The sequence below is a fragment of the Stenotrophomonas sp. LST15-1-1.1 genome (assembly GCF_040815575.1).
GTDB lineage: Bacteria > Pseudomonadota > Gammaproteobacteria > Xanthomonadales > Xanthomonadaceae > Stenotrophomonas > Stenotrophomonas lactitubi_B.
Genome location: NZ_JBFPNJ010000023.1, coordinates 279,486 through 334,257, shown reverse-complemented (window position 1 = coordinate 334,257; position 54,772 = coordinate 279,486). Strand labels below are relative to the sequence as shown.

Sequence of the window (54,772 nt, the reverse complement as noted above, 5' to 3'; positions counted from 1 at the left end):
ACCAGGACCTGCCGCTGGTCTGGGGCCGGGTGGTCAGCAGCGTGTTCTTCGGTGGTGGCACGCCCAGCCTGTTCCCGCCGGAAGCCATCGACCGCTTCCTGCAGCAGGCCAGCGCGCGCCTGCGCTTCGCGCCCAATGCCGAGATCACCCTGGAAACCAACCCGGGCACCGCCGAGCATGGCCGCTTCGACCGCTACCGTGCGGCCGGCGTCAACCGCCTCAGCTTCGGCATCCAGAGTTTCGATGATGCCGCGCTGAAGCGACTGGGCCGCATCCACGACAGTGGCGAGGCCGAGCGCGCGGTGAAGATGGCGCAGGACGCGGGCTACGACAATTTCAACATCGACCTGATGTACGCCCTGCCGGAGCAGACCCTGGCCGGTGCCGAGGCCGACCTGGAACGCGCGTTCGCGTTGCAGCCGACCCACATCTCGCACTACCAGCTGACCCTGGAACCGAACACCGTGTTCTTCGCGCGGCCGCCGCAGGGCATCCCCGATGAAGACCATGCCTGGGACATGCAGGAACACTGCCAGGCGCTGCTGGCGCAGGCCGGTTTCGGCCAGTACGAGGTGAGTGCCTACGCCCGCCCCGGCCGGCAGAGCGCGCACAACCTGAACTACTGGCGTTTCGGTGACTACCTCGGTATCGGCGCCGGCGCACACGGCAAGATCAGTTCCGGCGCCGAGGAGCACGTGCTGCGACGCTGGAAGCACAAGCACCCGCAGACGTTCATGGATACCGCAGGCACGGCCGCATCGTTCGGTGGCGACGAGGTGATCGCCGCCGATCGCCTGCCGTTCGAGTACATGCTCAACCTGCTGCGCCTGCACGAAGGTTTCAGCCTGCGCGACTTTGAATCGCGGACCGGCCTGGCCCGCAGCGTGCTGGACGTTCCATTGGCCGAAGCGGTGCAGCGCGGCTGGCTGGTGGTGGCAGACGGGCACGTGCAGCCGACTGAGCTCGGTCGGCGCTTCACCAACGATGTGGTCAGCCTGTTCCTGGAAGAATGATCCGCCTGCGGTACAGCCAGGGAAGGCTGCGCTGAATGAATCGATCGCTAAAGTAGCGCCTTCACCGGCCGACACGGTAGATTCCAAGATCGATCCGCGGGAATCCGGACCCCCTCGCCGATGTCTGCTGTCTTTTCCCTCTCCAGTGCCGACACTGCGCGCCTCGCCGCAGCCGATCTGCCGCCGCGCGTGCGCGAGCTGCTGGGCGCGTTGATCGGCCTGTGCCACCAGGCCCTGACGGCACCGCTGATCCTGACCGTGGAGGCGCTGGAGCAGACCCTGCTGCATGACGCCGACCATGCCCGCAACCCGCAACAGCAGGCTGACCTGCTGGCACAGCGCGGGCAGCTGCATGCGTTCGCCGGCCACTTCAGCGACCGCATGCTCGATGCGCTGGCCGATGCGCTTGCGCGGTTGCGCGAACCGATCACCCCGATCGTGGCTGCCGTCACCCCTCCGCCGTTGCCCGGCATGCTGGGGTTGACCCTGGTGGCCGAGCATGAGGTCGACCGCGACCTGCTGCTGACCGAAATGGTGCGCCGGGAAACGCTGCGTTCGGCCAACGCCTTGAACCTGCTCGGTCAGCGCCTGGGTGTTGTTGCCGGTGCACCAGCCTTTGAAGCCGATACCCTGCCCCTGGCACCGCAGGCCCTGTGCACGATGGTGCGCAAGCTGGCCGAACAGGATGCCCTCAGCGCCGAGGTGCAGATGGCGCTGTACCGCAGCTTCGAGCGGCAGGTGCTGGAGCGGCTGGGCGATGTGCTCGACCGCGCCAATGCGCTGCTGGCACAGCACGGCATCCTGCCCGGCCTGGTCTACACCCCGTACCTGGCACGCTCTTCGAGTACCCGCCGGATCATTACCCAGTCGGTTGGCAGCGGCCGCAGTGGACGCCCGTCTCCGCGCGTGCCCACGCCGATGACCGGTTGGGGCGGCTCGGCACCGGCCGGCTCGTGGTCGACGTTGATGCAGGACGCCTTCGCCGATGCGGCGCCGCCCGGCGCGTCAGCCGGGCTGACGGTACCGGCCAGCAGCGTGCTGCATGAAATGCTGCAACGGGCGCGGCCGACCCCGCAACCAGCGGCCGATCCCTCTGCCCTGCCCAGTGCAGCGGTTGATGCCGTGCTGGCGCGCCTGCAGGGCCAGGCCAGCGCCGCCAGCGCCATGACCGATCTGCAGGCCGCCGTGGTCGCCCAGCTGCGCAGCGAGCATGGCGCGCAGGCAAACCTTGGCAGCCACGACAGCGACAACCTCGATCTGCTGCGCCTGCTGCTGCAGCAGGTACAGCAGCAACAACGACCGGATCCGGTGCCGGCCGCGCTGCTCGCGCGCCTGCAGGTGCCACTGGCGCGCGCAGCGATGGCCGACCCCGGGTTCTTCGTGCGCGACGAACACCCGGCACGCGAACTGCTGAACCATGTCGCTGAAGCCGGCGCCAGCTGGCTCGGCGATGACGATGTCGACCCGCAGCTGCTGCAACGGCTGGCGCAGAGCGTACAGGGCCTGCTCGGCCAGGATGCACGCACGCCCGAGGCCTTTGCCGCCGCCAACGATGAGATACAGCAGCACCAGCGCGCCGCTGCGCACCGCGCCGAGCTGGCCGAGCGCCGCCACGTGGAAGCCGCACGCGGCAAGGAGCGGCTGGAGCTTGCGCGACGCCAGGCCAATGCGCAGATCGACCAGTGCTGCGATACCCAGGAACCGCCACGCTTCGTGCAGACACTGCTGCGCCAGGCCTGGGCGGACGCATTGACGCTGACCCGCCTTCGTCACGGCGAAGATTCGCCGCAGTGGCAGGAGCGCCTGCAGCAGACCGAACGCATCGCGGCGATCACTGCCGGCGCCGCCAGCGAAAGCAGCGCGACCGACGCGCCGCTGGCCGCCGAGGTTGAATCGGCCCTGCTGCAGGTCGGCTACCACGCAGAGGAAGCCGCAGCCGTCGCGCGCCGTCTGTCGACGCCGGGTGGTGAAGACGAAAGCACCTCGCGCACCGAACTCAGCGCGCGCCTGAAGGCCCATGCGCGTCTGGGCGAGCACGCGGGCACTCAGGCGCTGGCAAAGGATGCCGCACCGCGCAGCGAGGCCGAGGAGACCTGCTACCAGCAGGTGTGCGCGCTGCCGTTCGGCAGCTGGTTCGATATCGATGATGGCGAAGGCGCGCTGCGCCGCCAGCGCCTGTCCTGGTACAGCCTGCTGACCGGCCATGTGCTGTTCGTCAACGCACGTGGACAGAAGATCGGCGAAACCACGCTGGATACGCTGGCCCGGCAGATGAGTGCCGGGCGCGCGCAGCTGGTCACCGAAGACAAGGGCCGGCTGGTCGATCGCGCGTGGCAGGCGAGCCTGGGCGCGCTGCGCGCACTTGCCACACGCCGCCAGCAGGAGCCCAACGCATGAGCACACAACCGCCCGTTGATACCCGCCGCGCGCCGCGCCGGCAGGTCTCCGATCTGGTGCCGGTGACCGACCAGATGCGCGACAGCGTGGTTGGACGCCTGGGCAACGTGTCCGAGACCGGCATGCTGATGCTGGCCAGCGCCCCGCTGCGCGACGATGCGCTGTATCAGTTGCGCTTCCCGTTGCCCTCGGCCGATGGTCGCAGCGAGCTGATCGACGTCGGCGTACACCTGCTGTGGAGCGAACCGGCGCATGCGCCCGGCCAGAGCTGGGCAGGCTTCCGCTTCCTGACCCTGTCACGCGAGCATCGGCAGCTGCTGCGCCGGTGGATCGGCGAAGACAGCGACGAGGCACCGGTTTCGACGGGCTGAGTGCCGGTTCCGGCACAGCGGATTGCGTCGGTATCCGGCAGAATCTAGGGCCGTTTTCCGTGTCGAGCCACCGCAATGATCCAGCAAGCCCCCGGCGCCCTGTATCCCGACCACCTGGCCGTGCTGTGCCGACGCGCCGAGCAGGCGCTGGCACGCGGCGGCTTCGACCACCTGGTGGTGCCCAGCGGCACCCTGCACTACCAGGTCTTCGACGACCGTGATTACCCGTACGCGGTCAACCCGCAGTTCAAGGCCTGGCTGCCGCTGACCCGGGTACCCAACAGCTGGATCGTGTTCACCCCGGGCAAGCGTCCGGCGGTGATCTTCCACCAGCCGTTCGACTACTGGCACGTGGTACCGGACGCCCCGAGCGGCTGGTGGGTCGAACACTTCGACATCCACATCATCCGCAAGCCCGAAGAGGCGCTGGCGCTGCTGCCGTCCGACCCGGCGCGCTGCGCGATCCTGGGCGAGCCGCAGAGCGCGCTGGGCGCCTATGTGCCCAACAACCCGGCGCCGGTGGTGAACTACCTGGAATGGCATCGCGGCAGCAAGACGGCGTATGAAATCGCACTGATGCGCCAAGCGCAGGTGCTGGGTGTGCGCGGCCATCGCGCGGCCGAAGCCGCCTTCCGCAACGGCGCCGACGAGTTCAGCATCCACATGGCGTACTGCCAGGCCGTAGGCCAGGACGCCGCCGAACTGCCGTATGGCAACATCGTGGCCCTGAACGAGCATGCGGCGGTGCTGCATTACACCGAACTGGGCCGCAGGGCACCGCAGCCGCTGCGCAGCTTCCTGATCGACGCCGGCGCCAGCGCACACGGTTATGCCAGCGACATCACCCGCACCTACGCTGCCGCCGGCCATGACGAGTTCGCGGCGATGATCGAAGCCGTTGATGCCGCGCAGCAGGCGATGTGCGCAGCGGTGCGCCCGGGCTTCGACTACAAGCAGCTGCATGTCGACGCGCATCTGTCGCTGATGGGCGTGCTGAAGGACTTCGGCGTGATCAAGGTGTCGCCGCAGACCGCGCTGGAAACCGGCGTCAGCGCCGCGTTCTTCCCACATGGCATCGGTCACCTGATCGGCCTGCAGGTGCACGACGTGGCTGGTTTCGCCGCCAGTGACGAAGGCGGCCGCATCGAGCGCCCGGCCGGCCATCCGTACCTGCGCCTGACCCGCGCACTGGAACCGGGCATGGTGGTGACGATCGAGCCGGGCCTGTACTTCATCGACATGCTGTTGAACGAAGTGAAGGCTGCCGGTCATGGCGATGCGATCAACTGGGATCGCGTGGACTTCTTCCGTCCGTACGGCGGCATCCGCATCGAAGACGAAGTGCTGTGCACTGATGGCGAGGCGGACAATCTGACGCGGCCGGTGTTTGCGGCGGCCAACGGCTGAGCCCCTCGTGGTTGGTCGCGTAGAGCGGTTCATGGAGTAGGCGGGGCGGGCGGGCCGTGCAGGGGACGCTGCAAGTACGTCCCTGTAAGCTCGATGGCGCCATCCATGGCGCCAACGCCCCTGCACGGCCCACCCGCCCCGCCTCTGACAGTTTCCGTGTGCGGCCAGCCACGGAAGAAAGAAAGAAAAGCAAAAGCGGGTCGCTCGCTGCGCTCGCTCGCGTCTTCCGCGCTTCTGTAGAGCCGAGCCATGCTCGGCTGCTCTTGTTCGGAACCCACGCGCTTCGCGCGCAAGCCGAGCATGGCTCGGCTCTACAGAAGAGCGTCATTCACACCGCAGATCGCGGGAAAATGTCGAAGGCGGGGTACTGTGGGTTTGCGGGGTGTGAGCCGCATGGATGCGGCGACCAAGCCTACAAGGACGTACTTGCGGCGTCCCCGCAAACCCACAGTACCCCGCCTTCCCACGGAATGCCGCTGTTGCGGTTGCGGTTGCTGTGGCTGTTGCCTCTGCAGGTGCAGGGCTGCAAGCCCTGCCGAAAACCCTCTTACCCCGCCATCAACGCTTCGATCTCGTCGGCGCTGCGCGCCAGGCCTTCAGTCAACACCCGATGCCCGTCGTCGGTGATCAGCACGTCATCTTCGGTACGGATGCCGATGCCACGCCAGCGCGGTTCCACCGTCGTGTCGTCCACGCCGATGTACAGCCCCGGCTCGATGGTGAAGGCCATGCCCGGCTCCAGCAGGCGCGAATCGCCGGCCAAGCGGTAATCGCCTACGTCGTGCACATCCAGTCCGATCCAGTGCCCGGTCTTGTGCCGGTAGAAACGCTGGTACAACCCTTCGGCAAGATTCTTTTCCAGCGTGCCCTTCAACAGGCCCAATTGCAGCAACCCCTCGGTAAGAGTCTGCACCGCCGCCAGATGGCCCATTTCATACGCCACGCCCGGCTTGGCCTGGGCCAGTGCCGCCGCCTGCGCCGCGCCCACCAGATCATGCAGCGCGCGCTGCTCGGCGCTGAAACGACCGTTGACCGGGAACGTACGGGTGATGTCACTGGCATAGCCGCGGAACTCCGCGCCAGCGTCGATCAACACCAGTTCGCCGTCGCGCGAACGCGCGTTGTTGTCGCGGTAGTGCAGGATGCAGGCGTTGCGGCCGGCGCCGACGATGCTGCAGTACGCAGGCACCGCGTCGTTGGCGCGGAACACCCGCTCCAGCTCGGCCTGCAGTTCGTACTCGTGGATGCCGGCCTTCGCGGCCTGCATGGCCGCACGATGCGCCAGCACGCTGATGTCGGCCGCGCGCTGCATCAACGCCACCTCGGCTCCGGACTTGAACAAGCGCTGCTCGTGCAGCAGATGGCCCAGCTCCAGGAACTCATGCGGCGGCTGCGCACCATGGCGCACCTGCGAACGCACGCGGTTCACCCAGCCGATCAGCTTCAGGTCAAAGTCCGCATCGCGGCCGAAGTGGTAGTACACCCGCGACCGCCCTTCCAGCAGGCCCGGCAGGATGTCGTCCAGATCGGTGATCGGGTAGGCATCGTCCATCGCGAACTGCGCGACGGCGCCTTCCTGGCCGGCGCGACCACCGTCCCAGGCTTCGCGCTCGGGATCGCGCTCGCGACAGAACAGGATGGCTTCGCCGTGGCGGCGGCCTGGAATCAGCACCAGCACCGCTTCCGGCTCCGGGAAGCCGGTCAGGTACTGGAAATCCGAATCCTGCCGGTACGGATAATGGGTATCGAGGCTGCGCACCTTCTCCGATGCCGCCGGCAGCACCAGGATCGCGTCTTCGCCCGCCATGTCCATCAACTGCCGGCGGCGACGCTTGTACTCGCCGGCAGCGATGCCGGTGCGCTGCTTGATATCCATCAGTTCAGGCGCTGCCGATGGCGCGCGGCCAGCACCACGTCACCGTGCAGCAGCAGCACCGCCACCCGGATGAATTCTTCGATCTCCGACAGGGCTTCGTCGTCATCATCTCCGCCGGCTTCGAAATCTTCGCTCGAGGCACGGGCCAGGCTGGCCAGGTCGTTCAGTGCCTCCTCGCCTTCTTCGGACAGGGTCGGCCGGTGGCCGCCACTGCCCAGGCCAAAGCCGCCCAGGAAGGAACGGGTCCAGCTGAACATGGCGTCCGCCTGCGCGGCAACGTCGCTGCTGTCGGTCAACAGCAGCTCGAAGGCGAAGTCACGGTCTTCCAGCTGCTTGATGGTGGCCTCCAGCAACTGCGCCAGCGCACTGTCGGCAGCCACCTGCGGCAGATTGTCGTCGGCCAGCACGCGCGCCGGCCAGTCATTGCCGGGGGCGCCGCCAGCGGCCAGCCAGCCGCACAGCCCGCCATGCAGCTCGGCAGCAGTGGCGCCCAGGCCCAGTTCCTGGCTGGCGCGGGTAACGTCGTCGACGGAGGGGAGTTCGGTCATCGTGCGGCTCGTTCGGAAGGGAAACTGCGGAGCGCGCACGCGCGCGCCCGTGAGCCGGGTAGTGTAGCAATGTGTCCGCCTGCGCTTCGTGGCCACCGGGGCCTGCTGCGACAGTGCTTGACCGCCCTGACCCGGCTTGCCTATCGTGCGGGCATGGAACCCGCCGATCCCCTTGCCCAGTTGCAGGCCTTCGCCGCCCGTGTGGAGGCGTTGCTCGACCGCAACCAGCGGCTGGCAGAGGAGAACCGCAGCCTGCGCCACCAGCAGGAACAGCTGGTGGCAGAGCGCTCGACGCTGCTGGCCAAGAACGAGCAGGCGCGTTCACGGGTGGAAGCGATGATCACCCGGCTCAAGTCCTTGGAGCAGCACACATGAGTGCCGAACCGGTCAGCGTCCGTATCCTCGACCGTGAGTACACGGTCGGCGTCGGCGGTGATGAACGCGACAGCCTGATGGCGGCCGCCCGCCTGCTGGATGCGCGCATGCGCGAGATCCGTGGCAGCAACCGGATGGCCGCGGTCGACCGCATCGCGGTGCTGGCAGCGCTCAACCTGGCGCACGAACTGCAGCTGCTGCGAGACGAGAACGCGCGCCAGGCGGTGGCCCTGCAGCAGACCCTGGCCGACCTGAACCGGCGTCTGGACCGGGCAATCGACAGCAGCACGTGAGAAAGGCGCGGAATGCGCCTTCTCTTTTCTGAATTGGCACGCACTGTTGCCGACGAACGGCCTATCCAGATCACGCACGATAGCTATAATGGCGACGCGTTCTCTGCGGTACTCGACGGCATGTGCAAACATTCGCCTTGTCCCTTAAGAACGACACCGGGAGCGCGACAGCGCCGGGAGTGCAGGTCCGCCTTGCAGCGGGAAGCCCGATGGTTCTCCAGCGTTCCCACTTGAGCCCCCGGGTTCAAGGTCGTTTCGCATGCATCGACATTGCGGAGAATGCAATATTCCAGCAAGGGCGGCGTCTTCGGGCGTCGCCCTTGTTCTTTCCGGCACAATGACGGCTGACCCTTGCCGCACGCTGCCATGACCGACCCGCGACAGGCCCTGCGCCACGACCTGCGGCAACGCCGCCGCGACCTTTCCGCTCCCGCCCGTATCGCCGCTGCCGAATCGCTGGCCGATGCGCTGCTCGCGCTGCCGTTCGCCCCGCGCGAAGGCGCCGTGGCCGGCTATTGGGCGCTGGATGGCGAGATCGCCCTGCACCGCTGGCAACTGCAGCTGCCCGACACGCTGCGCTACTGCCTGCCGGTACTGCACGGCGACGTGTTGCGCTTCGCGCCCTGGCGCCCCGGCCAGCCGTTGACCAGCAACCGTTACGGCATCCCCGAACCGGACATCGCCATCGAAGACACTCTGGAACCGGCGCAGATGGCCCTGGTGGTGACGCCGCTGGTGGGCTTCGACGCACAGTGCCGGCGGCTGGGAATGGGGGGCGGCTGGTATGATCGCAGCTTCGCCTTCCGCCATGATCGGCCGGCGCCACCCTGGCTGGTCGGCGCGGCATTCTCGGTGCAGCAGGTCGAGTCCTTGCCGGTAGCGTCCTGGGACGTGGCGGTGGATGCGATCTGCACTGAAGCCGGCACCCTGCTCCCTTCCGCTGCCCCCGTGAACGCATGACCGCCCGCAAGCGCTACTGGCTGATGAAGTCCGAACCGGACGCCTTTTCCATCGATGACCTGGCCAAGGTCAAGGTTGAACCCTGGAATGGCGTACGCAACTACCAGGCGCGCAACTTCATGCGCGACGGCATGCAGGTCGGCGACGGCATCCTGTTCTACCACTCCAACACCAAGGTGCCCGGCATCGTCGGCCTGGCCACGGTGGCCAGCGCGGCCTACCCGGATGACACCCAGTTCGATCCGGAATCCGACTACCACGACCCCAAGAGCACGCGCGAAAACCCGCGCTGGATGCTGGTGGACGTGGCCTTCGACCGCAAGCTGAAGCAGGTGATCGCGCTGGACGAGATCAAGCTGCACGCCGACGAGCTTGGCGAAGGCTTCCCGCTGGTTGCCAAGGGCAACCGCCTGTCGGTGTTCCCGGTGACCGCCGCGCAGTGGAAGCTGCTGCTGTCGCTGGAAAAGAAATCCTGATTCCCTGCCTGAGAGCTCCCCGCAATGTCTGAAGCCAAGCGCCTGGCCGCCGAAAAGGCCATCGAGTACGTCGAAGACGGCATGATCGTCGGTGTCGGCACCGGTTCCACCGTCGCCTATTTCATCGATGCACTGGCCCGCATCCAGCATCGCATCAAGGGTGCGGTGTCCAGTTCCGAGCAGAGCACCGCGCGCCTGAAGCAGCATGGCATCGAGGTGATCGAGCTGAACCACACCGGCACCCTGTCGCTGTACGTGGATGGCGCCGACGAGTGCGATGCCAACAAGTGCCTGATCAAGGGCGGCGGCGCTGCACTGACCCGCGAGAAGATCATCGCCGAGGCCAGCGAGCGCTTCGTCTGCATCGTCGACCCGAGCAAGCAGGTGCCGGTGCTGGGCAGGTTCCCGCTGCCGGTGGAAGTGATCCCGATGGCACGCAGCCTGGTCGCCCGCCAGATCCGCGACATGACCGGCGGCCAGCCAACCTGGCGCGAAGGCGTGGTGACCGACAACGGCAACCAGATCCTGGACATCCACAACCTGCAGATCACCGATCCGGAAAAGCTGGAGCGCGAGCTCAACCAGTTGCCGGGCGTGGTCTGCGTCGGCCTGTTCGCACGTCGCCGTGCCGATGTGGTGATCGTCGGCGGCGAGCCGCCGATCGTGCTCTGACCCTTTCGAAGGACACTGACGATGTCGTTGCTGCGCTCCCTGCTGATGCTCCCGCTGCTGGCCCTGACCGGCTGCGCCACCGATGCCGCCCGCCACTGGGTGGAACTGGGCGGCGCACGCTATGACGTTGAACTGGCCACCAACGATGAAACCCGTGCGCGCGGGTTGATGTTCCGCGACCAGATGGCCGATGACCACGGCATGCTGTTCGTGCATGACCGCGAGGAAATGCAGGCGTACTGGATGAAGAACACCAAGATCGCGCTGGACATCCTGTACTTCGACAGCGAGCGGCGGTTGGTGAGCCAGCAGCGTGACGTGCCGCCGTGCTCGGCCGGCGACATGTGCCCGCCCTACCCCAGCGGCGGCCCGGCGCGCTTCGTGCTGGAACTCAATGCCGGCCAGGCGGAGAAGCTTAAGCTGAAGGATGGAACTGAGCTGACCTTCGGCCCGGGCATCGAGAAATAAAGGTTCGGCCGGGCTGCGCCCGGCACCCGCCGGATCAACATCAAATGCAACTTCTGGGCGTCCGAGGGATGGCGGGGCGATGTGGGCTTGCAGGACACGCCGTAAACCCATCCCTGGGGGCTCGTAGGCGCCACCCATGGCGCCTGCGGTCCTGCAAGCCCACACCGCCCCACCTCTGACAGTTTCCCGCTGCTGTTGGTGAGTGTCGACCTTGGTCGACACGGTAGATCCACGCCACGCGTGGATGGGGGAAATCGGTGGGATGAGAAATTCACGCCACGCTGCTTGAAACCGCCCACGATTGCCGCCAGTCTGTGGGCATGCAGGACCGGATCACACTCCCCGACTGGGATGCACTGGCCGCCTTCGACGACGAGGCGCTGCCACTGCTGCCGACCGCGCTGCTGATCGCGCGCGATGAATATCCCGATCTGCAGCCGTCGACCTACGATGCGCTGGTGCAGAGCCACGTCGAGCACCTGCGCGCCGAGGTGGACAGCATCGAGCACAGCCCGCTGAAGATGGCGGCCATCAACCGGCACCTGTTCGATGAGCTGGGTTACAGCGGCGACCACCAGGAGTACTACGACCCGCGCAACAGCTACCTCAACCAGGTCTTCGAACGCCGTCTGGGCAATCCGATATCGCTGGCGCTGGTGCAGATGGAAGTGGCGCGACGGTTGGGCATTCCGCTGGACGGCGTGTCATTTCCCGGTCATTTCCTGGTGCGCCTGCCGGTCGACGACGGCGTGCTGGTGATGGACCCGTTCAACGGCGGCCGCCCGCTGGATGTGGACGAACTGCGCGAACGCGCCAAGTCGCACCTGGGCGGGCAGATGCCCGACGACCAGGTGCTGGCGCAGATCCTCGATCCTGCACCGAGCCGTGCGATCCTGATCCGCATGCTGCGCAATCTGCATGGTGTCTATGCCGAGGCCAGCGAGTGGGACCGTGCCGCGCGCAGTGCCGACCGCCTGCTCAAGCTTGCCCCCGAACAGGACGATGCCCTGCGCGATCGCGGCCTGGCCTACCTGCAGCTGGACTACCTGGCCGGCGCGCGCAACGACCTGGGCCTGTACCTGAAGCGAAACCCCGAGGCCAGCGACGCGCAATGGCTGCGCGAGAAGCTGATCGACCTCGGCGGACCGGTACCGCGGCTGCATTGAGTGAGGTTGTCGGGTGTGTGGACCAACGGTCCACACCCACAGGAGGGCCTGGCGGCACCTCCCTCAATCGATCTCGACCATCTCGAAATCGTCCTTGGTCACGCCGCAATCCGGGCACGTCCAGGTCTCTGGAATGTCTTCCCAGCGCGTGCCCGGGGCAATGCCCTCTTCCGGCAGCCCATCCGCTTCGCGGTACAGGAATCCGCAGACCACGCACATCCAGGTACGCAGGGTGGTGGGGGTGGCTTCGGTCATCGGATAATCGGGGCTGGATTCACGGGCCGCCATTGTCCCATCGCGGTCCACTCACCGGTAGCCATCGATGACTTCTGCTTCCCCGACGCCCCGCGGCGTCTACCTGATCACCCCGGATGAACCCGATACCGCCCGCCTGCTGGCGCGAACCGCGCCGCTGCTGGCCGCCGGTGCCACTTGGCTGCAGTACCGCAACAAGACCGCCAGCGATGCCCTGCGGCGGGAACAGGCTACGGCGCTGCAGGCCTTGTGCGCCGCCCACGGCGTGCCGCTGATCGTCAACGACGACCCGGCGCTTGCCCAGGCCATCGGCGCGGCCGGCGTGCACCTGGGCGGCACTGACGGTGACATCGGCGCCGCCCGCAGCCTGCTCGGCGCCGACGCCATTATCGGCGCCTCCTGCTACGACCAGCTGGCCAACGCCGAGCGTGCCGTGGCGGCCGGCGCCAGCTACGTGGCCTTCGGCGCGTTCTTCCCCACCACCACCAAGGTCACCAGCAGTCGCGCCCACACCGACCTGCTGCGGCAAAGCGCCGCACTGGGCGTGCCGCGGGTGGCGATTGGCGGCCTCAGCCCGGACAATGTCGGTCCCATCATCGATGCCGGCGCCGATCTGCTGGCCGTGGTCAGCGGCATCTATGCCGCGCAGGACCCGGTCGCGACCCAGCGCGCCTACCTCGCCCGTTTCGATACGCCGCAGTAATACCCAGGAAACCCCATGAACCACGACCAGTCCCACGCCCTGTTCTCCCGCGCCCAGGCATTGCTGCCTGGCGGCGTCAACTCACCGGTGCGCGCGTTCAAGTCGGTCGGCGGCGAACCCTTCTTCGTCGAGCGCGCCGACGGCGCCTACCTGTACGACGTCGACGGCAACCGCTACATCGACTACGTGGGCTCGTGGGGCCCGATGATCGTCGGCCACAACCACACCGCCGTACGCCAGGCGGTGAAGAAGGCGATCGACAACGGCCTGTCCTTCGGTGCGCCGTGCGCAGCGGAAGTGACCATGGCCGAGACCATCACCCGGCTGGTGCCGTCGTGCGAGATGGTGCGCATGGTGAACTCCGGTACCGAAGCCACCCTGTCGGCGATCCGCTTGGCGCGCGGTGCCACCGGCCGCAACTGCATCGTCAAGTTCGAAGGCTGCTACCACGGCCATGGCGACTCGTTCCTGGTCAAGGCCGGCAGCGGCATGCTTACCCTGGGCGTGCCGACCTCGCCCGGCGTGCCGGCCGGCCTGAGCGAGCTGACCCTGACCCTGCCCTACAACGACTTCGAGGCGGCCACCGCCCTGTTCGAGGCACGCGGCAGCGAGATCGCCGGCCTGATCATCGAACCGGTGGTGGGCAACGCCAACTGCATTCCGCCGCGCGAAGGCTATCTGCAGCACCTGCGCGCGCTGTGCACGAAGTACGGCGCCCTGCTGATCTTCGACGAAGTGATGACCGGTTTCCGCGTTGCCCTGGGCGGTGCGCAGGCGCACTACGGCATCAGCCCGGACCTGACCACCTTCGGCAAGATCATCGGCGGCGGCATGCCGGTGGGTGCCTATGGTGGCCGTCGCGACCTGATGCAGCAGATCGCCCCGGCCGGCCCGATCTACCAGGCAGGTACGCTCAGCGGCAATCCGGTGGCGATGGCCGCCGGCCTGGCCATGCTGGAGCTGATCCAGCAGCCGGGTTTCCACGATGACCTGAGCGCGCGCGCCGCACGCCTGTGCGCGGGGCTGGAGGCCGCCGCCGCCGATGCCGGCGTAGCAGTGACCACCACCCAGGTGGGCGCGATGTTCGGGCTGTTCTTCACCAACGAAAAGGTGGAGACCTACGCCCAGGCCACGGCCTGTGACATTCCGGCATTCAACCGCTTCTTCCACGCGATGCTGGACCAGGGCGTGTTCCTGGCACCGTCGGCGTACGAAGCCGGCTTCCTGTCCAGCGCCCACGACGATGCCGTGATCGAGGCCACGCTGGCAGCGGCACGCGTTGCGTTCAAGGCGGCCAAGGGCTGAGCCCCGCCGTGGCAGGTGCCGACCATGGTCGGCATTGCGGTGGCACGGCATCCACGCGTGGCGTGGATCTACCAGGCTGCGTGCGGCGTTCCACCTGTAGAGCCGAGCCATGCTCGGCTTACCGCGCGGAGCGCGGAGAGCAGTCGAGCATGGCTCGACTCTACAGACGGCATCAACCGAAGACGAACTTGCCCTTCATCATCGCGAAGTGGCCGGGGAACGAGCAGAAGAAGGTGTAATCGCCGCCCTTCTGCAGGCCCTTCGTGGAGAAACGCACGCGGGCGGTCTCGCCACCACCGATCACCTTGGTGTGGGCCAGGACACGCTTGTCGGCCTTCGGCAGGTAGCTGTCGGCCAGGGTCATGCGCATGCCCGCGATCGCCACCGGCTGGTAGTCGGCGCTGCGGGTCAGCACCCAGTTGTGGCCCATCGCGGTGGCGGCCAGCTTGCCGGTGTGGCGCAGAGTCAGATCGATTTCGCTGCAATCGGCGGCCACCTTGATCTCGCGGCTGCTGAAACTCATCTGGTCGGTGCTGTCGATGCTCACCGCACATACGCGCGCCATCGCCGACGGCGCCAGCATCAACGCGCCCAGTCCCACCGCTACCATCCAAGCCTTCATCATCGCGTCTCCTGCAGGTTCGATGGCCATTCTAGGCAGCGGCCTGCCGGCCCGGCTGCGACCGTGTGTCGCAGTGGTGGTCCAGGGTTTGCGCGGGGATGCGGCAATGGCATGCTCGACCGATGCGGATCGATCTTCTCCTGCTCGATGTCGACGGCGTGCTGGTTCACTACCAGCGCGCACAGCGCGTGCTGCACCTGGCACAGGCGCTGGACGTCCCGACCGCGCACGTGCACGCCGCACTGTATGACAGCGGACTCGAAGCGGCACACGACAGCGGTGCGCTGGATGGCCCGCGCTATCTGTCCCGGCTTGGCGAACTGCTTGGCACAACGGTAACGCTGTCGACCTGGATCGCCGCACGTCAGGCTGCCAGCCACCCGCAACTGCCGGTACTGCAACGGCTGCAGGAACTGCAGGTGCCAATGGCGGTGCTGACCAACAACGGTGCGTTGATGACGCAGGCGCTGCCGATGCTGCTGCCGCAGCTGTTTCCTGCATTGCAGGATCGCGTGTTCTGCAGCGCGGATTTCGGCCTGCGCAAACCTGCGCCGGAGGTGTTCCTGCGCACGCTCGCCGCCCTCGGCGTGGCAGCGGAGCACACGCTGTTCGTCGATGACCTGTTCGCCAACGTGCGCGGTGCGCGCGCGGCGGGTCTGCACGCGGAAACCGTGCGGGACGGACGCGGACTGGGAAAGGTACTGAAGCGCTACGGGGTACGGTGATCCGCAATTCTGTAGAGCCGAGCCCATGCTCGGCTGCTGTTGCCTGACATCGCGATGAGCCGAGCATGGGCTCGGCTCTACGGAGGTTCCGACCCCGGCGTCAGGGCTTCAGCGTGCGGCGACGAACGCGGCAATCGCCGCGCGCAGGCGCTTCAGGCCTTCGGCCACTTCTTCGTCGGTGATGTTCAGCGACGGCACGAAGCGCAGCACGTCCGGACCAGCCTGCAGGGTCAGCAGGCCCTGCTCGGCGGCGTGGTCGAGGATCGCCCCGGCCTGGCCGGCGAAATCCTTGCTCAGCACCGCGCCCAGCATCAGGCCGCGGCCGCGCACTTCGCTGAACACCTTGAACTCGTCGTTGATGCGGGCGAAACCATCGCGCAGCGCCTTCGACTGGCGGCTGACATTGGCCGCGATCTCGGCCGAGGCCAGCTTGCGCAGCGCCACGCGGGCGACGGCCGCGGCCAACGGATTGCCACCGAAGGTGGTGCCGTGCGCACCGAACTGCATGGTCTCGGCCACCTTCGGGCCGGCCAGCATCGCGCCGATCGGAAAGCCACCGCCCAGCGCCTTGGCCAGGGTCACCATGTCCGGCACCACGTCATCCTGCCAGTGCGCGAACAGCGTACCGGTACGGCCCATGCCGGCCTGGATCTCGTCCAGCACCAGCAGTGCGTTGTGCTGGTCGCACAGTTCGCGCACGCGCTTGAGGAAACCGGACTTGGCCGGCATCACCCCGCCCTCGCCCTGGATCGGCTCCAGCATCACCGCCGCCACGTCGCCGGCGGCCATCGCCGTTTCCAGCTGCACCTCGTCGTTGAAGTCGATGTAGCGGAAGCCCCCCGGCAGCGGCTCGTAGCCTTCCTGGTACTTCGGCTGCGCGGTGGCGGTCACCGCGCCCATGGTGCGGCCATGGAAGCTGCCGCGGAAAGTGATGATGACCCGCTTGTCGGCCGGACGGCCCTGGCTGGAGGCCCACTTGCGGACCATCTTGATCGCCACTTCGTTGGCTTCGGCGCCGGAGTTGCACAGGAACACGCGCTCGGCGAAGCGGCTGGCTTTCACCAGTTCCTCGGCCAGGTGCAGCGGCGGCGCGCTGTAGAAGACGTTGCTGGTGTGCCACAGCTTGCCGGCCTGTTCGACCAGTGCGGCCACCAGGTCCGGGTCGTTGTGGCCCAGGCCGCACACGGCGATGCCGGCGGCCAGGTCGACGAACTCACGGCCCTGGCTGTCCCACACGCGGGCGCCCTGGCCTCGCTCCAGCACCACCTGGCGGGGCTTGTACACCGGCAGGTAGTAGTGCGACAGGGAGATCAGCGGATCGGTAGCGGCGGTCATGGCAGTCGGCAGGGTTCAGGAACGCCCATTCTCGCGCCGGAACCGGTGCGGCACAATGCACGCATGCGACCGTTTTCCGCCCCCCAGCTGAACCCCGCCACCGAGACCGGCTGGCGCCGCCGGTGGTTCGACATCATCTACCGCCACGACAGCCGGCCGTCGCGCAATTTCGACCTGCTGCTGGTGTACGCGATCATCGCCAGCGTGCTGGTGGTGATGTTCGACAGCGTGCAGCGTTTCCACATCGCCCACGCCGACTGGCTGTACGTGCTGGAATGGGGCTTCACCATCCTGTTCACCGCCGAGTACGTGCTGCGCCTGGCGGTAGTGAAGCGACCGCTGCGCTATGCGGTGAGCATCTGGGGCATCATCGACCTGGCCTCGATCCTGCCGACCTACCTGTCGCTGTTCATTCCCGGTGCGCAGAGCCTGCTGGTGGTGCGCGCACTGCGCATTCTGCGCGTGTTCCGCATCCTCAAGCTGACCCGCTACATCGAAGAGAGCGGCGTGCTGATGCAGTCGCTGTGGCGCAGCCGGCGCAAGATCCTGCTGTTCCTGTTCACGGTGGTCACCATCACGATCATCGCCGGCACCCTGATGTACGTGATCGAGGGGCCGAACCATGGCTTCACCAGCATCCCCAGCAGCATGTACTGGGCGGTGGTGACGATGGCCACGGTCGGCTTCGGTGACATCGTGCCGCAGACCGTGCTCGGCCGCTTCGTCACCTCGGTGCTGATCCTGATCGGTTACAGCATCATCGCCGTGCCCACGGGCATCTACACCGCCGAGCTGGCCAGCACCATGCGTGATGCCGAACTGGCCGCACGCCGCGATGCCCGTGGCTGCCCGCACTGCGGCCTGGAAGGCCACGAACCGGATGCGCGGCACTGCCGCAAGTGTGGCGGACCGTTGCCGGATACGTTCAGCCACTGACGATGATGCCGGCCAGCGGCCGGCACTACCAATGCCTGCGGCAGCAGATCCACGCCATGCGTGGATGCAACATCCTGCATCCACGCACGGGAGGACAATCCGCCGGCTCAGTTCATGCGGTTGCTGGTGGTCACCAGGTCGTTGTAGGCCGCGACCACTTTCGATTGCGCCCCTTCGGGTGCAGAGATCATGCTTCCCTTCGCCTCAAGGTCGGCCTGCAATTCGCGTGGGGTGAACGGCTTGCCCGACGCCAATCGGTCGATACGGCGCCCGGCGTCGCGCACCAGCACATCGGCCGAGCGCTGCACATGTGCCCACATCGGGTTGTCCTTGCCAACGCCGGCATTCTGCATCTCGGCCAGCATCGCCTGGTAGGCGGCCAGCTGCCGCCGGGCCTCCGCCAGCTCCGGTTCGTCGCCCTGCAGCGCCATCACCAACTGCTTGCCGTCACCGACCATCCGCAGGTGGTAGTACGCAAGAGAACGGCCTTCGTCCGCTTCGATCTGCTTGAGCTGCGCAACACGGCGCTCCTGTTCGTTCATCTCCAGCGCCGCATCCAGCACTTCGCTGGCCTTGAAGAAATCGGCATACGCCTGCATCAGCGGGGCATGCTGGGTACGCATCCCTTCGCCGCTGTCGCGCCGATAGTCCTCGCGGGTGAAATAGCCGTCAGCGTGTTCGATCAACGCATACAACGACTGGAACGCCTTCTGGTACTGCCGCACCGGCTCATCGAGCGGCGTGGCTGGCGTCTTTGCCAAAGCATCGGTCAACGCTTGGCCACAGTACTCGACACGATGCGACAGCACCTTGCCCGGCGAGCGCGGCTGCGCTTCCTCGCCCGTCGGGCCCGCTTCGGGATCGCTGATCCAGGCGGTGTAGGTCTGGAAGCCGTCGTGGATGGGCTGTTCGACGCCGTTGTAGCACTCGATGTAGGCGTTGATCTTCTGCAGGCCGGGATCGGCTGCGGACAGTCCTGTCGATCCGTTGCAGCCAGAGAGGGCGGCGGCAGTGCCAAGCGCAAGCAGAGAAAGTACACGCGCGGAAGAATTCAAATCGGTTCCTTGCAGATATGAGACGCCGCATATTCTCGCGCGCAGCGGCACAGCCCGCATACACGGGTCCCCGCGCCATTGAGGCGACGGGGCACCCCATCCTTCACGTCGCAATCAGCCTGCTCGAATGCGACAGAAGTTGCGTGCAGCACGCCGGGTCACTGGCGATTGCTCTGGAACACCAGTGCGTTGTAGATGTGCAGAAGGCGGCCGGCCGAGCCGCTCGGGGCCATCGACGGCGACGCAAGCATCCTCTGCTCGAAGACGGTGTAGGGAACCTTGCCGCTGACCCGCTGCAGCCGCTCCTTGCCTTCGCGGCGGAAGTTCTCGGCCTCGCGTTCGAAGCTGTTCCAGTCCAGCTTGCCCGGCTCCTGGTCGGCGACCTTGGCATGCGCTTCATCGGAAATGCGGTTGAAGGCATCCAAGCGCTCCCGCGCCCTGGCCACGTCGAAGTCGTCCTCGCCCATCATGTCCATGATCGCTTTCGCTTCCAGCATCATCGCCAGACGGTAGTACTCGCGCGTGCGCCCTTCGGCCTGTTCCAGCGCTTTGAGCTGTTCGCGCTGGGCAGCGTCGTTCTGGCGCTCCAGTTCGGCGTTGAACGTTTCACTGGCAACCACGAAATCCTTGAAGGCGGTCATCAACGGCGCATGCAGCTGCTTGCCCTTGGCAAACCTGTCGTCTTCGTAGTCCTGACGCTCGTAGTAGTCGTGGGCTTCCTTGCTGATCGGCACCAGTGCCTTCAGCGCCTGCTGGTACTGACCTGCAGCGGCATCAAGATCGGCAAGCGCCGGCTTGGCGGCGATCGCTTCGGACACGGGGGCGTCGCATTGCTTCATGTCGTAATCGCTGATCTCGAACGGTCCGTACACGTTCGTCTCGCGACCGCTCGGGCCGGCGTCCACGTCCTTGATCCAGCGCGTATAGGACTGGATGCTGCCGTGCGTTTTCGAATCAAGCGCGTTGAAGCAGCCGATGTAGGCGTTGAGCTTCGCGGTCAACTGCTGCTGGGCGTCGGCCGGCGCCGCGCTGGCCTCCGGCTTTGCGGAAGAACCCGCGCCGCCGGCGGCTGTGGGCGTCTTGTCGCCACAGGCGGCCAGGATCAACGACAACGAAGCGGCCAGCGCCGCAATGGAAAGAGTACGTGACATGGGCTCACATCCCTGTTGGAAACGATTACAGCCGCGCATTCTAGCGCAGCGGGCCGAGGCTGACAGCGCCCACCCCGCTCCCGTAAACCAAGATCAATCCAGGAACAGATCCGGCAGCAACGGACGCGACGCATCCACCGCGTACCCGGAAAGATCGGTCACGCCGGCTTCGGCCAGCACCTCGTCATCGATCAGGAAACGGCCGTGGAAGCCGGCCCCCTCGCGCACCAGCACCGCATGTGCTGCATCGGCCATGATCTGCGGTGTGCGGCAGCCGCCGATGTCCACACCGGGAATCATGTTGATCGCATCGGTCGCAATGACCGTGCGCGGCCACAACGCATTGACCGCCACGCCCTGCGGGCCGAACTCGGCGGCCAGGCCGAGAGTGACGAAGCTCATGCCCATCTTCGCCAGCGTGTAGCCAGTGTGCGCGCCCCACCACTTTGGATCGAGGCTCGGCGGCGGTGCGAGGGTCAGGATGTGCGGGTTCGGCGCCTGCAGCAGGTACGGCAGGCAGGCCTGTGCGCAGAGGAAACTGCCGCGCGAATTGACCTGCTGCATCAGGTCGAAGCGCTTCATCGGCGTGTCCAGGGTGCCACGCAACCAGATGGCGCTTGCGTTGTTGACCAGGATGTCGATACCACCGAAGGTGTCCACGGTGGCGGCAACCGCTGCCTGCACCTGGTCTTCTTCACGGATGTCGCACTTCAGCGCCAGGCCCTGGCCACCGGCTGCGGTGACGGCCTCGGCGGCAGTGTGGATGGTGCCCGGCAGCTTCGGATTGGGGACCGACGACTTGGCAGCAATGGCGACGTTGGCGCCATCGCGCGCGGCGCGCAACGCGATGGCCAGGCCGATGCCACGCGAGGCACCGGTGATGAAAAGGGTTTTGCCCTGCAGACTGCCCACGTTCCACACTCCAGCGTATGCAATGAGCCGCTAGTATGCCGCGCCGACGCGGAGTTCACTGCACGTTGACGATACTGGCGCCCCGGTCACTGCACGAGGTCCATGCCATGCGCTGTTCCCGCCTGTTGTTGCCTGCCCTGGGCCTGGCCCTGCTCACTGCCTGCCAGGGCCGTTCGCCTGAACCCGGCAGCGCGCCGGCCAAGGATGACGCCGCCAGCGTCGACAAGGCAGCTGGCGATGGCAAGCTGCGCTGGAGCGAGGCCGTTGTCTGGGATGGTGACCTCAATGCCTGCCGCCAGGCCGACAGCGCGGCCACCCGCGATTGCCTGCGTGATGCGATGCGTGCCGGCGGCGCCAGTGCCGATGCAGTCACCGCCGCCGAACAGCTCTCCACCGGTGGCGAACTGGCCTACGTGACCGCCTGGCATGAACACGATGGCCTGGGCGTGGCCACCGTCGAATACCCGTTCCGCGCCAACACCAATGAAGGCACGCGTCTGGTCGATGCCGCAGGCAAGCGTATCGACGTGGATGCGGTGCAGCTGGACGACACGCTGCGCGCCGATCCCGGCGTGCAGGAGGTGCTGAAGGCGAACCCGCAGGCCACGCCGTTCGCGCCGGCGCAGGCCGCGGGTACCGCAGCGCTGGACGGCGGCGGCATCCGCCTGCTGTACCGCACGCCGCTGCGCGATTGCCATGCGTGCCCGGATGTAGGGCAGCTGCAGATCGGCTATGACTTCGATGGCAAGCGCAACTTCATCGGCCAGCAGGTGGTGCCGGTGACGCCCTAGCAGGCCGCCGCGCAACGCGCATCCACGCGTGGCGTGCATCTACCGATACCCGCGCACCTGCTTGCTCAGCAGGTGCGGCGCGATCCAGCGATGCACCGGCGCAACCGGCAGCATGTACAGGCGGCCGAACGCGTTGTGGGTGTGCACCACCGTCGCTACTTCCAGCGCATCGCCGTGCCACTGCAGCGCCAGCTGCACGCGCAGATGGCGGTCGTCGTCGTCCAGCACGATGGCATCTTCGCCCAGCGCCTGCAGGGTGAAGATGCCAAGGCGTTGCCCGGGCTGTGGATCGACGGTCTGCTGCACCGCGCGCAGCGAGCCGAGATCCTTCATGCGCAGCAGCCGCATGCCACGGTTGCGCAGACCCATCAGCCCGTCGAACCAGCCCGGCACCGCCGCTGCCATATCGCGGTAGGCCTGCAGCGCCGAACGCCCGTTGCGCGGCGCCGCCTCTTGGCAGGCATGGACGAAATCGGCACCCGGCAGGTGCGAACGCAGCACACTGCCTTCGCTCAGCAGCGTGCTCACGGCTTGGGTCCCTGCCCTTCGTTGTCTTCCCAATGCAGGATGCGGCGGGTAACGAAGCGGTAGACCGGCTTGCCGGTGGCGAACCAGAGGTCGCGCACCCACGAGGTGCGCTTGAGCACGCGCTTCTCCACCGGCGTCAGCGACTCCCGGCAATACATGCGCTTGTGCTTGAGCAGGTGGCGCAGGTCTTCGCGCGCCAGCAAGCGCATCCAGCGCGAGCGCGGGTCGCCGATCACCGCCAGCTGGAAGTCGATCAGCGCCGGTCGACCGTCCTCGGTCACCAGCCAGTTGGCTTCCTTGGCCAGGTCGTTGTGGGCCACACCACGTCGATGCAGCTGTTGCAGCAGGCGACGCGCGGCGCGGAACCAGGCCACATCACCGCGCGGCGGGCGCTGGTACATCGCATCGCCGGCCATGAAGCTGCGGTCGAGATGGTGGCCATTCCAGTCCAGCAGTTGCGGCACGTCGGCCATGCCGTGGATGTGCTTCAGCGCGCGCGCTTCGCGCCGCGCCAACCACCACGCTGGCAGCCGCAGCCACAGCGGCGTGGCCCCCAGATCGCGGCGCACGAAAGGGCCTTCTGGGCCCTGCACGAGGAGGATCCGGCCAAAGCTGTCGGCCTTCAGTGCATGCGTTTGTGCGTCGTTGGATACAGGCATGGCGACATTCTAGGCGATGGCGATGGTTGCAAACGGTCACCAAGCGGCTGGGAACCAGTCACCTTCACGCCCCTATAATCAGGAAATGGACTCTTCATGGATCGACGCCACCCTCGCGTGGATTGCCGCTCATCCCGTGTTGGCGGGTGCGGTCATCTTTCTGATCGCCTTCTGCGATGCGGTCATCATTCTTGGCGCCATCGTGCCGGCGTTGCCGTTGCTGTTCGCCGTCGGCGTGTTCATCGGCCTGGGCCAGATCTCCGGGCCGTATGCGGTTGCGGCTGCGGCGCTGGGTGCGTTCGCCGGTGATGGCATCAGCTACTGGATAGGCCGGCGCTGGGGCGACCGCCTGCGCGGCGTCTGGCCGTTCAGCCGCTACCCGCAGCTGCTCGACCGCGGCGAAAACCTGTTCCGCCGCAATGCATTCAAGAGCATCCTGATCGCCCGTTATGTCGGTGCCATCCGCCCATTCGTGCCCGCCATCGCCGGCATGATGAAGATGCCTGCCAGCCGTTACGTGCAGGCCAGTGGCATCGCCAGCATCTCCTGGGCCGTACTGTTCCTGGCCCCGGGCTGGATTCTCGGCGAAGCCTACGACGCCGTTGCCGCGGTTGCCGGCCGACTGGTCGTGGTGGCGGGCCTGCTGGCGGTGATCCTCAGCCTGGTCTGGGCCATCGTGCTGTACGGCTATCGCTGGTCGGCCGCACGCATGGACAGCTGGCTGGCACGCCTGCTCGACTGGTCCAACCGGCACCCGACACTGGGCCGCTACACCGTCGGCGTGCTCGACCCGAAGCGCCGCGAATCGGTGCCGCTGGCGATGCTGGCGCTGATGCTGCTGTTGTTGGGCTGGGGCTGGTTCGCCCTGCTGACCGTGGTGGTCGCCCATGGCGAGCCGTTGGCGGTGGATCTGCTGGTACACCAGGCGATGCTGGCGCTGCGCAATCCGCTGGCCGACTACCCGATGGCCGCCCTGGCCTCGTTGGGTGCATGGCAGGTGCTGCTGCCGGCAACTGCTGCAGCGATGGGCTACCTGGTCTGGCGCCGGCGCTGGATGGCGGCCGCCCATTGGCTGGCGGCATTGGCCTTTGGCCTGGCCCTGACCAAACTGCTCGGCGCCACCGTCGATGTGGTGCGCCCGATCGATGCCAGCAGCGGCTTCGGCTTCCCGTCGGTATCGGTGACCATGGCCACCATCACCTTCGGCTTCTTCGCAGTGCTGATCGCCCGCGAAATGCCCGGCCGCACCCGCGTCTGGCCGTACCTGGTATCGGGCATCGTGGTCAGCCTGATCGGCTTCTCGCGCTTGTACCTGGGCGCGCACTGGCTGAGTGACGTCATCGGCGGCATGTTGTTCGGCACGTTCTGGCTGCTGGTGCTGGGCATCGCCTATCGCCGCCGCTTCAACCGCTCGTTCTGGGTGAAGCCGGTGGCGTGGCTGTTCTACGGCGTCTTCGCGATGGCGGCAATGTGGTACGCACCGCGCAACATCGCCATCAAGCTGGAACGCTTCGAGCCGACCTTGCCGGCACCGCTGGCGATGGACGCGCAGGCCTGGTGGCAGCACGACTGGGCGAAACTGCCGGCGCGTCGCAACGAATTCGACGATGACCAGCGCTGGCCGCTGGATGTGCAGGTGGCCGGTCCGTTGGCGCAGCTGCAGGCACAGCTGGAAGCGCGCGGCTGGCAGGTGCAGGCGCAGGCCGGCTGGCAGGAAGCGCTGCTGATGCTGGACAAGAACACCGGCGCCGATGAACTGCCGGTGCTGCCGGCGACACTGGATACGCGCGTAGAAGCGCTGCTGATGGTGCGCCAGGGTGCGCAGGCCGATGAGCGCTACGTGCTGCGTCTGTGGCAGGCACCAGCGCAGCTGCAGCCGGGCAACACCCCGTTGTGGCTGGGCAGCGCACAGACGCTGCGCTACGAGCGTCACTTCCAGTGGATCGGCATGTGGCACCCGGTGCGCGGCGTCGATCCGGCATTGAATGCCGTCAAGGAAGCGGTGCAGGCACTGCCTCAGCAGGAAGCCGTGCACCCGGAGACCGGACTGCCGGTACTGCGGTTGCAGACCACCGCGCCCTGATGGGTCCGCCGGGCATGGCCCGGCGCTACCGTCCCCGCTCTGGTAGTCGCCAACTTTGGTTGGCGTTTACCGATTTACGGCATCCAGCCCAGCAGCTGCTGCAGGCGCTGGTGCGGATCGTCCAGCTGCAGCAGCTGCAGGCGCTGCTGTTCGCTCAGCGGCAGCAGTTCGCCCAGCCGCCAGCTGACCCAGCTGGCCTGGTCCATCAAGGCCGGCGTGGCCGGTGCGAACGCCGTGCCCGCCTGCTCGATGATGTGATCCAGTACCGTCGCCAGCAGCGCATGCTGCGGACGCAGTTCGTCATCGGGATCCTCATCGCACCAGCGCACATCGGCCACCACCAACCCGTTGTCGCGCACGCGCGTGCGCTCGACATGGAAACGGCGGGTACCGCGCAACCGCAGCTGCAGCACGCCATCGGCGCCGACGTCGAAATCCTCGATCTTCACCTGCACGCCGAAGGCGGCCGGCGTTGCCGGCGCTCCCACTTCGTGCCCTTCCAGGATCAGGCAGACACCAAACCCTTCGCCGCTGCGGCCGGTTTCGCGGACCAGATCCAGGTAGCGCGGCTCGAAGACGCGCAGGCCGATGGCCGCTCCCGGAAGCAGCGTCGTATGCAGCGGGAACAGCGGCAGCGAACCCTCGCCGCTCATCGCGCCTGCAGTCCTGCCAGGAAGCGGCGCGGTGCGCCGTCGAAGCCACCGTTGGACATGAACACCACATGGTCGCCGCTGCGCACGTCGGACTGCAGCTGCGCCAACAGCGCATCGGTATCGGCCACCGCATGTGCCTGTCCACGCACTGCCGCGATCACTGCGGCCGCATCCCAGGCCAGCTCCGGGCGGTGCAGGAACACCACCTCGTCGGCCAGCGCCAACGACGGTGCCAGCGCCTGTGCGTGCGCACCCAGCCGCATCGAATTGCTGCGCGGCTCCATCGCCACCACGATGCGTGCATCACCGACTTTGGCGCGCAGGCCTTCGAGGGTGGTCGCAATCGCGGTCGGGTGATGGGCGAAATCATCGTAGACGGTGATGCCATCGTGGCTGCCGATCACTTCCATGCGCCGCTTGACGCTGCGGAAGCGCGCCAGCGCCGGGATCACCTCGGCCGGGGCGACGCCCACTGCATGTACAGCGGCCAGTGCAGCCAGGCCATTGAGCACGTTGTGGCGGCCCAGCAGCGACCAGTACACATCGCCCAGCGCCTGTCCGCGATGATGGACGCGGAACGCGCTGCCATCGGCGGCCAGCAGCTCGGCATGCCATTCCAACGACGGATCGAAACCGAAGCGCTCGACCGGGGTCCAGCAGCCCATCGCCAGCACTTCGGCAAGGTGCGCGTCTTCGCCGTTGACGATCAGGCGGCCGCGCGCCGGCACGGTACGCACCAGGTGGTGGAACTGGCGCTGGATCGCCGCCACGTCGGGGAAGATGTCGGCGTGGTCGTATTCAAGGTTGTTGAGGATCGCCACCAGCGGCCGGTAGTGCACGAACTTGCTGCGCTTGTCGAAGAACGCGGTGTCGTACTCATCGGCTTCGACAACGAATTCGCGGCCCTGGCCCAACCGGGCAGACACGCCGAAGTCCTCGGCCACGCCGCCGATCAGGAAGCCGGGGGAGCGGCCGGCATTCTCCAGCAGCCAGGTCAGGATGGTGGTGGTGGTGGTCTTGCCATGGGTGCCGGCCACGGCCAGGGTGTCGCGTCCCGGCAGGACCTGTTCGGACAGCCACTGGGCGCCGGAAATGTAGCGCTGGCCGGCATCCAGCACGGCTTCCACGGCCGGATTGCCGCGCGACAGCGCGTTGCCGATCACCACCTGCGCGGTGCCTTCCGGCACGCTGTCGGCGCGATAGCCCTGGTCCAGGGTGATGCCCAGCTGCTCGAGCTGGGTCGACATTGGCGGATAGATGGCTTGGTCGCTGCCGCTGACCGTGTGGCCCAGTTCCCGCGCCAGGGCGGCCACGCCACCCATGAAGGTGCCGGCGATTGCAAGGATATGTACGCTGCTCATGACCGGGGATTGTGACCGATCACGGCTGTATAGGGCCATTGTCGGCAACAGGGTAAGGGAACCCCTACAGTCACTGTGAGAAAACTCCAATCGCATGTCAGGGAATTCCCGATAGCGATGTTCTGTGAACCCGGACACAATTCAGGATGCCAGCCGCAGTACCCGAACCGGTCCTACTCCCCAAGAGGCCATCCCCAAGGGAGCTCATGCTGTGGGGGCCCTGAGCAAGCCCTTTGCTGGCACCTATGAAACGAAACAGGCCTGATCCTCGCGGATCAGGCCTGTTTTTTTGCGCCTGCGGCGGCCGGCATTGACCGGCCAGCCGGGTCAGCGCTTGATCGCCGCCAGGATGCGGGCTTCGATCTCGTCGAGCTCGCCGACGCCATCGACGCGGGCCAGGGTGCCACGGCCAGCGTAGAAGTCGACCACCGGAGCGGTCTGCTCGGTGTAGACCTGCAGGCGCTTGCGCACCGATTCCGGATTGTCGTCGGCGCGGCCCTGTTCCTGCGCACGGCCAGCGATACGCTCGACCAGCAGTTCGGTGGCCACGTCCAGCTGCACCACGGCATCCAGCGGCTGGCCGATCTCGGCCAGCATGCCGTCCAGCGCGTTGGCCTGGGCCACATTGCGCGGATAGCCGTCAAGGATGAAGCCCTTGGCGACATCGGCCTGGGCCAGGCGCGACTTCAGCATGCCCAGCAGGATCTCATCGGACACCAGGTTGCCGGCATCCATCACCGACTTGGCCTGCTTGCCCAGCTCGGAGCCGGCGGCGATTTCCGCGCGCAGCATGTCGCCGGTGGAAATGTGGGCGATCTCGAGCTTTTCCTTCAGGCGCGTCGCCTGTGTCCCCTTGCCCGAACCGGGCGGTCCCAACAGAACCAATCGCATTGACCTGACTCCAACGTGTTGAAAATAAAGAAGGTTCGCGTCCCGGACGGTCCGGTATCGCTGCACCGCAATAGCGCCACTTTAGCGCATCCGGGTAATGTCCCTGCAATGTCCCCTCCCCCGAGCAGGTAGAAGCATGCGCAATGGCACCCTCCTTTACGCCCAGTCCGGCGGCGTCACCGCCGTCATCAACGCCACTGCCGCGGCGGTGATCGAACAGGCCCGCGCCAAGGGAATCAAGGTCCTGGCCGCGCGCAACGGCATTCTCGGCGCCCTGCGCGAGGAGCTGATCGACACCAGCAAGGAGAGTGCTGCGGCCATCCGTGCCCTGGCCCACACCCCCGGCGGCGCATTCGGCTCGTGCCGGGTCAAGCTGAAATCGCTGGAGGCCGACCGTGCCCGTTACGACCGCCTGCTGGAGGTCCTGCGCGCCCACGACGTGCGCTGGTTCCTCTACAACGGCGGCAACGACTCGGCAGATACCGCACTGAAGGTGTCGCAGCTGGCGAAAAGCTCCGGCTACGACCTGACCTGCATCGGCGTGCCCAAGACCATCGACAACGACCTGGCGGTGACCGACACCTGCCCCGGCTTCGGCTCGGCAGCCAAGTACACGGCCGTGTCCGTGCGCGAAGCGGCGTTGGACGTGGCGGCCATGGCCGAGACCTCCACCCGCGTCTTCATCTACGAGGCGATGGGCCGCCACGCCGGCTGGCTGGCCGCGGCCGCCGGCCTGGCCGGTACCGGCGAGGACGACGCTCCGCACATCATCCTGCTGCCCGAGCGCGCCTATGACGAGGCCGCCTTCCTGGCCAAGGTCAAGGCCGTGGTGGCGCGCGTGGGCTACTGCGTGGTGGTGGCGTCGGAAGGCATCGCCACCGCCGATGGCCGCTTCGTCGCCGACGCCGGCGGTGGCAAGGACTCCTTCGGCCATTCGCAGCTGGGCGGCGTGGCCGCGCACCTGGCCGGTCGGGTCAAGGACCAGCTGGGGCTGAAGGTGCACTGGGCCCTGCCCGACTACCTGCAGCGATCGGCCCGCCACCTGGCCAGCAAAACCGACTGGGAACAGGCCCAGGCGGTGGGCAAGGCGGCAGTGCAGCTGGCGCTGAAGGGCCAGAACGGGGTGATGCCGGTGATCGTGCGCAGCAGTGACGCGCCGTACCGCTGGAAGATCGAAGCCGCTCCGCTGTCGAAGATCGCCAACCATGAAAAGAAGATGCCGGCCAGCTTCATCCGCCGCGATGGATTCGGCATCACGGCCAAGGCGCGCACCTACCTGCAGCCGTTGATCAAGGGCGAAGCACCGCTGCCCTACGGTAGCGATGGCCTGCCGAAGTACGTGACGCTGAAGAATGTCGCGGTGAAGCAGAAGCTGCCAGCGTTCGAAGGCTGACCCCTTCGTCCCCTTTTTGCGAGGAATGCCATGGCGTTGCGTGTTGTTCGACTTGGCTCACCGCGTGCGCCCGGTGAAGGCCTGCGCATCGGCACGGTGCGGCGCCCGCCGCGCGGTGTGCCGCGCAGCGAGTTCGCGAAGCAGGACTGGTACGACGTCTGGTTCCCGACACTGTCACCCAGCGCGGAGCTGGTGAAACAGGCGCACGAGGCGAAGACCGCCGCCGACTGGACGGCGTTCTTCCGTCACTACAAAGTCGAAATGAAGGCACCCGATGCGGCGCACGCGCTGGACCTGCTGGCGGCGCTGTCGCAGCACAGCGATATCGCGGTGGGCTGCTATTGCGAGGATGCAGCGCACTGCCACCGATCGGCACTGCGCGAGCTGCTGGTGGCGCGTGGAGCGAGGCTTGCGGATTGATCGCGGGGTTGCCGGCCAGCGGCCGGCACTACCCCGGTCTCCCTCCCAGTAGATCCACGCCATGCGTGGATGCTTGGCCTCAATTGCAGGCCTTGCCTTCCATCTGCAGCTGCGCGGCGAACATCGTCACCTGCGGGATCTTGCCGGCGGCGGCCTGCTTCTTGGCTTCTTCCAGATAGATGCGCGACTGTCCCTGCCCATCCAGCGCCTGGGCGTTGTTCACCGGCAGACGCCACACGCGCACCACCGCCTGCTGCGCCGGGCAGGCCGCATTCGGCACACGGATCACGTCATTGAGCTTCCAGCCCTTGTCGGCGCTCGGCTGTGCCTTGGCGTAGTCGACAAAGCGGGCGCGCGGCTGGCACTGCTCGCTGGTGCGCACCGCCGAGAAACGATAGGGCTCCGCGGCCTGGCCGGTGAACGCGCCTTCCAGGCGGGCACAGGCCTCGGGAATCTGCCGCAGCGTATGCACTGCACCGACCGCCTGCGGTGCACCGACCGCGCGCTGCAGTTCGGGTGCTTCCGCCGCGAAGGCAGGCAGGGCCGGGGCCAGAACGGCAAGCATCAACAGGGACGGGCGCATGGGGATTCTCCGACAGGACTGCGCGCAGGCTTGCAGAGGTTGGCTTAACGGGGTGCAAAGGCGCATCCATCGAGCAGCCGCTGCGCTCGCCGGGCGCGGCTAGTCGAGCATGGCTCGACTCTACAACTAGCCGGACGCATACTGCGGACACCAGGGAATGCTGAACACCGCCATACGTCGGACGACCACCAAGGTCGGTACGGGTTGGTTCCAGGCTGCAGCCCGTCGTCCCCCTCGTGGTGCAGTTCATCGCCACTGGATGCTTGTCCATCCATTCTGCGGAGGGGTCTAATGCTGGAACGTCACGGGCTGTCATTGGCGCTGGGCTGCGCCATTCTCGCGATCCTGTACGGAATCGTCTCGGCGCGCTGGATCCTGCGCCAACCCACCGGCAATGAACGCATGGTCGCCATCGCCACGGCCATCCAGGAAGGCGCGCGCGCTTACCTCAACCGCCAGTACCTGACCATCGGCATCGCCGGTGTGGTGCTGTTCGTGCTGGTCGGCATCTTCCTGAGCTGGTACACCGCGATCGGCTTCGCGGTCGGTGCGGTGCTGTCCGGCGCAGCGGGCTACATCGGCATGAACGTGTCGGTACGCGCCAACGTACGCACCGCAGAGGCAGCGCGCCATGGCATCAGCGCGGCGATGGATGTGGCCTTCCGCGGCGGTGCGATCACCGGCATGCTGGTGGTCGGCCTGGGCCTGCTCGGCGTGGCCGGCTACTACGCACTGCTGCTGCGGCTGGGCCTGCCGATGGAACAGGCACTGCATGCACTGGTCGGCCTGGCCTTCGGCTCATCGCTGATCTCGATCTTCGCGCGCCTGGGCGGCGGCATCTTCACCAAGGGTGCCGATGTCGGCGCCGATCTGGTCGGCAAGGTCGAAGCGGGCATTCCCGAGGACGACCCGCGCAACCCGGCAGTGATCGCCGACAACGTCGGTGACAACGTGGGCGACTGCGCCGGCATGGCCGCCGATCTGTTCGAGACCTATGCTGTCACCGTGATCGCCACCATGCTGCTGGGCAGCCTGATGCTGGCCGAAGCCGGTGCCAATGCGGTGCTGTATCCGCTGGTGCTGGGCGGTGTTTCAATCATCGCTTCGATCATCGGCGCGCTGTTTGTGAAGGTGAAGCCCGGCGGCTCGATCATGGGCGCGCTGTACAAGGGCGTGATCGTCTCAGGCGTGCTGGCAGCGATCGCGTTCTATCCGATCACCACCGGACTGATGGCCGACAACGTGCATGGCCCTCTCGCCCTCTACGGCTGTGCATTGATCGGCCTGGTGTTGACCGGCCTGATCGTATGGATCACCGAGTACTACACCGGGACCCAGTACAAGCCGGTGCAGCACGTGGCGCAGGCTTCGACCACCGGCCACGGCACCAACATCATCGCCGGCCTCGGCATCTCGATGAAGTCCACGGCGCTGCCGGTGATTGCCGTCTGTGTGGCGATCTGGGGCGCGCACGCGCTGGCCGGGTTGTACGGCATCGCCATCGCCGCCACCGCGATGCTGTCGATGGCGGGCATGATCGTCGCACTCGATGCCTACGGGCCGATCACCGACAACGCCGGTGGCATCGCCGAGATGGCCGAACTGCCCTCGGAGATCCGCGACATCACCGATCCGCTCGATGCGGTGGGCAACACCACCAAGGCAGTCACCAAGGGCTATGCCATCGGTTCGGCAGCACTGGCCGCGCTGGTGTTGTTCGCCGATTACACGCACAACCTGCAGGCGGCCAATCCCGGCCAGGAGTTCCGCTTCGACCTCAGCGACCACACGGTGATCATCGGTCTGCTGATCGGCGGCCTGATTCCCTACCTGTTCGGCGCGATGGCGATGGAAGCAGTCGGTCGCGCGGCCGGCGCGGTGGTGGAGGAAGTGCGGCGGCAGTTCCGCGAGATCCCCGGCATCATGCAGGGCACCGCCAAGCCGCAGTACGACAAGGCGGTGGACATGCTGACCCGCTCGGCGATCCGCGAAATGATCGTGCCGTCGCTGCTGCCGGTGGCCGTGCCGGTGGTGGTCGGCCTGCTGCTGGGACCACGCGCGCTGGGCGGCCTGCTGATCGGCACGATCGTCACCGGGCTCTTCGTGGCCATATCGATGACCACCGGCGGCGGTGCCTGGGACAACGCCAAGAAGTACATCGAGGATGGCCACTTCGGCGGCAAGGGCAGCGAGGCGCACAAGGCGGCAGTGACCGGTGACACCGTGGGTGATCCGTACAAGGACACCGCCGGCCCGGCGATCAACCCGCTGATCAAGATCATCAACATCGTGGCATTGTTGCTGGTGCCGCTGCTGTAGATCCACGCCATGCGTGGATGACGGCTCCGATGGGGTCGGAGCCCTTTCCCGCGGAAAGGGATCCAACCCCGCCGCCGGTCCACGGTGTTCCGGTAGATCCACGCCATGCGTGGATGGCCGACCCGGATGCCGATCACCGCCCGCGCAGGAAGAACGCCACCGGCACCATCACGTCCACCGGGTCGCCGGCCACATCGGCCGGCGGCACCGGCACCGGGCTGGCACGCTGCACGGTGTCCAGTGTCTCCTGGTCGAGCAGTGCGAAGCCGCTGCTGCGCTCGATACGTGGCGCCGACACACGGCCGTCGCGGGCAACCGCAAAGCGCACATAGGCCACGCCCTGCTGGCGCAACCGTTCGGACTGGCGTGGATAGCGCCGATGCTGTTGCAGGTGTCCCAGCAGCAACCCCTGCCAGGTGGTGCTGGCACTGCTGCGTTCGCCGGCCGTGGTACGCGGTGCAGCGTAACGTGCGGCTGCCTGTGCAGGAACGTCCGGCGGCGCCAGCGTGCGATCGACGTTGGCGTCCGCAGCGTCCTCTGTCGGCTTCGCAGATGGCTCGAGCTGGGGCGCAAGTTCCCCTTGTGGCAGCGCCGGTGCCTTGATCTGTTCGTGTTGCTTCGGCACGGTCACGCGCCGCTGCTGCTCCTGCTGCAACGGTCCGGCGGGAAGCGCGCGCGGCGGTACCGGCGGCGCCTGCGCGGCGGGAGCCAATTCCAGCATCAAGGCGGCAGGAGGTGCCGCGGCTACGACCGGCGGCGTGCGCGACGCCCACCACCACAGCGTAGCGATCAGCACCGCATGTGCCAGCAGCACGATCGCCAGGCTGGCTGCCCAGCGCTGCAGCCCGCTCATCGAGCGCCCTGCTCCAGCCCGACCAGGGCGACTTTCAGGTAACCGGCACTGCGCAGAGCATCCAGCGTCGCCATCAGGTCTCCATACGAGACGCGCTGATCGGCACGCAGATAGAGACGCTGCGACGTATCGCCATGCGTTGCCGAGCGCAGCGCCGTGGCGAGGCCATCGCGTGCCACCGGCGCCTCGCCCACGCGCAGCGACAGATCGGCTTGCACGGTCACATACACCAGCGCATTTTCCGCCGGCGTCGCCTGTGCGCTGCTGGCGGGAAGCTGCACCGGCACCGACACCGTCGCCAGCGGCGCGGCCACCATGAAGATGATCAACAGCACCAGCATCACGTCGATGAAGGGCGTGACATTGATCTCGTGGGCTTCTTCCGGAGTGTCATCGCGTCCGGATGCGGTCCTGATCGCCATGGCGTACCTCAGTTGACCGCGCGCAACGTGCCTGCCGGGGCACGACGTGCAGCCCGATCGAGATCACGCGACACCAGCTGCTGCACCGCCGCGGAGAGATCGCCCAGCAGGCCGCGCAGGCCCGCCAGCACCCGGGTGAAGTGGTTGTAGACCAGCACCGCCGGGATCGCCGCGACCAGACCGAGCGCGGTAGCCAGCAGCGCCTCGGCAATGCCTGGCGCAACCACGGCCAGATTGGTGGTGTTGCTGTGGGCGATGCCGATGAAGCTGTTCATGATGCCCCACACGGTGCCGAACAGGCCCACGAACGGCGCCACCGCGCCAATGCTGGCAAGCACGCCGATGCCACGACGCTGGTTGCGTGCGGTCTCCAGTTCCAGGCGCTCCAGTCGTGACGCCACCCGCTCCTTGATTCCCTCGCGGTGATCCAGTTCCTGCGACAGATGCAGCTCGGTGCGCGCAGCATCCAGCATGGCGGCGGCGATGCTCTGCTGCAGTGCCGGCTCGCCGCCTGCGACCGGCAGGCTGGGTGCTGACAGCAGCAGGCTTCGCGCGAGGCGCAGGGCGCGCGCCTGCCGGGCAAGTTCCCAGCCCTTGGCCAGCAGCACGGTCCAGGTGGCCAGCGAGGCTACAGCCAGGGCAATCATCACGCCCTTCACCACCACATCGGCAGCCAGGTACATGCCCCAGGGGGTCAGTGCGGGGGCGGCCATGGGCGCCAGATCAGCAGGCAGCATCGTCAGAGGTTCCATTGGAATCGGAAGAGGTGGCGCGGCGGCGGGCAGCGCGCGGATCGGCGGCATCGTCCACGCCCACCAGCGGCGCAGGATCGAGACGTGGCGCCGGTCGACTCAGGACATAGCCCGCACTGACCGCAAAGAACAGGCCAACGCCCAGCAGCAGGCGCCAGGACGGGTGTGCGCCCCAGCAGAACATCGCAAATCCCAGTGCCATGCCCGCGCTGGCAAACGCCTTGCCCTTGCGCGATACCGCGCCCTGCTCACGCCACAGGCGCAGCGACGGCCCGTAGCGCGGATGGGAGAGCAGGCGCTGTTCGAACCTGGGCGAACTGCGCGCGAAGCAGCCCACCGCCAGGATCAGGAAGATGGTGGTCGGCATGACCGGCAGCAGGGCACCGATCACCCCCAGCGCGACCATCAGCCAGCCGAGCGCGAACCAGAGCCAGCGCATCAATCGCGCGCCAGCGGGCGGTGCAGGGACATCAGGAAAACTCCATTTCGACATGGCCGTGCACGCTGCGGAACGCGGCATCGGCGGCGTCGATCACGTCCTGCTCCTGCGCCGGCGACAGCACCACTGCATCCAGTGCAGCAGTGAACCCGCGCCAGTGCCGCGCGGCCCCATCAGGATGTGCCGCCAGGTGGCGCGCGCCGAAATCACGATCCAGGCCGAGTGCAGCCGCCATCTTGTAGAGCACGGTGCCGCCCAGGTTGGAGCCTTCGGCCACGTACAGCCAGCCCAACGCGGCCGGCAGCGGCAGGTCGTCCGTGAGTGCTGCGATGTCCTCGCCCGGCAGCGCCTGTTCCAGGTCCTGCAGGTCGCTGCGCACCTGCTGCAGGCGACGGCGTTCAGCCAGGTCCGGCAGCAACGCGTCCAGCGCAGGGCTGGCGTACAACGCGTCGATGCTGCGGTGGAAGCGGTACTGCACGCGCAGGAAGCGAGCGAAATTGCTGCGGTCGGCAAAGATGTCGCCGGCCATGATGCGCTTGTCGAGGGCGCCATGGCTGTCGCGGGTGGCGGCCTTCAGCCGCACGCTGCGGCTGTCTTCGAGGGATGTCTGAACGGTCATCGGGAGTGCCAGGGAAAGCGTCCCCCTGTAGACGATCCCGGCGAGGGTTCCCCCAACCCCGCTTGCGTCGATAATGCAGGTTCCTTTCCATTGCCAGGGCCCCACCGATGATCACCACCGAACCGCGCATGACCAACCTGTTCCTGCAGCTGGGTCTGGATGCCAGTGCCGAGGGCATTGCCCGGTTCATCGCCGACCATCAGCTGGCCGCGGGCGTGGAAGTGGCCGATGCCCCGTACTGGAACGAGGCCCAGCGCCAGTTCCTGGCTGAGTCGCTGCAGGCCGATGCAGCCTGGACCACCGTGGTCGACGAACTGAACGAAGCGCTGCACGAAGCGGCGGTGAAGGCGGCGACCGGGCTGTAATTGCCCGGTGGTAGCGCCGGCATGTACCGGCGCTACCGTTAGGTGATCCGCCGGGCATGGCCCGGCGCTACCAGTGGATCCACGCCATGCGTGGATGGTTGCTCAATACCGCCAGGTAAAGGCCAAACGCGCGGTCCGGCCAGGTGCAGGCATCACACCCAGCGCCAGCGGATCCAGGTAGTAGCGGTCGGTCACGTTGTCCACGTTCGCTTCCACCGACAGCTGGTCGTTGAAGCTCCAGCTCGCAAACAGATCCACCAGCGTGGTCGGCCGGTACAGCTGCTGGATCGCTGACAGCCCTACGTTCCAGTCCTTGTCCAGCTTGCTGATCGGGCCAGCGTTGTGGACCACGCGGGTGCCGAAGGTCAGCCGCTCGTCGAACAGGCGCGAGCCCAGGGTCAGGTTGACCATGTAGCGCGGCGGGTTCTGGGTGTTGCTGTAGGAGCCTTCGAAGCCTCCGTCCACGCAGTTGGGCGTGTTGGCCAGCTCGTCATTCTTCCGCTGTGCGCCGTAGGCACGGCGTTCGGCGGCGATGTCCGGCGCGCAGGTCTTGGCCTTGAAGTAATAGTGCGCGGACAGATCGGCAAACAGCTTGCCGCTGTCATAGCTGGACTGGAACTCCATGCCCGAGACCTTGAACCGGTCGACGTTGCGGATCAGGCCGGCCGACAGCGTGCGGTAATCGCGGGTGATCAGGTCGTCGATGCGGGTATCGAAGTACGCCAGCTTCAGCGCCAGGCGATCACCGGCAGTGAACAGGTCGTGCTGGATCGTGCTGGCGCCCAGTTCCCAGCTGTGCGCGCGCTCGGGCTTGAGTTCTTCCACCGGCTTGGCCGCCGTGAACAGGCCAAGCGTAGTCTCGAACAGGCTCGGCAGCTTCGTGCCTTCGGCGTACTTCAGGTAGACCATGCTGTCTTCGCTGAAACGGAAGGCCACGCTGGCCGTCGGCGAGAACGCGCTGTCGCGACGGCGGATCGGCTGCGACCAGCTCCAGCTGACCGGCACCTCCAGATCCTGCGCCTTGCCGGCATCGTAGAAGTTCCAGCCACCGATGTCGCCGACGGTGCCCTTCTTGTACGGCGAGGCCAGCAGCGACTCCTGGGTGAAGTTGCCGTTCGCGTCGGGATACCAGTTCAGCAGCGCGATGCGCTTGGCCCGCCACGACGGCAGCTTGGGATTGCCATTGAGCAGCTCGGTGTAGCGGTACTGGCCCTGCACGTCATATCCGTCCGGCGTGGCCAGGCGGTTGCGGTCATGCACGTCCACGCGGTTCCAGCGCCCGCCCAGCAGCATCTCCCAGTGTTCGTCCGGTGCCCACTTCAACGACGCCACCGCGCTGTATTCCTTGCGCTCGGCATTGCGCAGAAATCGGTTGTTGGCCAGGTCGTCGTGCATGATCGGGCCGGAGCTGCCCGGGGCGATGTCTTCATCGCTGTAGGACAGGCCGTAGTCGAGGGTGAAGCGGCCAACACTGCTGTCGAACACCGAGGTATTGCTGGCGTCCAGACCGAAGCGCTTCTGCCGCAACGGGTTGCGGTACGCATCCTTATAGCCGGGGTTGCCGCTGAAGCTGGGCGCGTCGTACCACTCGGTACGGCGGTCGAAGTACCACGGGGTGATGCCGGTCAGGCTGTTGTACATCACGCTGTCGGCATCGGTGTACCACGCGTTGACGCGCAGGTCGATCAGCTCGCTGTCCGGGTTGAACCGGTAGCGCAGGCTGTAGCTGTCCATGTCGACATGGCCCGGGTCCCACTGCGGCACGCGGTCGCGGTCGACGCGGATGATCTGCGAGGCCATGATCTCGCCAGCGGTGCCTTCATAGCGCCGATAGCCCGCTTCCAGCGTCTGCGCGTCGTCGATTCGCCAGGTGCCCTTGAGCAGGGTCGATTTCGAGCGGGAGGAAGTATTGAACACTTCGGTACGCGGTGGGTTCAGCGGCGCGAGGGTGCGACGGGTCTGCGGGAAATCGTCGTAGCCCTTGCTGCCGGAGAAGTAGTTACCGTTGTCGCGGTACGCATAGGCAGCCACCAGGTCGAAGCGATCCCAGTGGCCGGCGGCGGCGACGTTGAAGAACTGGCTGCCGGTGGCGCTGCGATCGCTGCGCGGCACGGCCTCGTAGCCGGGCAGGTTGTTGGCGCTGCCGTTGGCCAGTCCCCCGCGCACGCGTACGCCGACATCGCGCCCCTCGCGCAGCACGTCATCGACATTCAGCGTTTCCATTTCGACCACGCCACCGATACCGCCGGAGGCATTGGCCTGCAGGCTCGGGCCCTTGGTGATGGTCAGCCGCGAGATCAGGTCGGGGTCGAGGTAGGTGCGCTGCGACTGGCCGGCATAACCACGGTAGGTGTCCATGCTGGACTGGCCACCGTCGATGATGACCGGCACCCGGCTCTGGCCCTGGATGCCACGGATGTTGACGTCGAAACCATTGCCCACCCGCGGATCGCCCGCGGTAACACCGGCCACGCCCTTGACGATGTCGCCGTTGGACGTGCCGCGGAAGCGCTCCAGCGCGACGCGGCCGATGGTGGTGGTCGAGCCCACGCTGCGGTAGCTGTCGAGCAGGCGTGCTTCATCGCTGGCCGCACCGCCCTGCACGCGATCTCCGGCCACGCTGAGGGTATCGGTAACGATCACGCCCCCCGTCTGGCCCGCCGCAGCGGCCTCCAGCGTCACCGTATCGGCGCTTACCCGGCGCACGCTCAGGCCACTGCCGCGCAGCAGACGCGCGAGGGCCTCGTCGGCTGACAGCGTGCCGCTGACCGGCTGCGAGATCACGCTCTTGGCCAGCGTGCTCGGATAGACCACCTGCACACCGGACTGGCGCATGTAGGCGCGCAGCGCATCGTCCAGCGGTTGGTCGGGAATATCGAAGTGCCGTGCGGCAACAGCGCCAGCGGTGCTGGACTGCGCCATCGCGGTGGGAACGGCAGTTGCGAGGCCGGCAGCCAGCAGCGCGATGCACAGACGGGACGGGCGCGGCGCACGGCCCGGGCGGCGGAATTCGTACATGGGGAAACCTGTCAGAGGAGCGTGGCCGCGGGCGCGGCATCATCCGCGCATGCGCGGACCCAACGACGTACGTGGCGGCGGCGGGTACGTTCGTGGGGTAAGACGGATGGCCGCGCGACAACCCCAAGAGGGATTTGCGGTCGCAGTGGGTTCCGACCGTTAGTCGGCTCGGTGCAGCGGTGGGTGCCGACCGTTGGTCGGCACACTGGGATGATTCACGATGATCATCCGCGCATGCCGTGGATCTACTGCACGATGGCGACGCCGAACGGAAGACGGGTGACCTGCAACCCTGCAGTTGCGGCCAGCGCGTCCAGCGCCTGTTCCGGGCGATCGATGCGCAGCGCCGCGCTCACCGCCGGCAGCCGCGACAGATCGCCACGCACGATGGTGGGGCCGGCACGATAGCGTCCCACCCATTGCACGGCATCGGCGACGCTGGCCTGCTCCAGCAGCAGCTCGCCCTGTCGCCACGCGCCAACACTGTCTGCGGCAACGTCGGCGAGGCGCTGCACGCTTCGGTGCTCGCCATAGCCGGCGCGCTGCCCCACCTGCAGATAGGTCCAGCCGCCATCGACCGGACTGGCCACGCGTACACGGCCCTGCCCGACTTCGGTCTCGACCCCGCCAGCCACATGGGCGACCGTGAATGCAGTGGAGATGTCTTCCACCACACCATTGCCCGCAGCGACGCTGAATCGCCTCTGCGCATCGGGCGCCACGTCGAACCAGGCACGGCCCTGCAACAGCTCAACGCGACGACGCTGGTCGTCAAAGTGCACGGCGATCGCACTGTCGGCATCGAGCACGACGCGGCTGCCATCGGGCAGATGCACGTCCTGCACGCGGTGGTCGCTGCGATGATCGGCCTGCAGGCGCAGCCAGGCATCGGGCCAGGCCACCAGCACTGCCAACGCGGCGGCAGTGGCCATGGCCCAGCGCAGCCGCCGCGGGCGACGCGCTGCCTGCCTGCGTTCAATGGCGGCCGGACGCGGACCCACACTGCGCCACAGCATGCGCTCATGCTCGAATGAACGCCGATGCGCAGGCTCGGCGAGCCAGCGCTCGAACGCATCCATGCGCGCGTCGCTGATATCGCCGGACGCCAGGCACACGATCCAGTCCCTGGCCTGTTCGGCCACGGCATCATCGGCGGTGCTGCGGGGTGTCGGGGGCGGGCTCATCGGCTGGCGGGGGACACGATCAGAGGGGGGCGGAAAGACTAGACCGCATCGGCGGCCTGCGAATCAAGACGCATGGCGGGTATGTGCCCCCAAGCCGGATCGTTCATCGCCCGCTGCGCGCCCAGGCAAGCCGCTGCAGCGCAGTGCGCATGTGATTCTCCACCGTGGTCACCGACACGCCGAGGCGCCGGGCGATGTCGGCCTGGGTCAGGCCCTGCAGGCGATTGAGATGGAAGATGGTCCGCGTCGGCTCGGGCAGGTGGCCGGCGGCATCAAGCACACGCTGCAGTTCCTCCTGCGCCATCACCTGTTCCTCGGTGGAGATCTGCTCATCCTCCTGCCACAGGTAGTGCTCGGCCAGCAGGCGGTTGCGGCGCGTCGATTCGCGGCCGTGGTCAGTGGCGAGGTTGATGGCCAATCGATAGAGATAGGCACGCGGATTGTCGATGCTCTGGCTGTTGTCGACCCCGCGCGCCTTGAACCAGACTGCCTGGATCACGTCTTCCGCCCCGCTGTCGCCGCCGAGAATGCGCTGCACGCGTCGCAGCAGTGCCGATCGTTCACGGATCAGCAGTTCGGTCAGGGTGACGGCGTTGGAGGACATGCGCGGCGACGGGACAGACGGGGGCGGCGCGCATGCTACTCCGTTAATGCGAATAAATCACGTTTGCATTCGCACAGGCATCAAAGACAGTCTGTCAGCCCGTCATAGACGCTCGTGGTCGTACCGGGCAACTGGGCATCGATCGCCTCATGCCCGGCAGCCCGCCAGACCTGGAGCAGCTCCTCCAGCCGGGTTGCAGGCGCCAGCGGCAGCGTGCAGGCGTAGGTGCCATGGTCGACATCGATCCGGCCGTCCTTCTGCACCCAGGTTTCGCTGCCAGCGAAGGTCCAGACGCAGCTGGCGACCACGCCTGTCGCGCGCTCCACCGAGCAGCGCAGGCGCATGGCCCACAGGTTGTAGTACTGCCCCTCGCAGAACGTGTCGCCACAGATATCATCGAACCCGCGCACCAGCATGCGCTCGGCAGCGAGGAAGCGCTCCCGGCCGGTCGCGGGATCGGGGTAGTCACGGGCGTCCACGAACGCCGGCGCCGCCTGCGCGGTTCCGGCCAGCAGCAGACCACAGAGCAGCCATCGTCCCGGGAAAGCACGCATCAGGCGCCCCTCCTCTGCAGGCAATCAGGCAGCACCTCGAACAGACCATGATCGAGCCCGGGCAGCGGCGCCATCAGGCCGTCCGGCGCCTCCAGCGAGGCAAAGAAGGCTTCAACCGGCACCCCTGGCTGCATTTCCACCGGGCAGGTCCAGTGCCCGTTGTCGACCTGTACCTGCCCTGTGTCGGGGTGCACCGCCAGTTCGCTGGCCGCCAGCACCCAGACGCAGCGCTGCACCGTTCCCCGGTGGGCCAGCACGGCGCAGCGGAACTCCAGCACCCGGTAGTTGCTGTAATCGCCTTCGCAGAAGGTGTCGGCGCACAGGCGGTCGAACGCCTGGGCAAGCGCCCCTTCAAGCGCGTAGGCCCTGTCCGAGGAAGCTTGCTCGGTTGGGGAGTCGATCAGGTCGACATGCGTCCCGCGCGCCAGCGCGGTCAGCGGGACAAGCAGCAGCAGGACGCCGCAGCGCCAACGGTTCCAGTTCATTGCAGGTCTCCTCGGTTCGGGCTTCCAGCCTGCTCCGGTCGCTGGCCCGCCCCCATCGGGGAACCCCGTCCTGACCGGTCGTCGGCCACCGCGACGGCCCGTCAGCGCCCTACCCTGCACAGCGACCGGCAAAGGCATAAAATGGAGAGCTATCCGTCTACACCCCCACCTGGAGCACACCATGGGTCTGGAACTCGTCTCGCCCGGCAAGAACCCGCCGGAAGAAATCAACGTCATCATCGAGATCCCGAAGGATTCCGAGCCGGTGAAGTACGAAGTGGACAAGGAAACCGGCGCGATCTTCGTCGACCGCATCCTGTCGACCCCGATGCGCTACCCCTGCAACTACGGCTACGTGCCGAGCACCCTGTGCGGCGACGGCGATCCGGCCGACGTGCTGGTGGTGCTGCCGCTGCCGCTGGTCCCGGGTTCGGTCGTGCGTTGCCGTCCGGTCGGCGTGCTGAAGATGAGCGATGAGGCAGGCAGCGACGAGAAGATCCTGGCCGTGCCGGTCACCAAGGTGTTCGGCGGCTACGCACACGTGGAAGACATCGAGCAGGTGTCCAGCCACTGGCTGGAGCGCATCGGCCACTTCTTCGAGCACTACAAGGACCTGGAGAAGGGCAAGTGGGTCAAGCTGGACGGTTGGGGCGGCGCGGCTGAGGCCAAGCAGATCCTGATCGAGGCGCACCAGCGCCACCTCGACAGCAAGGCCTGAGACTGAACAGCATTGCTCCGGCGCACGGCGTCGGAGCGATGCGGGTCACGTTTCATGACGGCGGCACATCACCTTTGCCGCCGTATTAGGTAAATTGCGTCACTTCACACGTCGTCGACATCGACCGTCGAGACAGCCAGGGGAATGTGTCGTGCGTATTCTGCTTGTTGGGGATACAGCCAGCCTGCCGGTTGAGCTGACCGAATTCATTGCCGATCTTGGGGAAGACTGGCAGCCGCTGATCGCCACCGATGGCCATACCGCGATGACTGCGGTCGCCACCCAGGGCGTGGACGCGGTCATCGTCTGCCCGCAGTTGCCCGATCTCAACGCAACCACGTTGCTGGGACAGATCCGCACCTTGCGCCCGGAGACCATCCGCATCGCACTGGTCGATGCGCAGCACGGCAACCGGCCGCCGCCGGCGCGGCTGATCGGTGTCGCCCATCGCTTCCTGCCCTTGCCGCTGGCACCGGAAGTACTGCTGGAAGCACTGACCAGCCTGGAAGAGCTGCGCGAAGTGCTGGACAGTCCACGCCTGCGCGATGCCATCGGCCGCATCGAGAAGCTGCCCTCGCCACCGCATCTGTACCTGAGCCTGACCCAGGCACTGGAACATGACGACGACGCCGACAGCGCCGATGTCGCCAAGCTGGTCGCCGCCGACCCGGCGATCGCGGCCAAGGTGCTCCAGCTTTCCAATTCGGCGTTCTTCAGCCAAGGCCGTACCATCGCCGACCTGCGCACCGCAGTGACCCGGCTGGGCCTGGCCACGCTGCGCGATCTGGTGCTGGCCAGTGAAGTTTTCTCTGCGCCAACCTTGTCAGGCGCCGAACGCAACTCGCTGCAGCAGCGTGCCTTGATGGCCTCGCGATTGGCCGCACGTCTGCTGCCCGAGTCCAGCGCCGAACTCGGTGCCACCGCCGCACTGCTGGCCGACATCGGCCTGCTGCTGCCGGGCGTACGCAACGAGCGCAGCGACGCCGAGCCGGCGGACGACGACCGCCCCGGCCATGCCGAAGCCGGCGCCTATCTGCTGGGCCTGTGGGGCCTGCCGATGCCGATCATCGAGGCGGTGGCGTTCCATCTGCAGCCGCAGCGTGCGAACACCCGCAGCTTCTGGGTGACCGGTGCGGTGCACGTGGCACTGGCACTGGTCAACGGCGATCCGGTGGATGAAGAGTATCTGCAGCGCGCCGGTGTGCTGAACAAGCTGCCGCAGTGGCGCGAGCACGCCAACAGCCTGATGGGGCTGGTGCCGAGCGAGGCCTGAGGCGCAGCGGCAGGCCGGTACGAATGGGACGAAAGGCAGGCCATGTGGCCTGCCTTTTTTCGTTGTGCCGGAAGTTCATCCACGCATGGCGTGGATCTACCCAGTCGGTGCAGCGCGCAAACAAGAAGGGCGGACCTTGCGGCCCGCCCTCCTCTTTCTGCTGTCACGCTTCGATGGATCAGAAGCGCTGGGTGTACTTCATGTAGTAGTAACGACCGATGTCGAAGCCACCGTAGTACGAGAAGCTCGAGTTCGGCTGGCTGTACATGACCGGGCCTTCGTGGTTGAACACGTTGTTGGCACCGACCGAGACCGTGGCCTGCCACGGCAGGGTGTAACGCACCTGCACATCGTGGAAGGTGTTCGAACCCACCTTGCGGGTCGGCTGACCCAGGGTGTAGGCCGAGTTGAAGTCAGGCAGGTTGCACTCGGTGTCGTAGGAGCACGGCTCCTTCATGCTCGAGTAGTAACGCACGGCCCAGTTCACGCCCAGGTTGCCCAGGCTCCAATCGACATTCAGGTTCGAACGGACGCGGAAGTTCGCACCCCAGTCACCGGTTGCCCAGCTGGTGTGCTGCTCGACCGGGGTCTCGGCTTCGTTGTCGCGCTTGTACTCGAGGTAATCGACGTAGGTGGTCTTCCAGTCAACCACGATCTTGCCGAAGGAGAACTCCGGCAGGCGGTACTTGATGCCCAGGTCGTAACCTGCGGTTTCCTGGTAACCACCGTTGATCAGGGTACGGGTGACGTCGACCACCTGGTTGACGGTGCGGCCTTCGGTACCACGGCTGAAGCGGTCACACGCCGACGCCACGCCCAGCACGTAGCACTGGTTGAGGATCGAGGTCACCGACTCGGCGGCGATCACGTTGTCGATGCGGATCTTCCACCAGTCCAGGCTGACGTCCAGGCCCTGCACGAAGTTCGGGCTGTAGACCAGGCCGGCCGTCCAGGTCTTGGAGGTTTCCGGCTGCAGTTCCGGGTTGGAACCGGACTCGAAGGCGCTGTAGGACTGGGTGCCCGGGCCGGTCGACTGTGCGCCACCGGAGGTGATCTGGCGGAAGTTCGCCGGAACGCCACGTGCACCGCAGGCCGCGGCAACCGACGGGTTGCGCGAAGCCGAACCGAAGCTGCTGTCGCACGGATCGGTGTAGGCGTCGAAGGTCTGCGAGGTGCCGCCGTACATGTTGGCGATGTTCGGCGCGCGGAAGCCCGTCGAATAGGTCGCACGCACCAGCAGGTCGTCGATCGGCTTCCACTTCAGGCCGAACTTGCTGTTGATGGTGTCGCCGAAGGTGTTGTAGTCCGAATAGCGACCGGCCATGTCGAGCGACAGTTCCTTGGCGAACGGCATGTCGGCCAGCACCGGCACGTTCAGTTCGACGTAGAACTCGTCGAGCTTGTAGCTGCCCTTGGTCGGCGCGCCGGCCAGGTCGGTGCTCAGGCCCGACTGCAGCAGTGCATCCGGGTTGTACTCACCACTTTCCTGACGGTGCTCGTAACCAGCAGCGATGGCCAGGTCACCGGCCGGCAGCGTGAACAGCGAACCGGAGATGTTGGCGCTGTAAGCCTTGGTGGTGTTGGTATAGGTGTCGTGGCTCGGCAGGAACAGGTAGGCCTGCAGTGCCGGGTCAGCCAGCGAACCATTGCCGGTGGAGCCGTACGGTGCCAGCGGGTTCCACGGGGTGCAACCGGCGATCACCTTGCCCGGGGTGCCGCAACGGGCAACGTTGCCGTCCATGAAGGACGGGCCGACGGCGTTCTGCACGTTCGGGATGAACAGGTTGCCGGTGCCGGTCTTGACGCCCTTGTTCTGGTTGTAGACGTAACCCACGTCCCAATCCCAGAACTTGTCAGCGAACTCGAACGAACCTTCCAGGCCGGCCGAGAAGCGGAAGGTTTCCTGCTCGGATTCGGTCTGGCGCGGGAACTCGGAGGTACGGCGGATGAATTCCGCATCCTTGCCCAGCGGGTTGTAGATGCTGTCGGCCGACAGCGGGGTGCCGTAGACCTCGGACTGGTACGGGTAACCGGCAATCTGCGAGGTCGCGGTGCGCTTGGTGTACAGCACGTTCGCGGTGGCGCGGATGTTGTCGGTCAGGTCGTAGTTGCCGTTGGCAAAGACCGAGCGACGGGTCAGCTTGTTCTGCAGCCACATTTCACGGCTGGCATTGGTGTAATCACCGGTACCGAACTCGCGGAAGTCGCCGATGCCGTTGCCGGCACCGGTATTGGCGCGGGTGTACCAGATGTCATCGTCGGCATCCTTCGGGGTGCCCATGTCATCGATCAGCACGCCCTGGTTGGATGCCGGCGACCAGCCATTGGCATCGTCCGCGGTCGGGTTCGGATGGAAGCGACCGTTCGGGTAGCGGCTGAAGGAACGATCCTTGGCCTTGACCTCGTCTTCCTTGCTGTACTCGGCGCCGAAGGTGATCGAACCGCGCTCACCGGTCTGGCCGTAGACGAAGTTGTAGACCTGCTTCTGGCCGTCGCCCTGGCCGTACTGGCCACCGTAGACGCTGGCTTCCAGACCGTCGAAGTTCTTGCGGGTGATGATGTTGACCACGCCGGCGATGGCATCGGAACCATAGATGGCCGAGGCACCATCGGTCAGCACTTCGATGCGCTCCACGACCGAGGTCGGGATCGATGCCAGATCGGTGTAACCACCGGTGCTGGTGCCCATGCGCTTGCCGTCCAGCAGCACCAGGGTGCGCTCCGGGCCGAGGTTGCGCAGGTCGACGTACTGGCCGCCGACTTCTTCGCCCGAGGACAGGGCATCGGCGCGGCTGATCGCCGGCGAACCGGTCGCCGACAGGTTCTGCACGATGTCGGCAACGCTGGTGAAGCCCTGCTTTTCAATGTCGGCGCGCTGCAGCGCGATCACCGGCTGTGCGGTTTCCATGCTTGCCTGGCGGATGCGCGAACCGGTGACCGAAATGCGGTCCAGGTCGGTCGTGCCGCCGGCAGCTGCGTCCTGCGCCGAAGCGAAGGACGGTGCCAAGGCAAGCGCAATGCCGGCCGGCAGCAAGCCGAGCCGCACTGCGGGAATACGAACGTTCATCAATCTCTCCAAGGTACGTGTTAGTAGCGTGTTAAAACGCCGTAGCACGTTACGATTGCGTTGCAGCGCTGTATTTGCGCGACACAACCGGAGACTTTGCGGAGTGTGGCGGAAGCTGTCCGTCGTTCTCGCGGAAGCGCGAGGCGGACTGGCCGTAGCGGGCGCGGAAGGCACGCGCGAAGCTGCAGCAGTTGTCGAAACCGCTGGCGGCAGCGACTTCGCCGACCATCATGTCGGTGTCGCGCAGCAGATCGGCGGCGCGTTCGAGGCGCAACCGTGCCGAAAGCGACTGCGGGCTTTCCTCGTACAGGCTCTGGAACGTCTTGGAGAGATACCAGCTGGAGAAGTTGGTCAGCTCGGCCAGTTCGCCGATGCGCACCACGCGGTGGCTGTTGCCTTCCAGATACAGGCGCGCGCGCTGCATGCGGCCGAACACCTGACGCTTGCGACTACGCGAGCGGCCGGGGCAACGCTGTACGTTGTCGGCCAGGCTGCGCTGCAGGCCGGCAAGATGCAGCAGCAACGGACGCAGCGCCTGCGCCGGCTGCCCGCTGGCCAGGGCGTCACGCCACAGGCGCAACGCAACGCGCGCATCGGCACGGTTCATCAGGCCACGACCGGCGTACAGCCCGCAGTCGGCCATTTCGGTCAGCACCCGCAGCGCTTCGGCGTTCAGGTTCATGCCCACGCACAAGCCGTTGCGTCCGGCCTGGACCAGCGGCCTGGACTCCTTCTCGAACGCGATCCACTCGCCCTGCCGAAGCCGGAACCGCCCTTCCTTGGCTTCCACCCAGGAGGTACCGCGCACCTGCATCCACACGCTGAAGCTGGTACCGGCTGTCTGCAGGCTGCCGAGGCGGGCAACGCCCATGCAGGTCGGCGCGACATCGTCGATCGCCTTGTCCAGGGATACGGTTTGACCACGATCGGCCAGCGAGAGTTGACGCATGAGGGCACCACGGATTTGCCAAGTACAGGCTTCCGTTTTGCCAAATCAGGCGGCAGCGCGTCAGGAAAGACTGCCGAGATCGCCACGAATTCGCGGCGAGATCGTCACGAAGAAATTACGAAGGCCCTTTTTCGTTCAAGATCAACAACCTGGAGAACGCCGGAAACAGCGCAGGCGGTTGTTCGGGCAGTCGCATCACGCCGATGTCCGCGCCATCGCTGATGGCCAGGGCCAGGTACAGGCTGCTTCCATCGGCGCTGGCGCTGAGTCCATTACCCGCGCTCAGGCGCTGCGCGTCCAGGCAGCGCTCCGCTTCTTCGCGTCCGGACTGGATACGGACCAGCGTGGTACCGCAGTCGGCATTGCTGCCGAGGTAGTCGATGCTGCCGTTGCCGGCCACGGTCCAGGTCCGGTAGCGCCATCGGCTCGGCCGGTCCTCGCTGACCTGCTGCACGCTGGCCGGGGTCAACGCCGCGTCCACCGACCACAGCCCGCCGGCTGCCAGCCGGGTGAACAGCACCCGCCCGGTACTGCGGTCGAAACGTGCCTGCGACACGCCTTCCAGGCTGGCCAACCGCCGCCAGGGCTGCGCGCTGCGGTCGAACAGACTCAAACGGGTGTGCTGGTCGGCATCACGTTCAACCACCAGCAGCTGCTCTGCGTCTGCACCGTACAACGCCTGCAACGGCTGCTCGGCGGGAACCGGAAGGCGATGCAGCTGTTCATCGCGCGGTGCGATCTCGTAGACAACCGCTTCGCCATGCTCATCGCGGCCCACCACCAGCAGATGCCGGCTGTCTGCCGACCAGTCGGGTGCCTGCCGTGCTTCCGGCTTCAGCCCTTCGATCGGCCGCAGCGACTCCGGCCGCTGCATATCTGCCCACCACAGCGCGAAGCTGCCGGAACGATCGGAACTGAACACCAGTTGCCGTCCATCCGGTGCCACCATCGGTTGCCCATCGCGGCCACTGGAAGCGAACAGGCGCTCGCCGGCACCGCCCTGCGCGGGCATCCTGAACACGCCGAACTGCGCGCGCCGATGCACGAACGCCAGCATGTCGCCGCGACGGGAGACCGCCGGCCACTGCGCATCGTCGAGCCCGGCGTCGCGCAGCGTCCGGCGCTCGACGTCGAGGTAGTACAGGCGTGCTTCGCTGTCCACGCGGCGACCGAACACGATATGTCGACCGTCGCCCAGCCATGCCCAACCACGCAGCTCTGCCGATTCGGTCGTCAACTGCTCGGGCGTGCCGCCGCTGGCAGGCATCCGCCACAGGTCGCCCAACTGGGGGTTGCGGACAAACACCAGCCATTTCCCATCCGGCGAATAGCGCGGGGCGTAGTCGAAATCGTCTTCGTCGACCGCGTAGTCCAGCGCTCGCCATTGGCCGCTGGCCAGATCGAGCACGCGGATGCCGCGATGGGCATAGCGACCGACCATGCTGCCGAAGACCAGGCCGCGGCCATCGGGCGTCCAGTCGAAACTGAGCAGCTCGGTGCCGTCGCAGCGCGTGGCCTGACGCACGGCGCCGCCAGTGGCGCTGGCGATCAATACCTGGCAGCTGTCATCGGCACCAAAGCGGGCGAAGGCGATTTCGCGGCCATCCGGCGACCAGTTCGGGAAGCGGTCGCTGGCACCAGCCGGCGGCGAAAGCAGCTGGCGTGCGGGCGCGTTGCCGGAGGTCTGCACCTTGATGGCGTTGCCGCCCTTGCCATCGTCGTTGGCGCCTTCGTAGGCGACCTGCGATCCGTCAGGCGAAAGTGTGGGATAGGTCTCAAAACCGGCCGTGGCGGTAATCAGTCGATAGGGGCGCTCAGGGCTTCCGATCACCCGCGTGCCGTTCTCCACTGCGGCGTCCACCGGAGAGCTCACCGGCGCTGGGCGGCGCAGCAGCAGTACGCTCAACACCACCAGCGCAAGCAGCATCACCACGCCCAGCGCCAGCAGCAGGCGACGGCGCAGGCGGCGCCAACGGCGGCTCCCTCGTTCAACCCCGGCCGCGCCGGCGAGGGCCACGGCATCCTGTGCAGGCGGCTGCGATGCGGCCGATTCCTCTGCAGCAGCAATCGCATCGGTCTCGTGGTCCGACAGCGGCTGCACCGGCACAAGCAAGCGGTAGCCGGTCTTGGCAATGGTCTCGATGTACGCCTGGCCATTGTCGTCGTCGACGCTGAAGGCCTTGCGCAGCTGGGTAACGGCCTGGGTCAGCACATCGTTCGTCGGCAGTGTGTCCGGCCACACTTCGGCGAACAGCTCGTCGCGGGTCACCACCCGCCCGGGCTGCCGCATCAACACGCGCAGCACGCCCAGCGACTTGGGCGTCAAACGGCGTGTACGGCGCGCACCGGCGACTTCGACCTCACGCGAGGACAAAGTAACGATGCACTCGCCGACGCGGACGCGGTCGGATTCAGGCGACTGGATTTCGCTGTTGATCATTCGTTGCTATGGGGCTGAAACAGGCCGCAAACACTGTTCACCATCGATCCCTTCCCATCCTTGGCACAGCAAGAAGCCAGATTCCGCACAAAGCATCGGCGCATACCGCAAAAAAAACGAAGCCTCCGGATATTAGCCTATGCCGGTTACCTCGCCTATCGCGTGGTCGACATCAGGCTCTCTCTCGCCGACGCATTCACATAATAAGCATCATCATTCGCGCCCTTGCGGGCGCGATATTTTTATCTGGCGTTCATTTTCAGAAGCGTTTCAGCATGGTCAGGCCGACCAATCGCGAAACCACCAACGCTACATACATGACGCCGGAAAACTGCTCCAGCATCACCAGCGCGCGGGCCTGCGGATGCAGTGGCACAACATCACTGAGACCCACCCCTGACAATAAGCTGAAGCTCAGATAAAGCAGCTCCATCCAGGTGCGCTGCGGCCCACCACTGGCGCCCTGGAAACTGCCCGGATACCACTGCTGACATACGGCAAAGGTAAAAGCGAATGCCCACGCCAACAACGTGAACGTAGCGCCAGCGGCAAACAGTTCGTCGCGGGTCACCTTGTGGTCCTGCAGCATGTACGCGATCAGTGCGCCAGCGGTATAGAAGTACAGCAGGCTTTCCAGCAGTTGTGCGGTGATGCCCAGTGCCGGCCGGTCGAGCAGTGCCGCAGAGAGGGAAAACACCACCGCCGGGATGGCCAGCACCAGCGCCAGCCAGGTTCCCAGCGGGCTGCGCTGCACCACCCACAGGGCCAGGCCGAGCACGGCCATGCCGAATACCCCCACCGCCGCGCGCCCGGCAGCGGTTTCGTCCAGCGCCGGGTACAGCAGCACCGACAGCAGCTGTGCCCCGAGCAGCCAGGCAGAGGGATGACGGCGGGCGATGGCCAGCCAGCGGGTGGTGACGGCAATGGGCATGGTTCCTTGTCCCCGGGGAACGATGGGCCGAGGATAGCGGCATGTCGGTGAGATGGGTGATGGGATGACGCCGGGCATTACCCGGCGCTGCCCCACTGCGATCAGCCCTGCTGGTACACCTCGGCGCCGGCAGCACGGAACTGCTCGGACTTCTCCTGCATGCCCTTCTCGGCATACTCGCGCACGTCCTGGGTGATCTTCATCGAGCAGAAGTGCGGGCCGCACATCGAGCAGAAGTGGGCCAGCTTGTGCGCGTCCTTGGGCAGCGTCTCGTCGTGGAATTCCTTGGCCTTCTCCGGGTCCAGACCGAGGTGGAACTGGTCGTCCCAGCGGAACTCGAATCGCGCCTTGCTCAATGCGTTGTCGCGCACCTGCGCGCCGGGGTGGCCCTTGGCGAGATCGGCCGCGTGCGCGGCGATGCGATAGGCCATGATGCCGTCACGGACGTCCTGCCGGTTGGGTAGGCCCAGATGCTCCTTCGGCGTGACGTAGCAGAGCATGGCGGTACCGAACCAACCGATCATTGCCGCGCCGATCGCACTGGTGATGTGGTCGTAACCCGGCGCGATGTCGGTGGTCAGCGGTCCGAGCGTGTAGAACGGTGCCTCGCCGCACTCGCGCAGCTGCTTGTCCATGTTCTCCTTGATCAGCTGCATCGGCACGTGGCCGGGGCCTTCGATCATGGTCTGCACGTCGTGCTTCCAGGCGATCTTCGTCAACTCACCCAGCGTTTCCAGCTCGCCGAACTGCGCGGCATCGTTGGCATCGGCGATGCAGCCCGGGCGCAGGCCATCGCCCAGCGAGAAGGTCACGTCGTAGGCCTTCATGATTTCGCAGATGTCTTCGAAATGGGTGTAGAGGAAATTCTCCTTGTGGTGGGCCAGGCACCACTTGGCCATGATCGACCCGCCGCGGCTGACGATACCGGTGACCCGCTTGGCGGTGAGCGGCACATAGCGCAGCAGCACGCCGGCGTGGATGGTGAAATAGTCCACCCCCTGCTCGGCCTGCTCGATCAGGGTGTCGCGGAAGATCTCCCAGGTCAGCGCTTCGGCGCGGCCGTCGACCTTCTCCAGCGCCTGGTAGATCGGCACCGTACCGATCGCCACCGGCGAATTGCGGATGATCCACTCGCGCGTTTCGTGGATGTGCTTGCCGGTGGACAGGTCCATCACCGTGTCACCGCCCCAGCGGATCGCCCACACCAGCTTTTCCACTTCCTCGGCAATACCCGAGGACACCGCGCTGTTGCCGATGTTGGCGTTGATCTTGGTGAGGAAGTTGCGGCCGATGATCATCGGCTCGCTTTCCGGGTGATTGATGTTGTTGGGCAGCACCGCCCGGCCGCGGGCGATTTCCTCGCGCACGAATTCCGGGGTGATGATGTGCTGGATCGATGCGCCGAAGGATTCACCGGGATGCTGCTGCAGCAGTGCGGCATCACGGATCGCCTCCAGCCGCTGGTTCTCGCGGATGGCGACGAATTCCATTTCCGGGGTGATGATGCCGCGACGCGCATAGTGCATCTGGGTGACGTTGGCACCGCCACGCGCGCGGCGTGGCAGGCTGCGCGCTGGGAAACGCACCGGATCCAGCTTGGGATCGTGCTCGCGCGCGCGGCCGAACGAGGAGCTGAGACCGTCGAGCTGTTCGGTGTCGTTGCGCTCCTCCACCCACGCACGACGCAATGCCGGCAGGCCTGCGGAAAGATCGATGCGCACGTCCGGATCGGTGTATGGGCCGGATGTGTCGTAGACGGTGACCGGCGCGTTCTCTTCGCCACCGAACACGGTGGGCGTGCGGGTCAGCGCGATCTCGCGCATCGGCACCTGCAGGTCCGCGCGCGAGCCGGCCACATGGATCTTGCGCGAGCCGGGGATGGGCCGGGTCACGGATTCGGAGAGTTGCTGGGCCTGTTGCTGCAGGGCAGAGAGCTGTGCGTTCATCGGGCATCGTCCAGGAAGGTCAGGGACGAAGCGGCGGCGCACTGCGCCCGCGCCCGGACGGCACCAAGGCGTTCCTTGGGCGGGATCGGGGCACGGCTGCATTGCAAAGCTTCCCTACGCCGGTATGAGCCGGATCAGGTTCCAAGGGACTATCTCAACCGTGGCCACAAGGCCGCGGTACCCCCGCTTCTTGGTGCGCATTAGAGCATAGACCGCCTGCCTCCGGGGTTGCCCCCGGGCTCAGATCCGTTTTCCTGCGGAGAACGGATCTGAGCCCAATCGCCATTCGTTAACAGAACCGTGACGTCGCATTCAGTAACGTGCACGCGCGCCGCACCGCCGCAAGCGGTGCTTTCCCTGCCGCCATCGCGGCTCCTGTCCGGTGCGCGCACGCTGTCACCGGCCCACTCCCTGCAAGCTTTTGCTCGCTCCCCTCAATCCCTTGATCGGAGAAGCTCCTTCATGGTGTTTCGCATTTCCATCGCACTGGTGCTTGCCCTGGTGCTGCTGGCCGGCCTCGCGCCTGGCCCCTTCAATACCGTTGTGCAGGCGGCGCTGGCCGATGTCATCCGCAGCGTCGGTTGGCTGTACCTGCTGGTCGTATTCCTGGCACTGGTATTCCTGATGTACCTGGCGTTCGGCCGCTTCGGCAACCTGCGCATCGGTGGCGAAGACGCCGAGCCCGAGTTTTCGCGCGCCAGCTGGATGTCGATGCTGTTCGCTGCCGGCATGGGCATCGGCCTGGTGTTCTGGGGAGCGGCCGAGCCGATTTCGCACTTCACCAAGCCACCGGAAGGCCTGGCACCACAGAGCATGGATGCTGCGCGTGCGTCGATGCGCTATGCGTTCTTCCATTGGGGCCTGCATCCGTGGGCGATCTATGCACTGATCGGACTGGCGATGGCCTGGTTCCAGTTCAACCGCAATGGACGCGGACTGGTCAGCGACATGCTGCAGCCGATCATCGGCCGCCACCACCGTGGGTGGATCGGCCGCATCGTCAACATCGCAGCAGTGGTCGCTACGGCGATCGGCGTGGCGACGACGCTCGGCTTCGGCACCATCCAGATCGCTGCGGGCGTGGAGCGCGTGTTCGGCCTGCAGGCTACGGTGCCGGTGCAGATGACCATCATCGCCATTGCCTTCGTGCTGTACATGGCCTCCACCGCCAGCGGCGTGGAGCGCGGCGTGAAGTGGCTGTCCAACTTCAACCTGGCGCTGGCGGCACTGTTGGCCGCAACCGTACTGGTGCTGGGGCCGACCGGATTCATCTTCGATACGTTCACCACCACGCTGGGTTCCTACCTCAACCAACTGGTGACCATGAGCCTGCGCATGTCGCCGTTCTCCGGCAGCACCTGGGTGGCCGACTGGACGATCTTCTACTGGGCCTGGTGGATTTCCTGGGCACCGTTCGTGGGCTCGTTCATCGCGCGCATCTCGCGCGGCCG

The 54,772-nt window shown here is 66.5% G+C and carries 53 protein-coding genes, 1 other RNA gene and 1 riboswitch (2 of these 55 only partly in view); of the genes, 25 read left to right on the top strand and 29 right to left on the bottom strand.

Annotation, left to right across the window (positions count from 1 at the left end; translation table 11 throughout):
* The 4 genes from hemW to pepQ all read left to right on the top strand — a co-directional run.
* On the top strand, positions 1–1,013 hold the 3' portion of the coding sequence (hemW, locus tag MRBLST15_RS11830) for a radical SAM family heme chaperone HemW (protein ID WP_265952020.1). The gene continues 214 nt to the left of window position 1, outside the view; 1,013 of the gene's 1,227 nt are visible here — the last part of the coding sequence; the start codon falls outside the window, past its left edge; the stop codon is at positions 1,011–1,013.
* A gap of 120 nt (positions 1,014–1,133) precedes the next feature.
* A complete protein-coding gene (locus MRBLST15_RS11825; RefSeq protein WP_367785981.1) occupies positions 1,134–3,410 on the top strand; it encodes a DUF1631 family protein in 2,277 nt (758 codons plus the stop codon).
* A complete protein-coding gene (locus MRBLST15_RS11820) occupies positions 3,407–3,781 on the top strand; it encodes a PilZ domain-containing protein (protein ID WP_312705162.1) in 375 nt (124 codons plus the stop codon). The genes MRBLST15_RS11825 and MRBLST15_RS11820 overlap by 4 nt, the downstream gene beginning before the upstream one ends.
* Positions 3,782–3,856: 75 nt before the next feature.
* On the top strand, positions 3,857–5,188 hold the full coding sequence (gene pepQ / locus MRBLST15_RS11815; protein WP_367785980.1) for a Xaa-Pro dipeptidase: 1,332 nt from the start codon (positions 3,857–3,859) through the stop codon (positions 5,186–5,188).
* 547 nt (positions 5,189–5,735) lie between these two features.
* Here pepQ and MRBLST15_RS11810 read toward each other — a convergent pair.
* Together MRBLST15_RS11810 and MRBLST15_RS11805 are read right to left on the bottom strand one after the other, a co-directional pair.
* Positions 5,736–7,058, bottom strand: coding sequence for an aminopeptidase P N-terminal domain-containing protein (locus tag MRBLST15_RS11810; protein ID WP_312705191.1), 1,323 nt, complete (start codon positions 7,056–7,058; stop codon positions 5,736–5,738).
* Between the two features lie 5 nt (positions 7,059–7,063).
* Positions 7,064–7,612, bottom strand: a complete 549-nt coding sequence (locus MRBLST15_RS11805) for a YecA family protein (protein WP_089236676.1) — start codon at positions 7,610–7,612, stop codon at positions 7,064–7,066.
* Between the two features lie 153 nt (positions 7,613–7,765).
* On the opposite strand from MRBLST15_RS11805, the gene MRBLST15_RS11800 reads away from it, so the two are divergent.
* The 8 genes from MRBLST15_RS11800 to MRBLST15_RS11765 all read left to right on the top strand — a co-directional run bounded on the left by MRBLST15_RS11800 (position 7,766) and on the right by MRBLST15_RS11765 (position 12,022).
* Positions 7,766–7,987, top strand: a complete 222-nt coding sequence (locus MRBLST15_RS11800) for a TIGR02449 family protein (RefSeq protein WP_025874200.1) — start codon at positions 7,766–7,768, stop codon at positions 7,985–7,987.
* Positions 7,984–8,280 (top strand): cell division protein ZapA, encoded by a 297-nt coding sequence (locus tag MRBLST15_RS11795; protein WP_025874199.1) that lies wholly within the window; start codon positions 7,984–7,986, stop codon positions 8,278–8,280. Before MRBLST15_RS11800 ends, MRBLST15_RS11795 begins: the two co-directional genes overlap by 4 nt.
* Positions 8,281–8,377: 97 nt before the next feature.
* Positions 8,378–8,563, top strand: a non-coding RNA gene (ssrS, locus tag MRBLST15_RS11790) — 6S RNA.
* An 83-nt stretch (positions 8,564–8,646) separates the two neighbouring features.
* Entirely contained in the window at positions 8,647–9,240 is a 594-nt protein-coding gene (locus MRBLST15_RS11785; RefSeq protein ID WP_099820807.1) for a 5-formyltetrahydrofolate cyclo-ligase, read from the top strand.
* Positions 9,237–9,716: an EVE domain-containing protein gene (locus MRBLST15_RS11780; protein ID WP_265955900.1), complete on the top strand. Its 480-nt coding sequence runs from the start codon at positions 9,237–9,239 to the stop codon at positions 9,714–9,716. The genes MRBLST15_RS11785 and MRBLST15_RS11780 overlap by 4 nt, the downstream gene beginning before the upstream one ends.
* Before the next feature lie 24 nt (positions 9,717–9,740).
* Positions 9,741–10,388, top strand: a complete 648-nt coding sequence (rpiA, locus tag MRBLST15_RS11775; RefSeq protein WP_099820806.1) for a ribose-5-phosphate isomerase RpiA — start codon at positions 9,741–9,743, stop codon at positions 10,386–10,388.
* Positions 10,389–10,409: 21 nt separating this feature from the next.
* On the top strand, positions 10,410–10,856 hold the full coding sequence (locus tag MRBLST15_RS11770; protein WP_312705165.1) for a DUF192 domain-containing protein: 447 nt from the start codon (positions 10,410–10,412) through the stop codon (positions 10,854–10,856).
* Between the two features lie 320 nt (positions 10,857–11,176).
* Entirely contained in the window at positions 11,177–12,022 is an 846-nt protein-coding gene (locus tag MRBLST15_RS11765) for a SirB1 family protein (protein ID WP_265952683.1), read from the top strand.
* Between the two features lie 63 nt (positions 12,023–12,085).
* Here MRBLST15_RS11765 and MRBLST15_RS11760 read toward each other — a convergent pair whose 3' ends face one another.
* Positions 12,086–12,310 (bottom strand): rubredoxin, encoded by a 225-nt coding sequence (locus MRBLST15_RS11760; protein WP_312705166.1) that lies wholly within the window; start codon positions 12,308–12,310, stop codon positions 12,086–12,088.
* Positions 12,311–12,344: 34 nt separating this feature from the next.
* Here MRBLST15_RS11760 and thiE point away from each other — a divergent pair, with 34 nt between their 5' ends.
* Together thiE and hemL are read left to right on the top strand one after the other, a co-directional pair.
* Positions 12,345–12,980: a thiamine phosphate synthase gene (gene thiE / locus MRBLST15_RS11755; RefSeq protein ID WP_367785979.1), complete on the top strand. Its 636-nt coding sequence runs from the start codon at positions 12,345–12,347 to the stop codon at positions 12,978–12,980.
* Between the two features lie 15 nt (positions 12,981–12,995).
* Complete coding sequence (hemL, locus tag MRBLST15_RS11750) at positions 12,996–14,285, top strand: glutamate-1-semialdehyde 2,1-aminomutase (RefSeq protein ID WP_265952681.1); 1,290 nt, start codon at positions 12,996–12,998, stop codon at positions 14,283–14,285.
* A gap of 172 nt (positions 14,286–14,457) precedes the next feature.
* Here hemL and azu read toward each other — a convergent pair whose 3' ends face one another.
* A complete protein-coding gene (gene azu, locus MRBLST15_RS11745; protein ID WP_367785978.1) occupies positions 14,458–14,907 on the bottom strand; it encodes an azurin in 450 nt (149 codons plus the stop codon).
* 122 nt (positions 14,908–15,029) lie between these two features.
* Between azu and MRBLST15_RS11740 the strand changes: the two genes are divergently transcribed.
* A complete protein-coding gene (locus tag MRBLST15_RS11740) occupies positions 15,030–15,632 on the top strand; it encodes an HAD-IA family hydrolase (protein WP_367785977.1) in 603 nt (200 codons plus the stop codon).
* Positions 15,633–15,740: 108 nt separating this feature from the next.
* On the opposite strand, the gene MRBLST15_RS11735 is transcribed toward MRBLST15_RS11740, so the two are convergent.
* Entirely contained in the window at positions 15,741–16,967 is a 1,227-nt protein-coding gene (locus MRBLST15_RS11735; RefSeq protein ID WP_367785976.1) for an acetylornithine transaminase, read from the bottom strand.
* Positions 16,968–17,030: 63 nt separating this feature from the next.
* Here MRBLST15_RS11735 and MRBLST15_RS11730 point away from each other — a divergent pair, with 63 nt between their 5' ends.
* Positions 17,031–17,903: an ion transporter gene (locus MRBLST15_RS11730; protein ID WP_089238093.1), complete on the top strand. Its 873-nt coding sequence runs from the start codon at positions 17,031–17,033 to the stop codon at positions 17,901–17,903.
* Positions 17,904–18,010: 107 nt separating this feature from the next.
* Here the strand turns inward: MRBLST15_RS11730 and MRBLST15_RS11725 are convergent, their stop codons facing one another.
* The 3 genes from MRBLST15_RS11725 to MRBLST15_RS11715 all read right to left on the bottom strand — a co-directional run bounded on the left by MRBLST15_RS11725 (position 18,011) and on the right by MRBLST15_RS11715 (position 21,021).
* Positions 18,011–18,958: a YiiG family protein gene (locus tag MRBLST15_RS11725; protein WP_367785975.1), complete on the bottom strand. Its 948-nt coding sequence runs from the start codon at positions 18,956–18,958 to the stop codon at positions 18,011–18,013.
* Positions 18,959–19,116: 158 nt separating this feature from the next.
* Positions 19,117–20,109, bottom strand: a complete 993-nt coding sequence (locus MRBLST15_RS11720; protein ID WP_265952674.1) for a YiiG family protein — start codon at positions 20,107–20,109, stop codon at positions 19,117–19,119.
* 93 nt (positions 20,110–20,202) lie between these two features.
* Positions 20,203–21,021 carry an SDR family oxidoreductase gene (locus MRBLST15_RS11715; protein ID WP_367785974.1) on the bottom strand — a complete coding sequence of 273 codons (819 nt, stop codon included), beginning with the start codon at positions 21,019–21,021 and terminating at the stop codon, positions 20,203–20,205.
* 107 nt (positions 21,022–21,128) lie between these two features.
* On the opposite strand from MRBLST15_RS11715, the gene MRBLST15_RS11710 reads away from it, so the two are divergent.
* Complete coding sequence (locus tag MRBLST15_RS11710) at positions 21,129–21,812, top strand: hypothetical protein (RefSeq protein WP_312705172.1); 684 nt, start codon at positions 21,129–21,131, stop codon at positions 21,810–21,812.
* A 39-nt stretch (positions 21,813–21,851) separates the two neighbouring features.
* Here MRBLST15_RS11710 and MRBLST15_RS11705 read toward each other — a convergent pair whose 3' ends face one another.
* Both MRBLST15_RS11705 and MRBLST15_RS11700 read right to left on the bottom strand, forming a co-directional pair.
* Entirely contained in the window at positions 21,852–22,340 is a 489-nt protein-coding gene (locus MRBLST15_RS11705; protein WP_367785973.1) for a DUF2867 domain-containing protein, read from the bottom strand.
* Positions 22,337–22,999: a serine/threonine-protein kinase gene (locus MRBLST15_RS11700; RefSeq protein ID WP_367785972.1), complete on the bottom strand. Its 663-nt coding sequence runs from the start codon at positions 22,997–22,999 to the stop codon at positions 22,337–22,339. The genes MRBLST15_RS11705 and MRBLST15_RS11700 overlap by 4 nt, the downstream gene beginning before the upstream one ends.
* A gap of 85 nt (positions 23,000–23,084) precedes the next feature.
* Here MRBLST15_RS11700 and MRBLST15_RS11695 point away from each other — a divergent pair, with 85 nt between their 5' ends.
* Entirely contained in the window at positions 23,085–25,082 is a 1,998-nt protein-coding gene (locus tag MRBLST15_RS11695) for a bifunctional DedA family/phosphatase PAP2 family protein (RefSeq protein WP_367785971.1), read from the top strand.
* A 74-nt stretch (positions 25,083–25,156) separates the two neighbouring features.
* On the opposite strand, the gene MRBLST15_RS11690 is transcribed toward MRBLST15_RS11695, so the two are convergent.
* The 3 genes from MRBLST15_RS11690 to MRBLST15_RS11680 all read right to left on the bottom strand — a co-directional run bounded on the left by MRBLST15_RS11690 (position 25,157) and on the right by MRBLST15_RS11680 (position 27,987).
* Positions 25,157–25,735, bottom strand: coding sequence for an LON peptidase substrate-binding domain-containing protein (locus MRBLST15_RS11690; RefSeq protein ID WP_089236694.1), 579 nt, complete (start codon positions 25,733–25,735; stop codon positions 25,157–25,159).
* On the bottom strand, positions 25,732–27,096 hold the full coding sequence (gene mpl / locus MRBLST15_RS11685; protein WP_367785970.1) for a UDP-N-acetylmuramate:L-alanyl-gamma-D-glutamyl-meso-diaminopimelate ligase: 1,365 nt from the start codon (positions 27,094–27,096) through the stop codon (positions 25,732–25,734). The genes MRBLST15_RS11690 and mpl overlap by 4 nt, the downstream gene beginning before the upstream one ends.
* 327 nt (positions 27,097–27,423) lie before the next feature.
* The gene (locus MRBLST15_RS11680; RefSeq protein WP_025874177.1) at positions 27,424–27,987 is read right to left on the bottom strand and encodes an adenylate kinase; all 564 of its coding nucleotides are present in this window, start codon (positions 27,985–27,987) and stop codon (positions 27,424–27,426) included.
* A 136-nt stretch (positions 27,988–28,123) separates the two neighbouring features.
* Here MRBLST15_RS11680 and MRBLST15_RS11675 point away from each other — a divergent pair, with 136 nt between their 5' ends.
* Both MRBLST15_RS11675 and MRBLST15_RS11670 read left to right on the top strand, forming a co-directional pair.
* On the top strand, positions 28,124–29,380 hold the full coding sequence (locus MRBLST15_RS11675) for a 6-phosphofructokinase (RefSeq protein ID WP_367785969.1): 1,257 nt from the start codon (positions 28,124–28,126) through the stop codon (positions 29,378–29,380).
* A 30-nt stretch (positions 29,381–29,410) separates the two neighbouring features.
* Complete coding sequence (locus tag MRBLST15_RS11670; protein WP_312705176.1) at positions 29,411–29,800, top strand: DUF488 domain-containing protein; 390 nt, start codon at positions 29,411–29,413, stop codon at positions 29,798–29,800.
* Between the two features lie 79 nt (positions 29,801–29,879).
* Here the strand turns inward: MRBLST15_RS11670 and MRBLST15_RS11665 are convergent, their stop codons facing one another.
* Positions 29,880–30,383 (bottom strand): hypothetical protein, encoded by a 504-nt coding sequence (locus tag MRBLST15_RS11665; protein ID WP_089236698.1) that lies wholly within the window; start codon positions 30,381–30,383, stop codon positions 29,880–29,882.
* Positions 30,384–30,674: 291 nt separating this feature from the next.
* Between MRBLST15_RS11665 and MRBLST15_RS11660 the strand changes: the two genes are divergently transcribed.
* The gene (locus tag MRBLST15_RS11660) at positions 30,675–32,702 is read left to right on the top strand and encodes a sodium-translocating pyrophosphatase (RefSeq protein ID WP_265952665.1); all 2,028 of its coding nucleotides are present in this window, start codon (positions 30,675–30,677) and stop codon (positions 32,700–32,702) included.
* A 133-nt stretch (positions 32,703–32,835) separates the two neighbouring features.
* Here MRBLST15_RS11660 and MRBLST15_RS11655 read toward each other — a convergent pair whose 3' ends face one another.
* From MRBLST15_RS11655 to MRBLST15_RS11635, 5 genes are read right to left on the bottom strand one after another with little or no spacing between them, the layout of a single operon-like run.
* On the bottom strand, positions 32,836–33,555 hold the full coding sequence (locus tag MRBLST15_RS11655) for an energy transducer TonB (protein WP_367785968.1): 720 nt from the start codon (positions 33,553–33,555) through the stop codon (positions 32,836–32,838).
* Positions 33,552–33,977, bottom strand: coding sequence for a TonB system transport protein ExbD (gene exbD, locus MRBLST15_RS11650; RefSeq protein WP_312705179.1), 426 nt, complete (start codon positions 33,975–33,977; stop codon positions 33,552–33,554). The genes MRBLST15_RS11655 and exbD overlap by 4 nt, the downstream gene beginning before the upstream one ends.
* A gap of 8 nt (positions 33,978–33,985) precedes the next feature.
* Entirely contained in the window at positions 33,986–34,714 is a 729-nt protein-coding gene (exbB, locus tag MRBLST15_RS11645; RefSeq protein ID WP_265952662.1) for a tonB-system energizer ExbB, read from the bottom strand.
* A complete protein-coding gene (locus tag MRBLST15_RS11640; RefSeq protein WP_312705181.1) occupies positions 34,701–35,168 on the bottom strand; it encodes a YbaN family protein in 468 nt (155 codons plus the stop codon). Before MRBLST15_RS11640 ends, exbB begins: the two co-directional genes overlap by 14 nt.
* A gap of 31 nt (positions 35,169–35,199) precedes the next feature.
* Positions 35,200–35,787, bottom strand: coding sequence for a biliverdin-producing heme oxygenase (locus MRBLST15_RS11635; RefSeq protein ID WP_367785967.1), 588 nt, complete (start codon positions 35,785–35,787; stop codon positions 35,200–35,202).
* A gap of 107 nt (positions 35,788–35,894) precedes the next feature.
* On the opposite strand from MRBLST15_RS11635, the gene MRBLST15_RS11630 reads away from it, so the two are divergent.
* A complete protein-coding gene (locus MRBLST15_RS11630) occupies positions 35,895–36,152 on the top strand; it encodes a DUF2789 domain-containing protein (protein WP_032976752.1) in 258 nt (85 codons plus the stop codon).
* Between the two features lie 102 nt (positions 36,153–36,254).
* Here MRBLST15_RS11630 and MRBLST15_RS11625 read toward each other — a convergent pair whose 3' ends face one another.
* The 5 genes from MRBLST15_RS11625 to MRBLST15_RS11605 all read right to left on the bottom strand — a co-directional run bounded on the left by MRBLST15_RS11625 (position 36,255) and on the right by MRBLST15_RS11605 (position 41,997).
* The gene (locus MRBLST15_RS11625) at positions 36,255–39,170 is read right to left on the bottom strand and encodes a TonB-dependent receptor (protein WP_367785966.1); all 2,916 of its coding nucleotides are present in this window, start codon (positions 39,168–39,170) and stop codon (positions 36,255–36,257) included.
* 245 nt (positions 39,171–39,415) lie between these two features.
* A complete protein-coding gene (locus MRBLST15_RS11620) occupies positions 39,416–40,354 on the bottom strand; it encodes a FecR family protein (RefSeq protein ID WP_312705184.1) in 939 nt (312 codons plus the stop codon).
* Between the two features lie 103 nt (positions 40,355–40,457).
* Entirely contained in the window at positions 40,458–40,958 is a 501-nt protein-coding gene (locus MRBLST15_RS11615; protein WP_312705185.1) for an RNA polymerase sigma factor, read from the bottom strand.
* Between the two features lie 80 nt (positions 40,959–41,038).
* A complete protein-coding gene (locus MRBLST15_RS11610; protein WP_367785965.1) occupies positions 41,039–41,512 on the bottom strand; it encodes a hypothetical protein in 474 nt (157 codons plus the stop codon).
* Complete coding sequence (locus MRBLST15_RS11605) at positions 41,512–41,997, bottom strand: hypothetical protein (RefSeq protein WP_265954423.1); 486 nt, start codon at positions 41,995–41,997, stop codon at positions 41,512–41,514. The genes MRBLST15_RS11610 and MRBLST15_RS11605 overlap by 1 nt, the downstream gene beginning before the upstream one ends.
* Positions 41,998–42,178: 181 nt before the next feature.
* On the opposite strand from MRBLST15_RS11605, the gene ppa reads away from it, so the two are divergent.
* Together ppa and MRBLST15_RS11595 are read left to right on the top strand one after the other, a co-directional pair.
* Positions 42,179–42,715 carry an inorganic diphosphatase gene (ppa, locus tag MRBLST15_RS11600; protein ID WP_025874161.1) on the top strand — a complete coding sequence of 179 codons (537 nt, stop codon included), beginning with the start codon at positions 42,179–42,181 and terminating at the stop codon, positions 42,713–42,715.
* Positions 42,716–42,866: 151 nt separating this feature from the next.
* Positions 42,867–43,988, top strand: a complete 1,122-nt coding sequence (locus tag MRBLST15_RS11595; RefSeq protein WP_367785964.1) for an HDOD domain-containing protein — start codon at positions 42,867–42,869, stop codon at positions 43,986–43,988.
* Between the two features lie 178 nt (positions 43,989–44,166).
* Here the strand turns inward: MRBLST15_RS11595 and MRBLST15_RS11590 are convergent, their stop codons facing one another.
* From MRBLST15_RS11590 to thiC, 5 genes are all read right to left on the bottom strand, one after another.
* Complete coding sequence (locus MRBLST15_RS11590) at positions 44,167–47,055, bottom strand: TonB-dependent receptor (RefSeq protein ID WP_265954418.1); 2,889 nt, start codon at positions 47,053–47,055, stop codon at positions 44,167–44,169.
* A gap of 49 nt (positions 47,056–47,104) precedes the next feature.
* The gene (locus MRBLST15_RS11585; protein WP_265954409.1) at positions 47,105–48,004 is read right to left on the bottom strand and encodes a helix-turn-helix transcriptional regulator; all 900 of its coding nucleotides are present in this window, start codon (positions 48,002–48,004) and stop codon (positions 47,105–47,107) included.
* A gap of 115 nt (positions 48,005–48,119) precedes the next feature.
* The gene (locus MRBLST15_RS11580; protein WP_265954407.1) at positions 48,120–50,444 is read right to left on the bottom strand and encodes a winged helix-turn-helix domain-containing protein; all 2,325 of its coding nucleotides are present in this window, start codon (positions 50,442–50,444) and stop codon (positions 48,120–48,122) included.
* Positions 50,445–50,703: 259 nt separating this feature from the next.
* Positions 50,704–51,375, bottom strand: a complete 672-nt coding sequence (locus MRBLST15_RS11575; protein WP_099821631.1) for an ion channel — start codon at positions 51,373–51,375, stop codon at positions 50,704–50,706.
* Between the two features lie 101 nt (positions 51,376–51,476).
* Positions 51,477–53,321 carry a phosphomethylpyrimidine synthase ThiC gene (gene thiC / locus MRBLST15_RS11570; RefSeq protein WP_265954401.1) on the bottom strand — a complete coding sequence of 615 codons (1,845 nt, stop codon included), beginning with the start codon at positions 53,319–53,321 and terminating at the stop codon, positions 51,477–51,479.
* A gap of 93 nt (positions 53,322–53,414) precedes the next feature.
* A riboswitch (TPP riboswitch) is annotated at positions 53,415–53,516 on the bottom strand.
* Between the two features lie 267 nt (positions 53,517–53,783).
* Here thiC and MRBLST15_RS11565 point away from each other — a divergent pair.
* Positions 53,784–54,772, top strand: the 5' portion of a protein-coding gene (locus tag MRBLST15_RS11565; RefSeq protein ID WP_312705190.1) for a BCCT family transporter. It continues 589 nt past the right edge of the window; only the first 989 of its 1,578 coding nucleotides appear in the window; the start codon lies at positions 53,784–53,786; the stop codon falls past the right edge of the window.

What these genes read in the sequence shown, in the direction of transcription:
- MRBLST15_RS11625 (WP_367785966.1), bottom strand. Translation starts at nt 39,170, where the DNA reads ATGTACGAATTCCGCCGCCCGGGCCGTGCGCCGCGCCCGTCCCGTCTG.
- thiE (WP_367785979.1), top strand. Translation starts at nt 12,345, where the DNA reads ATGACTTCTGCTTCCCCGACGCCCCGCGGCGTCTACCTGATCACCCCG.
- MRBLST15_RS11780 (WP_265955900.1), top strand. Translation starts at nt 9,237, where the DNA reads ATGACCGCCCGCAAGCGCTACTGGCTGATGAAGTCCGAACCGGACGCC.
- MRBLST15_RS11675 (WP_367785969.1), top strand. Translation starts at nt 28,124, where the DNA reads ATGCGCAATGGCACCCTCCTTTACGCCCAGTCCGGCGGCGTCACCGCC.
- ppa (WP_025874161.1), top strand. Translation starts at nt 42,179, where the DNA reads ATGGGTCTGGAACTCGTCTCGCCCGGCAAGAACCCGCCGGAAGAAATC.
- MRBLST15_RS11660 (WP_265952665.1), top strand. Translation starts at nt 30,675, where the DNA reads ATGCTGGAACGTCACGGGCTGTCATTGGCGCTGGGCTGCGCCATTCTC.
- MRBLST15_RS11765 (WP_265952683.1), top strand. Translation starts at nt 11,177, where the DNA reads ATGCAGGACCGGATCACACTCCCCGACTGGGATGCACTGGCCGCCTTC.
- MRBLST15_RS11730 (WP_089238093.1), top strand. Translation starts at nt 17,031, where the DNA reads ATGCGACCGTTTTCCGCCCCCCAGCTGAACCCCGCCACCGAGACCGGC.
- MRBLST15_RS11800 (WP_025874200.1), top strand. Translation starts at nt 7,766, where the DNA reads ATGGAACCCGCCGATCCCCTTGCCCAGTTGCAGGCCTTCGCCGCCCGT.
- MRBLST15_RS11655 (WP_367785968.1), bottom strand. Translation starts at nt 33,555, where the DNA reads ATGAGCGGGCTGCAGCGCTGGGCAGCCAGCCTGGCGATCGTGCTGCTG.
- MRBLST15_RS11620 (WP_312705184.1), bottom strand. Translation starts at nt 40,354, where the DNA reads ATGAGCCCGCCCCCGACACCCCGCAGCACCGCCGATGATGCCGTGGCC.
- MRBLST15_RS11825 (WP_367785981.1), top strand. Translation starts at nt 1,134, where the DNA reads ATGTCTGCTGTCTTTTCCCTCTCCAGTGCCGACACTGCGCGCCTCGCC.
- MRBLST15_RS11580 (WP_265954407.1), bottom strand. Translation starts at nt 50,444, where the DNA reads ATGATCAACAGCGAAATCCAGTCGCCTGAATCCGACCGCGTCCGCGTC.
- MRBLST15_RS11640 (WP_312705181.1), bottom strand. Translation starts at nt 35,168, where the DNA reads ATGCGCTGGCTCTGGTTCGCGCTCGGCTGGCTGATGGTCGCGCTGGGG.
- MRBLST15_RS11615 (WP_312705185.1), bottom strand. Translation starts at nt 40,958, where the DNA reads ATGTCCTCCAACGCCGTCACCCTGACCGAACTGCTGATCCGTGAACGA.
- MRBLST15_RS11605 (WP_265954423.1), bottom strand. Translation starts at nt 41,997, where the DNA reads ATGAACTGGAACCGTTGGCGCTGCGGCGTCCTGCTGCTGCTTGTCCCG.
- pepQ (WP_367785980.1), top strand. Translation starts at nt 3,857, where the DNA reads ATGATCCAGCAAGCCCCCGGCGCCCTGTATCCCGACCACCTGGCCGTG.
- thiC (WP_265954401.1), bottom strand. Translation starts at nt 53,321, where the DNA reads ATGAACGCACAGCTCTCTGCCCTGCAGCAACAGGCCCAGCAACTCTCC.
- MRBLST15_RS11630 (WP_032976752.1), top strand. Translation starts at nt 35,895, where the DNA reads ATGATCACCACCGAACCGCGCATGACCAACCTGTTCCTGCAGCTGGGT.
- MRBLST15_RS11670 (WP_312705176.1), top strand. Translation starts at nt 29,411, where the DNA reads ATGGCGTTGCGTGTTGTTCGACTTGGCTCACCGCGTGCGCCCGGTGAA.
- MRBLST15_RS11585 (WP_265954409.1), bottom strand. Translation starts at nt 48,004, where the DNA reads ATGCGTCAACTCTCGCTGGCCGATCGTGGTCAAACCGTATCCCTGGAC.
- MRBLST15_RS11665 (WP_089236698.1), bottom strand. Translation starts at nt 30,383, where the DNA reads ATGCGCCCGTCCCTGTTGATGCTTGCCGTTCTGGCCCCGGCCCTGCCT.
- mpl (WP_367785970.1), bottom strand. Translation starts at nt 27,096, where the DNA reads ATGAGCAGCGTACATATCCTTGCAATCGCCGGCACCTTCATGGGTGGC.
- MRBLST15_RS11770 (WP_312705165.1), top strand. Translation starts at nt 10,410, where the DNA reads ATGTCGTTGCTGCGCTCCCTGCTGATGCTCCCGCTGCTGGCCCTGACC.
- MRBLST15_RS11740 (WP_367785977.1), top strand. Translation starts at nt 15,030, where the DNA reads ATGCGGATCGATCTTCTCCTGCTCGATGTCGACGGCGTGCTGGTTCAC.
- MRBLST15_RS11720 (WP_265952674.1), bottom strand. Translation starts at nt 20,109, where the DNA reads ATGTCACGTACTCTTTCCATTGCGGCGCTGGCCGCTTCGTTGTCGTTG.
- MRBLST15_RS11610 (WP_367785965.1), bottom strand. Translation starts at nt 41,512, where the DNA reads ATGCGTGCTTTCCCGGGACGATGGCTGCTCTGTGGTCTGCTGCTGGCC.
- MRBLST15_RS11785 (WP_099820807.1), top strand. Translation starts at nt 8,647, where the DNA reads ATGACCGACCCGCGACAGGCCCTGCGCCACGACCTGCGGCAACGCCGC.
- azu (WP_367785978.1), bottom strand. Translation starts at nt 14,907, where the DNA reads ATGAAGGCTTGGATGGTAGCGGTGGGACTGGGCGCGTTGATGCTGGCG.
- MRBLST15_RS11590 (WP_265954418.1), bottom strand. Translation starts at nt 47,055, where the DNA reads ATGAACGTTCGTATTCCCGCAGTGCGGCTCGGCTTGCTGCCGGCCGGC.
- hemL (WP_265952681.1), top strand. Translation starts at nt 12,996, where the DNA reads ATGAACCACGACCAGTCCCACGCCCTGTTCTCCCGCGCCCAGGCATTG.
- MRBLST15_RS11635 (WP_367785967.1), bottom strand. Translation starts at nt 35,787, where the DNA reads ATGACCGTTCAGACATCCCTCGAAGACAGCCGCAGCGTGCGGCTGAAG.
- MRBLST15_RS11680 (WP_025874177.1), bottom strand. Translation starts at nt 27,987, where the DNA reads ATGCGATTGGTTCTGTTGGGACCGCCCGGTTCGGGCAAGGGGACACAG.
- rpiA (WP_099820806.1), top strand. Translation starts at nt 9,741, where the DNA reads ATGTCTGAAGCCAAGCGCCTGGCCGCCGAAAAGGCCATCGAGTACGTC.
- MRBLST15_RS11710 (WP_312705172.1), top strand. Translation starts at nt 21,129, where the DNA reads ATGCGCTGTTCCCGCCTGTTGTTGCCTGCCCTGGGCCTGGCCCTGCTC.
- exbD (WP_312705179.1), bottom strand. Translation starts at nt 33,977, where the DNA reads ATGGCGATCAGGACCGCATCCGGACGCGATGACACTCCGGAAGAAGCC.
- MRBLST15_RS11760 (WP_312705166.1), bottom strand. Translation starts at nt 12,310, where the DNA reads ATGGCGGCCCGTGAATCCAGCCCCGATTATCCGATGACCGAAGCCACC.
- MRBLST15_RS11820 (WP_312705162.1), top strand. Translation starts at nt 3,407, where the DNA reads ATGAGCACACAACCGCCCGTTGATACCCGCCGCGCGCCGCGCCGGCAG.
- MRBLST15_RS11735 (WP_367785976.1), bottom strand. Translation starts at nt 16,967, where the DNA reads ATGACCGCCGCTACCGATCCGCTGATCTCCCTGTCGCACTACTACCTG.
- exbB (WP_265952662.1), bottom strand. Translation starts at nt 34,714, where the DNA reads ATGCTGCCTGCTGATCTGGCGCCCATGGCCGCCCCCGCACTGACCCCC.
- MRBLST15_RS11795 (WP_025874199.1), top strand. Translation starts at nt 7,984, where the DNA reads ATGAGTGCCGAACCGGTCAGCGTCCGTATCCTCGACCGTGAGTACACG.
- MRBLST15_RS11700 (WP_367785972.1), bottom strand. Translation starts at nt 22,999, where the DNA reads ATGCCTGTATCCAACGACGCACAAACGCATGCACTGAAGGCCGACAGC.
- MRBLST15_RS11805 (WP_089236676.1), bottom strand. Translation starts at nt 7,612, where the DNA reads ATGACCGAACTCCCCTCCGTCGACGACGTTACCCGCGCCAGCCAGGAA.
- MRBLST15_RS11575 (WP_099821631.1), bottom strand. Translation starts at nt 51,375, where the DNA reads ATGCCCATTGCCGTCACCACCCGCTGGCTGGCCATCGCCCGCCGTCAT.
- MRBLST15_RS11695 (WP_367785971.1), top strand. Translation starts at nt 23,085, where the DNA reads ATGGACTCTTCATGGATCGACGCCACCCTCGCGTGGATTGCCGCTCAT.
- MRBLST15_RS11690 (WP_089236694.1), bottom strand. Translation starts at nt 25,735, where the DNA reads ATGAGCGGCGAGGGTTCGCTGCCGCTGTTCCCGCTGCATACGACGCTG.